Below are 55,889 nucleotides of genomic sequence, written 5' to 3' on the forward strand. Positions count from 1 at the left end.
TACCGGGCACACTCACCGGCAGCCCCGCCAGCAGCGCCGACATCCGCGCCACGTTGCGGTTGTCTTCACCGGCCTGGTTGCCACAGCCCATGATGACTTCGTCAATGGCGGCCGGATCCAGATCCGGCGCCTGGGCCAATACCGCCTTGAATACCTGGGCGGCCAAATCATCGGGACGAACCGTCGCCAGAGCGCCGCCAAAGCGACCGATGGCCGAACGCCTGGGATGACAAAGATAAACGGGCTTCATAACACGCTCTCCGATGAGATGGGTTTGGCATGGTGGGCGGCGGTTCTGGCCTTGAGTGCCCGTAGTATGTCCAGCTCGTCGGCGTTGGGCTCGGGAGTCTGAGCCAGCGGCTCGGCAAAACGTACCGGCCAGCCGGTGGCCTCGGCTACCTGCTCACGGCTCACACCGGAATGCAACGAGGTCACGACCAGCTCTTTGGTGTCCGCATCGGGCTGCAGCACACAGAGATCGGTAATCACCTTGGTCGGGCCGCGGCCGATATTGGGGACGTCATCACGACCCTTGCCATCGCGACCGAAGCCCAGGGTGGTAATAAAGTCCACCGCCTCGACAAAGGCCCGCGACGAATGCTTGAGGGTAATGAACACCTCTTTGGCATTGGTGGCAATTTCCGGCGCACCGCCGCCACCGGGCAGCCGTACCTTAGGTGCCTGGTAATCACCAATCAGGGTGGTGTTGAGGTTGGCGAACCTGTCTATTTGCGCGGTGCCGAGGAAACCCACATCGATATGGCCGCCCTGCAGCCAGTAGCGAAACATCTCGGGCACCGCCACCGTAGTCAGGGCCGACTCGCACAGCTCGCCGTCACCGATGGACAACGGCAGTATCTCGGGCCTGGTCTGCAGGGTGCCGGATTCATAGATCAGGGTCACCTCGGGCGCGTGGGTCAGCCGGGCCAGGTTGGCTGCCTCGCTGGGCAGGCCAATACCCACAAAACAGGTCATGCCGTTCTTCAGCGCGCGGGCGGCGGTCACCGTCATCATTTCGGAAGCATTGTATGCGAGTGTCATTGGGCTTGCCCTCCCTGGTTATAGACATTTTCTTGCAGCCAGTTCTTGAAGCCGTCGCGATCCCGTGCGATCGCATCCCATTCTTTATAAAAACTGTTGTCGCGCGGGTAGTAACCGTGTGCGTAGGAAGGCGCGGCGCCCCGTTTCACCTCGGCAATGGCGTCGATGGCCCAGCCCGGGATCACACAGGCATTGGACTCGGCCTGCAGATCGTCGACGATCTCCTCGACAGTGACGATGCTGTGTCTGGCTGCCAGCACCGCCTCTTTCTGCACCCCGACGATGCCGGACACCAGCACATTGCCCTGCCTGTCGGCACGCTGGGCATGAATGATGCTGACATCGGGTCGCACTGCCGGTACCGCCGCCAGCCGTTCGCCGGTGAAGGGGCATTCGATAAAGCGGATCTGCGGATTGACCTTGGGCAGATCACTGCCGATGTAGCCGCGCAGTACCGCCAGCGGCAGACCGGCGGCGCCCGCTTCATAGGCACAAGCCATGGCCGCGTGACTGTGTTCGAAAATATCGAGCGGCTGGGGATAGCCTTTCTCCACCGCGTCTCGCAAGCGGTGCAGGGAGCCGACACCGGGGTTACCACCCCAGGAAAAGATCAGCTGCTCGGCACAACCGGCACCGATCAGCTGGTCGTAGAGAATATCGGGCGTCATGCGGATCAGCGTCAACTTGCGCTTTTCCTGCCGGATGATTTCATGACCCGCCGCAAAGGGGATCAGATGGGTAAAGCCTTCCATGGCGACGGTAGCGCCATCCTGAACATAGCGAGCAACTGCGTCGTGCAAGCTCATGAATTGGGCCATGACTGTTTGCCTCCCTGAGTGAACCAAAAAGTTCGCATCACGAACAATATGTTTGCAATACGAACATACTTGCACTCTTTTACCGGTCTCGCAAACCAAAAATCTCGACCTCTGCAGGACTCTCAACCTAACTACATGTAAAATAACTGATTATTTTTTACCTGGAGGTGGCACTTCAAAGCCGGGGGAAAATAACTCATCAAGCATGTTCGCAATACGAACTTTTGCTACCATGTATGGCATCTTTATCCGGCGAGACCGCGACAGGAAACACGGCATGAACCAGGACGACAAACTCAACCCGGACGATCGCGACTTCGTCACCGCGCTGGCCAGCGGACTGGAGGTGTTACAGGCGTTCGATCAGAACACCCCGCGTATGACCTTGAGCGAGGTGGCGGCCAAAACCGGCATGAACCGGGCCAAGGCCAGACGATTTCTGCTGACCCTACATGCGCTGGATTATCTGAAGAAACAGCATCGTCATTTCGATCTAACCCCCAAGGTGCTGCAACTGGGCCATGCTTTTCTGTCGGTCAATCGCTACGGCACCATGATCCAGCCTTATCTGGAAGACATCACCCGGCAAATCAACGAGTCCACTTCTCTCGGTATTCTCGATGGCGACGAGGTGGTCTATATCGCCCGCTCCGCCGCCGAGCACCGGCTGATGGCAATACAGCTATCGGTAGGCACCCGGCTGCCCGCCGCCTACACCTCGATGGGACGAGTACTGCTGGCCCAGCTTTCGACCACTGAACTGAACGCCCGTCTGGCCCAGATCCGGCTGCAGGCCCACACCGAACACAGCCTTGTCACCCAGGACCAATTGCATCGGGCCATAGAAGAAGTGCGTATGCAGGGATTCGCCATCGTCGATCAGGAGCTGGACTCGGGTCTGCGCTCGGTGGCGGTGCCGGTGTTCGATCAGCAGGGGTTTCTGCTGGGCGCCATCAACATCAGCACCAATGCGGCCCGGGTTGATATGAAGACGCTGCGGGAGCGCTTTCTGCCACTGCTGCAGGAAAAGGCCGACCTGATACGAATGGCAGTCAGTTGAAACAAAACGGAGGCCGGGCGTCTGCTAAGCAATATTTCATCGCCGATGTGGATTTTGCGGCTGGTTTGCCTTTATCGTCACCCTCGCGAAGGCGGGGAGCCGGTTCCTTTACCGACGACTCGCAGGCTGACCATTCTGCGTTACCAGCTCTTTCCCGCCTTCGCGAGAATGACAAGAGCGCGCGGGAATGACGACTGAGCCACACCTGTTATACGGCATTACTTATGCCGTATAACAGGTCGGCAAGATCAGGGGTAGCGGCCGCTCAGCCGGTTGGCTACCAGCTCGGTCAATATGGTATTGACCAGGCGCATCACCGCATTGGGGTTCTCACCGCGGCGGCGCGATGCAATCACCGGCGTGGTGATCTGCTCATCGGCCACCGGCATGAAGTCCACCCCCTCCCGCCGCAGTTTCTTCACCTGTTCGGGCACCAGCGCAAAGCCCATGTCCGACGCCACCAGTGACAGGGCCGTCTGCAAATCGTTGACCTGCTGAATCACCTGCACCTTGAGACCCCGACGATGAAACAGCCCCAGTGCCACATCGGAAAAATTGGGGCCGGCTCCCGCCGGAAAGGTCACCATGGGCACCTCGGCCAGTTGCTGCATGCTCGGTTGCTGCCGGGTCAGGGGATGATCCGCAGGCAGGGCCGCAATAAGGGGTTCATTGAACAGCACTTCCTGCTCCACGTCCGGATCATCGATGCTGATGCGGCCAAACCCGATATCAATCTTGCCACTCTTGAGTGCGTCAATCTGCTCCTGGCTCTTCAACTCATGCAATACGATTTCCAGGTTCTTGTTGCGGCGCAGACGACGCACCATCAGGGGTAACTGGCCGTAGAACACCGACGGCACAAAGCCGATGGAAAAGACCGTCTTGCGATGCTGGGCCACCTGACGCGTCCCTTCGATGCTGGCGTCGAGCTTATCCATGATCGAATGTACCTGCTGCAGAAAATACTGGCCGCCCTGGGTCAGCTCCAGCCCCCGGGCTTTGCGAATGAACAACTGAACGTCCAGCTCCTCTTCAAGCTGCTTGATCTGCCGGGTCAGCGGCGGCTGCGCAATAAACAACTTCTCGGCAGCCCGGGTCAGGTTCAATTCTTCCGCAACGACCACGAAATACCGCAAGTGCCTCAACTCCATCCATACCTCCAGGGTATTACTAGCAACTTAATCAATATTGGTTCACATCAACACAAAATCGTAACCTTTCGGCAACAAAGGGGCATCCGGTCACATCAGGAGATTACATGTCAGCACCTATCCAGTCCATCGAAGCCATGCTGGTCGATATTCCGACCATACGTCCGCACCAGCTATCCATGACCACCATGGCCGTTCAGACCATGGTTATCGTGCGCATGAAAGACGCCGATGGTCTGGAGGGTCTCGGCGAAGCCACCACCATCGGCGGCCTGGCCTACGGCCCGGAAAGCCCCGAAAGCGTCAAGCTGACCATAGACACCTACTTCGCCCCCCTACTAATTGGCCAGGACGCAGACAACATCAATACCCTGAGGGTAAGGCTGAACAATACAACCCGGGGCAACAACCTGGCCAAGTCCGCCATCGAGACCGCCCTGCTGGACCTGCTGGGAAAGCGCCTGAACCGCTCGGTGTCGGACCTGCTGGGCGGCGCCGTGCAGCGGCACCTTCCCGTGCTCTGGACCCTGGCCAGCGGCGATACCGCGAAAGACATTGATGAAGCGAAAAGCCTGATCGCCGCCAGACGCCACTGCGATTTCAAACTGAAAATCGGCTCTCGTGCGCTGATGAATGACGTTCGTCATGTAGCAGCTATCAAGGCCGCCGTGGGCGACGGCGCCAGCGTGCGGGTCGATGTCAATCAGGCCTGGGATGAAGCCACCGCCGCCAGGGGCATGGCCGAACTGCAGGCCGCCGGCATCGATCTGGTCGAGCAACCGACCCCGATGAAGGATATGGCGGCGCTGGTGCGCCTGTCCGAAAAATTCCATCTGCCCATTCTGGCCGACGAAACCGTGGCCGATGCCAAAGACATGTTTAGCCTGGCCGCCGCCGGTTTCGCCGGTGCCGTGGCCCTGAAGATTGCCAAGGCGGGCGGCCCGCTCCAGGCATTAAAGGTGGCCACCGTGGCCAGCGCCGCCGGGGTCGGTCTCTATGGCGGTACCCTGCTGGAAGGCACCATCGGCTCCGCCGCCGCCCTGCACGCCTGGTCCACCCTCGACAGGATTCACTGGGGCACAGAGATGTTCGGCCCGTTGCTGATGAAGGACGACATAGTGGTCAAGCGATTGAACTTTCATGACAACGGCGTCGAGCTGCCCACCGGTCCGGGCCTCGGCATCGAGATAGATGAAGACAAGCTGGCCTACTATCGCCGTGAATAGCAGCGCCGTGAATAGCAGCGCCGTGAATAACAGCGCCGCAAGTGAATTGCCGCAGGCAAAGACAGTCGCACCCCTTACCAAACGGAGAAAGACATGCTGTTCAAAGTCGAGATGAAGGTCAATTTACCCCACGGCATGCCGGCCGAGGTGGCCGCCGAGATCAAGGCGCGGGAGAAAGCCTACGCTCAGGAGCTGCAAAACCAGGGCAAGTGGCGCCACCTGTGGCGGGTCGCCGGCAGCTACGCCAACGTCAGCATCTTCGATGTGGCCGACAACACCGAACTGCAGGAGCTGATAAGCGCCCTGCCGCTGTTCCCCTACATGGACATCAGCGTCGCGCCCCTGTGCCGACATCCGTCCTCCATTCACGAGGATGACAGCTAGTTCTCTGTCATGCCCCTCGACCAAATACATAACAAGACACGCAAGGAGTGAGAGCTATGTCAGTAAAAACCATGGAAACTCAACACGTTATCGAGCTACTGGGGAAGGTGGCCGGTTTGAACCAGAGCGGTGGTAATGATCGCGTTAAAACCATTATCCATCGCCTGATGCACGACATTTTCCAGATCGTTGAAGATCTGGATGTCACGCCGGAAGAGTTCTGGAGCGCCGTCTATTACATCAACGATCTGGGCAAGAACGGTGAAGCCGCCCTGCTGGCTCCGGGCCTGGGCATGGACAAGTATCTGGATATCCGCATGGATGCCGCAGACGAACTGGCCGGCCTGGCCGGTGGCACGCCGCGCACCATCGAAGGTCCGCTGTACGTGGCCGGTGCTCCGGTTTCCGACGGCTTCGCCCGCATGGACGACGGCACCCAGGACGGTGAAACCATGATCCTCACCGGCGTGGTTACCGACCGGCACGGTCAGCCACTGGCCGACACCCTGGTCGAAATCTGGCACGCCGATCTGAAAGGTGGCTACTCCTACTTCGACCCGTCCCAGAGCGAATACAACCTGCGTCGCGGCATCAAGACCAACGCCGACGGTCGCTACACCGCCCGGAGCATCATTCCGTCCGGTTACGGCTGCCCGCCCGACGGTGCCACCCAGGCACTGCTCAACCAGCTGGGTCGCCACGGCCGGCGTCCCGCGCATATTCACTACTTCGTCTCCAATCCGGGCTACAAGCACCTGACCACCCAGATCAACCTGGCCGGTGACGAATATACCTATGACGACTTCGCCTTCGCCACCCGCGAAGAGTTGGTAGTGGACGCCGTCCGTGTCGAGGATGCCGCCGCCGCCGAGCAGTACGGCCTGAACAAACCGTTCACCCGGGTGGAATTCAACATCCAGCTGGTGTCAACCGACAAGGCCGAGCTGCAGAGCCGCCACGAGCGCCTTCGCGCCCTGGAACGCTGAGCTACCTGATACAGACCCTTTAATCCCACGCTGTTTGTGAGCCAATCGTCTGCCATTGGCAGGCGGTCCGGGGGCCACTGATGCCAGAACAGGCCGGCAGCGCCAGATGGAGTAACGAAACATGACTCGCCAACTCGACCGACTCGAAAGGAAGATCCGCGGTGCGGTAGAAGCCGACCCGACCACCGGCCACTACCGCTGTGACCGTGGCGTCTTCACCGATCAGGAACTGTTCGACCTGGAAATGAAACACATCTTCGAAGGTAACTGGGTATACCTGGCCCACGAAAGCCAGCTGGAAAATCCCGGTGATTATTACACCACCACAGTGGGCCGACAGCCGGTGGTGCTCACCCGCACCAAGGAAGGCGAACTGCAGGCGCTGCTGAACACCTGTTCTCACCGGGGCGCGACACTATGCCGCAAGAAGCGCGGCAACAAGGCCTCCTTCACCTGCCCCTTCCACGGCTGGACCTTCAAGAACGATGGCAAACTGCTGAAAGCCCGCGATCAGAAGAAAGGCGGCTACCCGGAAAACTTCGACACCGACGGCTCTCACGATCTGAAGCGCCTGCCGAAATTCGAGTCTTACCGCGGCTTCCTGTTCGGCAGCCTGAATGCCGATGTGCTGCCGCTGACCGAATACCTGGGTGAAACCACCAAGATCATCGACAACATGGTGGATCAGGCCGAGGATGGTCTCGAAGTGCTGCGCGGTACCTCTACTTATACCTATGAAGGCAACTGGAAGCTGACCGCCGAGAACGGTGCCGATGGCTACCACGTGGGTACAGTGCACTGGAACTACCTGTCCACCATGGGTCAGCGCAACTACGACAAGGGCGGCACCGAGGCGGTCGACGCCAAGAGCTGGTCCAACGAAGGTGGCTGCTATGGCTTCGAGCATGGCCACATGATGCTGTGGACTCGCCTGACCAACCCCCAGGTGCGTCCGGTTTACAGCCAGCTGGAACGTCTGCAGGAAAAAGTGGGCGAGGCCCGGACCGATGCCATCGTCAACACCACCAAGAACCTGTGCCTGTACCCCAACGTCTACCTGATGGATCAATTCTCCACCCAGATCCGGGTGCTGCGCCCCATTTCCGTCAACAAGACCGAGATCACCATCTACTGCTGGGCACCGAAGAACGAACCGGCCGCCGATCGCGCCAGGCGTCTGCGCCAGTACGAAGACTTCTTCAACGTCAGCGGCATGGGTACCCCGGACGATCTGGAAGAGTTCCGCGCCTGCCAGCAGGGCTACGAGGCCAGCGGTCTGAAGTGGAACGACATGAGCCGGGGCGCCGCCCATTGGCTTGAAGGCCCGGATGCCGGTGCCGAGGCCATCGATCTCAAACCGATTCTCAGCGGCGTCAAGCCGGAAGACGAAGGTCTGTACGTGACCCATCACCAGCACTGGGTAAAAGAGATGCTGCAGGCGGTTGAAACCGAACGCGCCCAGCTTATTTCCATCACTTCCATGGAGGACTCCGAATGAACTTCGAACAGATTCAGGCGTTTATCTACCGTGAAGCCCGTCTGCTGGACGACCGCCAGTGGGATGAATGGCTCGAGTGCTACAGCGAGAACGTCGTGTACTGGATGCCGGCCTGGGATGACGAAGACCAGTTGACCGAAAACCCGCAGACCGAAATTTCGCTGATCTATTACCCGAACCGTGAGGGCCTGGAAGACAGGGTATACCGGATCAAGACCGAACGCTCCGGTGCCAGCTCCATGCCGGAGCCGCGCACCACCCACCAGACCTGCAACCTGGAGATACTGTCCCGGGAAGGCAAGGAGGTGAAATTGCGCTTCAACTGGCAGACCAGCAGCCATCGCTACCACAAGACCGAACGCTTTTTCGGTACCTCCTTCTACACCCTGGATATCGGCGGCGAACAGCCCCTGATCACCGAGAAGAAGGTAGTTCTGAACAACGATTACATCAATCAGGTGATTGATATCTATCACCTGTAACGGGTGGGGAGAGGATTATGACTTACAACATCGCGCTCAACTTTGAAGACGGCGTTACCCGTTTCATCAGCTGTAACGAAGGTGAAACCGTACTGGATGCGGCGTACCGTTCGAAAATCAACCTGCCCATGGATTGCTCCGACGGCGTGTGCGGCACCTGCAAGGGCAGCTGCCATCAGGGCAAGTTCGATCTGGGTGACGAGTACATCGACGAGGCACTGACCGACGACGAAGCAGCCGAAGGCAAAGTCCTCACCTGTCAGATGGTACCCAGCAGCGACTGCGTGGTAGAGATTCCCGTCGCGTCCAGCATGTGCAAGACCGGCATTGCCAGGGTTCAGGGTACCGTGCTCGAGGTGAACCTGATTTCTCCCACCGCCATCGAACTGAAAGTGACTGCAGAGGAAGATATCGCCTTCCTGCCGGGCCAGTATGTGAATATACAGGTACCGGGCACCGACGAGACTCGCGCCTATTCCTTCAGCTCCAGACCCGGCAGCCGGGAACTGAGCTTCCTGATCCGCAACGTGCCAGGCGGCCTGATGAGCAGTTATCTGATCGGCCAGTGCAAGGCCGGCGACCCGCTGACACTCACGGGTCCCATGGGCAGCTTCTACCTGCGTCCGGTGGAACGTCCGGTATTAATGCTGGCCGGCGGCACCGGTCTGGCGCCCTTTCTGGCCAAGCTGGAATATCTTAAAGCCAACGGCAGCAAGCAGCCGGCTCATCTGATCTACGGGGTCACCAACGATGACGATCTGGTGTGTGTCAAAGAGCTGGAGCAGTTTGCCGGGGAAATAGATAACTTCAGCTTCAAAACCGTAGTGGCCAGCGCCGACAGTACTCACCCGCTTAAAGGTTACGTGACTAACCATATGGAAGACGCACCCGTCCATCACGGCGAGGTGGATGTCTACCTGTGTGGCCCCCCACCCATGGTGGACGCCGTACTGGGCTACTTCCGAGACCAGGGCATCAAGCCGAACTCCTTCCATTACGAGAAATTCACCCCCAGCGTCGCTGCCGTTGCCGAGGCGGTAGCATGAAGCCGCGCTTCACCGACAGGGTGATGGTGATCACCGGTGCCGCCCAGGGTATCGGCCGGCGCGTGGCCGAACGGGCGGCGGAAGAAGGTGCTCGGCTGGTGCTGGTCGACCTGGCCGATCATGTGTTCGAGCTGGTGGCCGAGCTTAACCAACAGGGTGTAGAGGCCATTGCCGTACAGGCCAACCTGGAGACCTGGAACGGCGCAGACCATGTGATGACCCGGGCCGCCGAGCGGTTTGGTGGTATCGACATACTGGTGAACAACGTCGGTGGCACCATCTGGGCACAACCCTACGAGCATTACAGCCCGGAACAAGTCGAGAAAGAGGTGCAGCGGTCGCTGTTTCCCACCCTGTGGTGCTGCCGGGCCGTGTTGCCCCATCTGCTGAAACGCGAGGGTGGCGTGATCGTCAATGTCTCTTCCGTGGCGACCCGTGGCCTGATGCGGGTGCCCTATGCCGCGGCCAAGGGCGGAGTCAACGCCCTGACCGTGGCGCTGGCGTTCGAGTATGCCGAGCATGGCATTCGGGTCAACGCCACCGCTCCCGGCGGCACCGAAGCGCCGCCCCGGCTGACCCCACGCAACACCGAAGTCCAGGGCGAGCGCGAACGACAGTGGTACCAGACGCTGGTTGACCAGACCAGGGCCACCAGCTTGATGCATCGCTACGGCACCCTGGATGAGCAGGCAGGTGCCATCCTGTTCCTCGCCTCTGACGATGCCAGCTATATCACCGGCACCATACTCCCCGTCGCCGGCGGGGATCTGGGCTGATGTAGAGAAGACTGCCCAACGGAAAGGACAGCTTTTTTATATGAACGGGAGGGACAATTCCCCCTCACTCCAGGCTTTAAGGACAATCTCGGAGTAATACCCAATGAGAAATATCGATGTCAACGCAACCATAGACAACGCCACCTTTACCCCTTTCCACTGGCGGGTATTGTTCTGGTGTTCCCTCATTATTATTTTCGACGGTTACGATCTGGTGATCTACGGCGTGGTGCTGCCGCTACTGATGGATCAATGGGGCCTCAACCCCTATGTGGCTGGTCTGCTGGGCAGCAGTGCCTTGTTCGGCATGATGTTCGGCGCCATGGGCTTCGGCATGCTGTCGGACCGGCTCGGACGCAAGAAAACCATACTGATGTGCGTGGTGCTGTTCAGCGGCACCACCGTGCTCAACGGCCTGGTCAGCAACCCCTGGCAATTCGGCATACTCCGCTTTATCGCCGGCCTGGGGATCGGTGGCGTCATGCCCAACGTGGTCTCGCTGATGAGCGAATATTCGCCCAAAAGGAGTCGCAGTACCCTGGTGGCGCTGATGTTCAGCGGCTACGCCGTGGGCGGCATGATGTCTGCAGGTCTGGGGATCTGGATAGTGCCCAACTACGGTTGGGAAATCATGTTCTATCTGGCGGTCGTGCCCATGCTGCTGTTGCCGCTGATGATCAGGTACCTTCCTGAATCCGTCGCCTTTCTCATGGCCCAGAATCGTCAGGAAGAAGCCCGCACTCTGCTGCAGAAGGTGGATCCCGCTCGGCAGATCACTCGTCAGGACAAGCTGGTCGTCCCCCCAGCCAACGTGCAGAAGGCACCGGTACTGGAGCTGTTCCGCGGTGGTCGCAAGCTGAGCACCCTGATGTTCTGGACGGCCTTCTTCTGTTGCCTGCTGATGGTGTATGCCCTGGGCTCCTGGCTGCCGAAACTGATGTCCGCCGCCGGTTACCCCCTGGGCTCCAGCCTGATGTTTCTGATGGTACTGAACATAGGTGCCATCGTGGGTGCCGTGGGCGGTGGCTGGCTCGCCGACCGTTTCTCGCTGCGCTCCGTGCTGGTCAGCTTCTTCCTGCTGGCTTCCGCCTCGCTGGTGCTGCTCGGCTACCCGCACCCCATGTGGCAGTTGTACAGCCTGATGGCCGTGGCCGGTGCCACCACCATCGGCTCGCAGATACTGCTGTACGCCTATGTTGCCCAGTATTATCCGGCCAACATCCGCTCCACCGCACTGGGTTGGGCCTCGGGCATCGGCCGTAACGGCGCCATAGTGGGCCCCATGCTCGGCGGTACCCTGCTCGCGCTGGCCTTGCCACACCAGATGAACTTTCTGGCACTGGCCGTGCCCGGCGCCATCGCCACCCTGGCCATTGCCCTGGTTGGCCGGCGCAGCGCTCGTCCGGAGGTCAGCCAGGCTGACAATAAACCCAGCATGGCGGCGAACAGTTAATCACCGGCGGCTTCACCCCGGCCTAGTGCCGGGGCTCTTTATATGCATTTCTCGATACAGGAGCAGAGCCATGAATACTGTTCTGCGTGACTTGTCATTGCCTGCCGTTGCGGCCGGTTTTCTGGCCGTGCTGATGTCCTGCGCCGGATCCCTTGCCATCTTCTTTCAGGCCGGCGTCAGTGCCGATGTCTCGAAGCAGATGATGACCTCCTGGGTATGGGCCATCTCCATGAGCGCGGCCCTCTCCGGCATGTTGCTGTCGCTCTGGCTGAAGGTGCCGGCAGGATGCCCATCAGGATCCCGACCGTGGCTATGTGGCCAGGGTATTCAACGGCGTCTTTTATCTGATGGGCGGTCTGTTCGTCGGCACCATCGGCGGCCTGCTGACCTCATAGCCCTCGGCCTTTTCGCCGTGCTGGCGGGCCTCACACTACCGGCGATACTACCGGCAACTTGTTGACTACCCTGGAAAATGACCGCGGGCGCGAAACTTCATTGATCACCTTTATCGTGACCGCCTCGGGACTGTCGCTGTACGGGCTGTCGTCGGCCCTGTGGAGCGTACTGAACGACTATGGGGTGCACCTGATACTCACAAACGGCGTCGATGTTGAGTCTCGTAACAGCGGTTATCTAGCTGGGATAATTGAGAATGCACCCTGGCTGCTCGTCCCGCAACTGCCTGTCGGCCGACCTGAATGCAGTTATTCACGCACTGTATGCCTGGACAGCCGTACCGCCCGACGCCGGAGCAATAATGGTCTACCCGTCTGCAACACCATAGAGACGAGAATCAGCACCATACCCAGCCAGCCCAGAGCCAAGAACCGTTCCCCCAATACTGCCACCGCAAGCAGCACGGCCACCACCGGCTCCAGAAGAGTCAGCAGAGTAGCACGGCTGACGTCCACATACCTGAGGCCGTAACTGAAACAGAGATAGCCGAGAAACATCGGCACCACCGCCATATAGAGCGCCACGCCGGCATGGGTGGCGGTCGCAAACAGATTGCTGCCGGTAAAGGTCAGCGACGGCAGCAACACCAGCGCGGCCACCCCGAACATGCCCGCCATCGCCGAGCTGGAATGCACTCCCCTGGAGATCATGCGCTTGGCTCCCCAGGCATAGGTGGCGTAGGCAAGCCCGGCCAGCAAGCCCAGCACCATACCCGCATAGCGCTCAGGGACGCTGCCGGCCAGCGACGCCTCCTGGTGCTGGCCCAGAGTTAGCAGCAACACGCCCGCCACGCCGACGGCAAAGCTCAGGCACCACTGGAAAGTTGGCATTTTTCTGCCGATAAGGCACTCCATTATCACCGCAAACAGTGGGGCACTGGCAATGGACACCACGGTGCCGATGGCCACCCCGGCCAGCTGCATGGCGCTGTAAAACGCCAGAGGATATATCGCCACCGACAGGCCTCCAACACACAGCCAACCCGGGCTGGCCCACAGTTTTTTTTTGTCTAGTAACAGCACCCTGCCAGCAGTTAGCGCCAGCAATACTCCCCCCATCCCCATGGCAAAAGCGCCGGTAGCCAGCGCGCTGACATCATCGGCAAAACGGGCCACGGTTCCCGTTGTGCCCCACAGCACACTGGCAACGACTATGGCCAGTATGCCTGACATAACCTCTCGTGATTGCGCCATAAAAATCCCGCTTTTGTGACTGAACAATGACCATGATGTTACGCCACAAAGCACAATTTTTTTGTGCTGAAAAGACTCTTTGGTCTGCCGCAAAGACGGAACTCTACTCCGTAAAACGGGTAGGAGTCATGCCAAAATACCGGGAAAACCGCCGACTGAATGCCGAAAGATCCGTGTACCCCACCAGCTCGGCAATCAGCTGCATGGAATAATCGGTGTGCTGTATCAGCGCCCTGGCCTTGTCCATGCGCTTTTGCGTTACATACTGCATCACGGTGAGGCCCAACTGCTGGCGGAACAGCTTTTTAAGCTGGGTTTCACTCAGGCAGGCCACGCCAGCCAGCTGCTGCAGGGTGATTTTTTCAGTCAGGTGGCGCTCAACATGCAGCAGCACCTGCTGAATACGGTGATCCAGACGCGGATTCAGACGCTGCTCGGCCACCAGCACCATAAAAGTGGCCACCATGGCCTCTTCAATGCCGGCGTTGACCTGATGCTCCAGCTGCGCCTCGATAAAGTCCAGATAACGGCTCAGAGGCGGACTGACCGCAAATACCAGCCGGTCACCGCCAGCCAGGTTTGCCGGTAGCCCATCCAGATCGGCCACCACAAAACGGGCCTGGGTGTCGGCGGTAAAATGATGCGGTTCACCCCGTCTTATCATCACGCACTCCCCCGGTGCCACCTTGCCGTAAAACCCCTCTATTTCAAGCTGAATCACCCCGCGCAGGGGCAGCACCAACTGATGAAAGTCATGAGCATGGCCGTGACGCTGACGGGTGTAGGAGCGCAGGTACAAGTGATTTGGCATGAGTGCTCCTTACAGCAAGCCGCGCTCGCTGAGTCTGCTCAACAGGGCGCCGCATTTTTCCTGCATAAAATCTCGCAACAGCCGCATGGCAGGAGTAATGGAATGGCGGCTGGGGCAGACCAGCCACAGCTCAGACACTCGTGCCTGGTAGTCCGGCATCACCGGCACCACGCGTCCAGCCAGCAGATCCTCGGCCATGTCGAGACTGGATTTTACCGCCATGCCACTGCCCGCCACACACCAACGCCGCACCAGATCACCGTCGTTGGAGGCCCGGTTGCCAGTCATTTTGACCCGGTGGCTTTGACCATCTTGGGTAAAGCTCCAGACATCATGCAAAATGTCGTGTAGCTGGTAAAACAGGCCGTTATGAGTAGTCAGCTCCTGAGGATGAGCCGGCGTGCCGTACTGCTGTAAATACGTCTTGGCAGCGCACAAAATGCCCTGCACCTCACAGATTTTAAAACCGTACAGGTTGGACTCTTTGGGCGAGCCGTAACGCAGCGCCATATCGGCTTCGTCCCGGTAGAAGTCAATATTGCTGTCACTGATATTGAGTCGCAGCCGAATACCGGGGTGAGCCTCCATAAATTCATCCAGCCAGGGCAGTATCAGATTACGGCCCAGATCCGATGACACAGCCAGGCGTAGTTCTCCCGCCAGCTGTTCGCTGTCGTGGCGAATATTGGTGCGGGCCTGATCCAGCAGCTGCAGTGCCTGCTCGCATTGGGGCAGATAGCGCTCTCCGGCGCTCGACAACCGCAACTGGCGCGTAGTGCGCACAAACAGTTCGGTCCCCAGGGCGCTTTCCACCCGTTTTACCGCCGCGCTGGCGGTGGCGGTTCGCATATCCAGGCTGGCCGCCGCCGCCGTGATGTTGCGGAACTGGGCTACTTTGATAATCAACTGCAAGTCTTCGATCTGCATATTTTCAAATAATTTTTGAATATGTTTATCTGATTATGCTGTTTTTACTTAGGTTTGCAATGTGCACAATGGTGTCCACCCTGATACCGAGCCACGCTTTGCCAATCAAAGGAGCCTTCCATGAAAGCCATTGGATACCAACAGCCCTCTCCCATCAGCGACCCCAACGCCCTGATGGATATTGAACTACCCCAACCAGTCGCCACCGGCCGTAACCTGCTGGTGAAGGTGTACGCCATTGCCGTTAACCCCGTGGACTTCAAGGTGCGCCAGAGTGCGGCGGCCGAGCCGGGCCAGCACAAGGTGCTGGGCTGGGACGCAGTGGGGGAAGTGGTGGCCATGGGCGATGGGGTTACCCTGTTCCAGCCGGGAGACCGGGTGTATTATGCCGGCGATCTGACCCGCCCGGGCAGCAATGCCGAATATCAGCTGGTGGACGAACGTCTTGTGGGCCACAAGCCCAGCAGCCTGTCCGATGCCGAGGCCGCCGCCCTGCCGCTGACCAGCATTACCGCCTGGGAGCTACTGTTTGAGCACCTGCAGCTGGCGCGCACCGAGCCCAACAGCGGCCAGAACTCGGATGAGGTGCTACTGGTGGTTGGCGCCGCCGGCGGCGTGGGCTCCATTCTGCTGCAGCTGGCAAAGGTGCTGACCGGCGCCACCATTATCGCCACCGCCTCCCGCGAAGCGTCCCGCCACTGGGTAAACCAGCTGGGTGCGGATTATGTGGTGGATCACAAGCAGCCGCTTAAGCCCCAAATTGATGCCCTGATCGACCAGCACGGCCTGGGCCCGGTCACCCATGTGGCCAGCCTGAACGCCACCGAAGATTATTTCGACGCATATATCGACCTACTGGCCCCCTTTGGCCGTATTGGCATCATTGACGATCCCGAGGCCCTGGATGTCATGAAGCTCAAGTCCAAGAGCCTGTCGCTACACACTGAGTTCATGTTTGCCCGTTCCATGCACCAGGCCCGGGATATGGACGCCCAGCATCGGCTGTTGGATCGCGTGGCGCAGTTGATCGATCAAGGACATATTCGCACCACTCTGGGCAAACAACTGGGCAAGATCACCGCCGCCAACCTCAGGGCCGCCCATGCCGAGCTGGAGTCCGGCCGCGCCGTCGGCAAGCTGGTACTCGAAGGTTTTCAGCCCTAAACCCATTACCAGCCCCTCTTTTTACCGGAGCTAATCCCATGAACAACCTGAACGCCGTTCAGCAACAGATTATCGATGCCTTCAGCCTGCGCCATGCCTGAAAGATATTTGTTCCGACGAAAAAATACCCGAGGGCGAGTTCCACACTATTCTGGAAGCCGCCCGGCTATCGCCTAGCTCTTTTGGCTTTGAGCCCTGGCGGCTGGATGTGGGCATACGGGAAAACGAGTGCCCTTCTCTTAGGAGTAAGTGGCGCGGAGAAGCCGGTGAAAACATGGCTGCTATTCGACAGATGGTGGTGAATACACTTAACGGCGAAACCAGCTTCAAAGCCGGCATTAAACGGAAACAGAAACGGACGATCCGCAACAACACCCATCTGTCCCAAGTCTTGGCTGGGCTGGGGGGCGTAATCTTGCCCTGCGCAGAATGCCTTCAACAGTTTCATACTGGCTGTCGCACCACTCCACCCGCTTTTCTTTAAACCAATGGCTGGCAAGACGGACAAAGTCCATCTAGCCTCCAACCGCCCGCTGGCGGATCAGCACCTCCAGTTGTCGAAACTGCTCCACTCCGGGGCTGTTGGGAAAATGGTGACCACAGTCAAAGATACCAGCACGGAGCTGTTGCTCAATCAGCGCCAGCACCTTGCCGAGCTTTTTGCGATTGGCTCGCGTATCCGCCAGCTTGGTTTGCTCCCAAGAGCGCTTGCCCCGCAAACGAAAGTCGAGATAAAGGCGGCCATCACGGCCTCCTTACTGAATGCTCTGGACCAGATCCTGGGCCAATGTCCCCTGCAACATGGACTCTTCAACCCGTTCCCAGATGTAAGGATCTTGCAGTCACCAAAGGTGACACATGTAGTGCTTCCCTCGAACAGCACCGAATCCTTGAGGCACTGACGAATGGTTCGAGCGTCGTACTTGATACGGGCAGACAGCTCTTCAGCTGTGAGATAGGTATGTGCCATAATCAACCCCCCGCATTTTCTCTACACCGAACAAAAATGACCAGAAGAAGAGAGATGAGCACACAAAAACGCCATTACAAGTCATTTTTCACTGCTATAGATATTTTCTCTCTTTGGGGGAAATGATTCCGTGCTGCCTGTCTCGCATACAGGACGAGCGCAATCAGAAGATTGCCGAAGTCTCCCGCGAGCCCGGCATCAACAGGAGCACCCGTCATCGCCTCAACAACGAGACCGCCACCAGGGTAGAACTGGATATGGTTGAACTGTTATGCAGGTATCTGAAGATAGAAGTGGGGAGCTGTTTGAGTTGGAGGACATTAGCTCAGCAAAGCAAGCACGCTGAAGGAAAGCCGCCATTAAAATCGGAAGTATTCATATGTTATTAACCATCAATGACATCATCAACACCGCCGAGCTGCGCACTCGCCTGCTATCCGGCGGTGGGCTGGAGCGGCCGGTGCGCTGGGCCCATGTTTGCGAACTGGATGATCCGACCGAGTGGCTGGGAGAAGGCGATCTGCTGATGACCACAGGGCTGGCAATTCCGGCTTCTCCCGCAGCACAACGGTGTTACCTTGAGCGTCTGGCCTCGGCGGATCTGGCCGGCCTGATGATTGGTGAACACATGCAAGCTCCGGAAGATCTGCAGGCACTGTGTGAAACGGCCGACGCCCTTAACTTTCCGGTACTGCTGACCCACTATGGGGTCCCCTTCGCCGCCGTAACCCATACCATTGTTGAGGCCAGCCGCCAGCAGGACTTCGAGCGGCGCAACCTGATTGCCCGAATATACGAGAACGCCCGGCTGGGTTTGCAGGGAGTCGGTCTGGACCACCTGCTATCGCGACTTGAAAAAGACACCCGCTCCACCTTGAACCTGCTGGAAGGCAGCACGCTGATGCCCTGGCTACCCGAGCTGAAAGAGCTGGAAAGCGAGCAACTCGCACTGTTACAGCACAAGCGCAGCAAAGCAACTCCTCAACAGTGGATCATTCAGCGTTACCGGCTGGAAGAAAACCGTCAATTGATGCTGATGGAGATCCCGTCGCAACGCAACTGCCTGCTGGTTGCAAACAGCGACGGCCTGCTCGACTATAGCTTGTTGCACCATGTGGTCGCCGTATTGGGCATTGAACTGGAACGTCTGCAGGTCGAACATGAGCGCCAGCTGCGACAGGGATCCGAGTTGCTGGACGATTTATTACAACACCGCCTGTCACCACGGCAGCTCGAGCAAAGACTGCTCCAGTTTGACACCTCACCGGAGCTGGCGCAGCTGGCCGTCACCCCTCTGGCCAGCGAACTTGACTTCTCCGGTATACTGCTGCGCTGCGGGATCAGACCGCTGTGTCGTGCCCAGGGAGATGAATTAATCTTTCTGCTCCCCCAGGACAAGGCCGGTGAGCTTCAGCATCAGCTGGGCTGCACCATGGGATTGAGCCATTTTCTGGAACATCCCGAGCGCGCCACGGAAGCACTGCGGGAGGCGCGCCTGGCTCACTCCTGCGCCACCCGCGAGGCTCCGCTTCAGCATTATGCTCAGGTCAGTGATCCCACCCCCTGGCAGCCCAGAAACCTGGAGGAGGCCCGGCAGGTTTTCCAGCAGGTGCTTGGCCGGCTGGCGGAACACGATCTGCAGCAGGGTTCACAACTGCTGATCACCCTGAACACTTTTCTCGACCATAATCGCTCCTGGCTGGGGGCCGCCCAACAATTGCATATTCACAAACAGACACTGGTTTACCGCATTCGGCGCATTGAAGCGATCACGGCCCGCTCACTCAGCAACACGGAAGATGTGGCCATACTCTGGTTTGCGCTTCGCGCCGCCAGCCTGGCCAGTATCAACCTGAACACACCCCGCCTGTGATCCTGTCCACATAATCAATAATACCTTCCCTGTCACGCTTCCCGACGCAATGTCCAGCCAGCACCGGGCCAGACTGTCTTCCCGGCTGAGGCTTCATACGATAGAACAAATCAATCCGCCCATTCTTTACCTTTGAAACATTGTTGCAACCTTTGGGTAACGCAAAAATGCGCCGGGTAATGTCTGAACAGGATCGATACCGTATGAAACTTGCACTCACCCCTCCTCTCAAACGCAGCTATTGGCTGGAGCAGGCGGAGCCCTCGCTGCCGGCGCCGACTTCGTTACAGGGGCATCATCAGGTAGATGTTGCCATTATCGGAGGCGGCTTCGTCGGACTGTGGACGGCTCTGACCCTGAAACAGCATGAGCCGGATATCAGGGTCATGATTCTGGAGCAGGACATTTGTGGCGGTGGCGCGTCCGGTCGCAATGGCGGCATGGCCATGTCCTGGTGGCCCAAGATCGGTACCCTGTCCTCTTTTTGCAGCCGGGAACAGACGCTGTTTCTGGGGCACAGCGCCGAGCAGGCCATCGGCGAACTGGGTGAATTCTGCCGCCAACATAATATCGACGCCCATTTCCAGCAACATGGCTGGTTATGGACCGCCACCACCCCGGCTCATATCGATAGCTGGAATGCCACCCTGCAGGCCTGTGAACGCCTGGGCGTCACCCCCTTTGAGCGCCTGTCAAAAGCGGAGGTCGCCCGTCTTACCGGATCCGATATTCACCTTGCCGGCGTACTGGAGCGCAGCAACGCCACCATTCAGCCCGCCGCCCTGGCCCGCGGGCTGCGGCGGGTTGCGGAGCAGGCCGGGGTCGAGATCATGGAACACAGCGGTGTCACCGAACTGCTTCCGGGCAAACCGGTTACCCTCAAAACCGAGCGGGGACAGGTGCAGGCAAACAGCGTGGTTCTGGCTACCAATGCCTGGTCTGCCTGCCTGCCCGAGCTGGCCAGAATGATGGTGCCGGTCAACAGCTCCATCGTGGTGACCGAGCCGATCCCGGAGCGCTTGCAGCAACTCGGCTGGACCGGCAACGAAGCCATCACCGACTCCCAGTTGATGGTCGACTATTACCGGACAACCACCGATGGCCGTATTGTCTTTGGCAAGGGTACCGGGGCACTCGCCTACGGGTCCCGAATCGGCCCTCTGTTCAGCGAAGACGACAAGGGGGTTGCCATGACCGAAGCCGACTTCCGTCGCACTTACTCCAGCCTGAAGGACGTGGGTTTCAGCCACCGCTGGTCGGGCCCCATCGATCGTACCTATGACAGCCTGCCGGTTTTCGGGCAACTGCAGAACCAGCCCAACATTCATTACGGCATCGGCTGGAGTGGCAATGGTGTCAGTCCCAGCCGCATTGGCGGGCGGATCCTGGCCAGCCTGGCACTGGAGCGGAAAGACCAGTGGAGCCAGTGCGCCCTGGTGAACCGAACCTGCAAGCCGTTTCCTCCCGAGCCGTTGCGATATCTGGGAGGCACCCTGGTTCGCAATGCCGTGATTCGCAAGGAACGTGAAGAGCTCGCCGGCCGCCCGGGCAAGGCACTGGACCGTATGCTGGCTAGCCTGGCGCCGTCCGGGCTGGAAGACAAATCCTGAAACGACAGAGGAAACATAATAATGACCGAGATTATCCGCTTGACCAACGATACTCCTTTTACCGCATCCACGCCGGTGGCCGAGCCCATCGGCCTGCCAGTGGCACAAACCCGCACCGCCCTGCACCGGGAACTGCCGGACACACAAGCCGCCACGGGAGTCTGGGAATGCACCCCTGGCAGCTGGCGTCGTCAGGTTTTAGTGGCTGAATACAGTTACATCATCAGCGGTAATGGCCGGTTCACTCCCGACGAGGGCGAGCCCATCGACTTTCAGGCCGGTGATGCCATTTACTTTCCGGCCAACACGCCGGGCACCTGGGAGATCCGTGAAACCGTTCGCAAAACCTATCTGCTGCTGGGATAAGACGGTACCGGAAGCAATGATGTATATAAGGAGAACAGAACAATGAGTATGATGGAAAAGGATTTGGCGACGCTCAGCAAGGCCGGTGTAGTGGAAGGCGGTGATTTAAAAAGTCATCGTCTGAGCTCAATGGAAACCATCGGCATCATTGTCGGCACCAATATCGGTGCCGGCATCATGGGCATGGCCTATGCCGCCCGCAATGCCGGCTTTTTGCCGCTACTGGTGTGCCTGGCCATCGCCTGCGTATTCTGCATCATTACCATGCTGTATGTAGCGGAAGCCAGCCTGCGCACCCAGGGTAACAAGCAGCTCAGCGGTTTGTCGAAGCGCTACCTGGGCCCCGTTGGCGGCTGGTTAATCTTCATGGCGGTGGCCGCCAACAGCTATGGTGCCCTGGTGGCCTACATGACCGGCAGCGGCAACATCATGACCGAGTTTTTTGGCAGCTACGGCATGACCCGAGAACTGGGCAGTCTGCTGTTTTTTATTCCTTCGGTGCTGGTGCTGTACCTGGGACTGAAGGCCTTGGGAGTTGGCGAGCGGTTGATCAGTAGTGGCATGGTCGTGCTGGTATTAGTGCTGATTGGTGCCACCCTCGTTCACCGAAACACCGAGCTGAATCACCTGTGGCAAACCCAGTGGCAATATATGGTGCCCGTGTTCAACCTGGCGGTGTTTGTGTTTGGCGCCCAGTTTCTGGTTCCCGAACTGGTTCGGGGCAACCGTACCACAGCACACAAGCTGCCCCGGCTGATCATCATTGGTATGGTGATTACCTTCGCACTGGTGGCGGCGGTACCGGCCTCGGTCATTGCCCTGGTCGGCCAGGAAAACCTGACTGAAGTTGCCACCCTGAGCTGGGGCAGCTCTCTGGGCAGCTGGGCCTACTATGTAGCCAATACCTTTGCCCTGATGGCCATGCTGACCTCCTACTGGGGGCTTGGCGGCTGTCTGTTTACCAATATGTTCGATCACTTCCGGCTGGGCAACGGCACCAACAAAGCCAGACGAGTCATGGTATTGGCGGCGGTTTCCATTCCCCCCTTTATTCTGGCTTACTCGGGCATCGGCAGCTTTGTGAACGCCCTGTATTTTGCCGGCACCTTTGGCGGTGTACTGATGGGAATTATCCCTATTCTGTTACTGCGTGCCTCCCGCCGCCACGGGGAGAAACAGCCCGAATTCGTCTGCGGCTGGTACGCTCACCCACTCATTCAGGCCGTCATCATCTTTATTTTTGCCTCCAGTGGCGTTTACGCCATTGCCTCCGCATTGGGCTTGCTCCCCAGCAGCTGGTAACCCGCTGTTCCCCTGAACCATACACGGTACCGGTGTTGACTCACCGGTACCAAGGAGACTTGCATGAAACTCAATGATCTTTCCCTGTTTCGTCAACAAGCCTATATTAACGGCCAGTGGTGTGATGCCGACGATGGCGAGCACACTCTTATTTACGACCCGGCCAGCGGTGAATGCCTCGGCTCGGTTCCCAATACCGGAAAGCGGGAAACACGACGTGCCATTGAAGCTGCCCAGGCCGCCCAGCCCGCCTGGCGCGCCCTGACTGCCAAGGAACGAGCTGCCCGGCTGGCCGACTGGGCCCGGTTGATGATGAGCCATCAGGACGATTTGGCCATGATCATGACCCGCGAACAGGGCAAGCCGCTGGCCGAGGCCAGGGGAGAAATCGCCTATGCCGCTTCCTACCTGGAGTGGTTTGCCGAGGAAGGCAAACGGGTTTACGGGGACATTATTCCAGCCCACGCCCCCGATAAACGCCTGCTGGTCCAAAAGGAGCCGATCGGCGTGGCTGCTGCCATTACCCCCTGGAATTTTCCTTCGGCCATGATCACCCGCAAGGCCGGACCGGCACTGGCTGCCGGGTGCGCCATGGTGCTCAAGCCGGCGCCCCAGACCCCCTTCTCTGCGCTGGCGCTGGCCCATTTGGCGGAGCTGGCCGGGATCCCTGCCGGCCTGTTCAGCGTGTTGCCTTCCGACGCGGCACGCAGCCTGGAAGTGGGCAAGGAGTTATGTGAAAACCCCGTCGTACGTAAGCTCAGCTTCACCGGCTCTACCGGCGTCGGCATCAAGCTGATGCAACAATGTGCGGCCGGGGTAAAAAAACTGTCGCTGGAGCTGGGTGGTAATGCCCCCTTTATCGTATTTGATGATGCCGATCTGGATGCCGCTGTCGAAGGCGCACTGATTGCGAAATATCGCAATGCCGGCCAGACTTGTGTCTGTGTAAACCGTTTTTATGTGCAGGACAGTGTTTACGATGCCTTTATCAACAAGTTGGCGGCGGCCGTCGGCCAACTGCAGGTTGGCAGCGGCCTGACCGAGAATGTCAGCATAGGGCCACTGATCAATGCCGAAGCTGTCAAAAAGGTAGCGCTTCATCAAAGCGATGCGTTGAGCAAGGGAGCCCGGTTGCTCACCGGCGGCAAGTCACTGGGTGGAAACTTCTACTCACCAACCCTGCTGGCAGATGTGACTCCGGATATGGTGGTGGCGCGCGAAGAAACCTTTGGCCCTCTGGCTCCGGTATTTCGCTTCAGAGACGAAGCCGATGTCATTCAGCAGGCCAATGACACCGAATATGGTCTGGCCTCCTACTTTTATGCACGGGATCTTGGCCGCGTGTTTCGCGTCGCCGAGGCGCTGGAATATGGCATGGTTGGAGTGAACACCGGGCTGATTTCAACCGAGCTGGCCCCCTTTGGCGGAGTCAAGGCATCAGGGCTCGGCAGGGAAGGGTCAAAATACGGTATTGATGAGTATCTGGAAATCAAATACGTCTGTCTGGGAGGGCTCTGAAACTGTATTAGTCCTGACTTGCTCGGAAACTCACCTTGAATAAGTGAGGATTACCGACTCTGATGAAAGTAACCAAACCGACATCAAAGACACAAGAGGCAATCCTCATTATCAATGAGTAACGAACTCATCACCAAACGCGAGCTTGGATTTCTCAACCTAGCCGAAGAGCTTGGCAATATATCTCGTGCCAGCAAGTCAATGAGACTGTCACGCGGGGGCGACCCGATATCATCGCCATGACTCAATGGCAGGACTACTTGGGTGGCTTACTCATAACTCCAAAAAGACAGTGAATCGCGGCTTGTAAAGCTCGTCTGTACTACCGCAGGCTACTGATATTGTATCGTGCCTTGCCCATGCTTTTGCTGCTGAGTCCGATTGTTGACAGAACAATGGACTCAGCAGATAGTTTTCTGAACTAGGAAGCTACATTGTTATAACATCGTCAAGCAGTGCCAGAATCTATTTTACGCACCGGCTCCCTGCTGCGCTGGGCTTTTTCCCAGTTGGCGGCCAAACCGATGTCCACCTCCGGTGCGGGTAACAGTTCGCGACCGCGTACCAGATCGGCAGCCCGCTCGGCCAGCATGATGGTCGGCGCATTGAGGTTACCGTTCGGCTCGGTAGGGAACACCGACGAATCGATGACCCGCAGTCCCTGCAGGCCGCGCACCCGCAGCTCTGAGTCGACTACCGCCATCTCGTCTTCCCCCATGCGACAGGTGCCGCAGGGATGATAGGTGCTCTCCAGATTGTCGCGCACGAAAGCATCGATCTCCGCATCGCTCTGTACCTCGAGGCCCGGGGCTATCTCCCCGTCCCGGAAGGGATCCATCGCCGGCTGGCCGATGATCTCCCGGGTCAGGCGCACACAACGACGAAAGCCTTCCCTGTCTTCTTCCCGTTGCAGGTAATTGAAGAGGATCTGCGGATGTTCGTAGGGATCGGCCGAGCGGGCCCGCACATGACCCCGGCTCTTCGGCTTGTTCGGCCCGGTCAAGACCATGAAGCCATGGCCCTTGATCGGCTTGTTGCCATCGTAACGCATGGCTGCGGGCAGGAAATGGAACTGGATGTCGGGCCAGCGCAGTCCCTGTTCGGAGCGGATAAAGCCCCCGGCTTCGAAGTGATTGGTCGCTCCCAGGCCATCCTTGAACAGCAGCCAGCGCAGGCCGATCATCAGCTTGCTCAGCGGGTCCATCTTGCCGTTCAGGGTCAGCGGTTGCTTGCAGCCAAACTGGATGTAAACCTCCGCATGATCCTGCAGGTTTTCACCGACACCGGGCAGCTCATGATGCTGTTCGATACCGGCCTGACGCAGCACCTCGGCCGGACCTATGCCGGAGCGCTGCAGCAGATGCGGTGAGCCGATAGGCCCGGACGCCACCAGCACTTCGCGATGGCAATAGGCACGATGCGTCTTGCCACCGCAGTCGTACTCAACCCCCACAGCACGCTTGCCGTCGAATAGGATCCGCCGCGTCATGGCCTGGGTCACCACGGTCAGGTTCGGCCGCCCCATCGCCGGTCGCAGGTAGGCGTTGGCGGTGGAGCAGCGCACGCCGTTTTTAACCGTCATGTGCATGGCGCCGAAGCCTTCCTGCATGAAACCGTTGGTATCCTCGGTCTTGATATAGCCGGCCTCGGCGCCGGCCTCGACCCAGGCGCGATACAGCGGGTTCTGCATCTGATTGCCATTGTTGGTGCTGAGCGGCCCGGTATCTCCCCGGTAGTCGTCGCCCCCCTGTTCGTAGCTCTCGGCTCGCTTGAAGTAGGGCAGGCAATGGCGGTAGCCCCAGTCGCGGGCGCCGAGTTGCTCCCATTCATCAAAGTCATAGGCATGGCCGCGGATGTAGACCAGACCATTGATCGACGAGGAGCCGCCGAGCACCTTGCCTCGCGGGCAGTGTACCCGCCGTCCGTTGAGGTAGGGCTCGGGCTCGGTCTGATAGCGCCAGTTGAACTTCTTGGTGTTCATCGGAATCGAGAAGGCGCTGGGCATCTGGATCAATACACTGCGATCGCTGCCGCCGAACTCCAGCACCAGCACCGAGGTGCCGGGGTCTTCGCTCAGGCGGTTAGCCAGCACGCAGCCGGCAGAGCCCGCACCCACTATGATGTAGTCGTAATGCTTAGTCATTGCTGAAACCTCGTACATTGGAATCGAGAACCTCGGCCCGGCCCTCATCACCCTTGGGGTAGGCCCCCCAGCCCAACCGTGCAGCCAGGGTTCGGGTCAGGCCGTAGTGCAGTAGCCCGGCGAGCGCACAGGACGGAATGGAAGCCGAAATAAAGGTGAACAGCTCGGTGTTGGCCAGGGTCTGTGGATTGAACAGCACCACGTAGATGGCGAAACCGGCCACCAGCGCCACCAGCGCGATCGGATTGAAGCCTTTCCAGTAGTGGTAGGGCAATTGCCCATCGGTTGCATAGAGATAGCGCAGGTTCAGACGTTGGCGGCGCAGGAAGAAATAATCGGCAATGCCAATCCCCGCCAGCGCGCTGTTCAGCGCCGAAGTCCATACCAGGAATATGAAGAAGCCATCGTAGATGCCCGGGCCAAGGAGCACGATCAGCACGGGCACTATGCAGAATGCCGCCACCAACAGCTCCCACTTCAATGCCCTGAGCCCGGCACCGGCAAGCTGACGCAGGCCGACAATGGCGGTATAGAGGATGTTGATCATGCTGGTCACATTGGCGAAGGCGACGAAGCCCAGGGCGACCACCCCGAACACCAGGCCGCCGATATGGGTCATCCATACGGTCGGATCGCTGTTGCCGAGTGCCGCCGATGCCAGCAGGCCCACCACCTCGCCCAGCGCAGCCGCACCGAAGATGCCGATGACGTTCGGCCAGAACGCCGTTCTCTGGTTCTTGCTCAGACGGGCCAGGTTGCCGATGTAGGGCCACCAGGAAAAGCCGGCCGCCATATTCACTTCCACCGCGATCATGAAGTTGACGCGCTTGCTGTCAAAGGGGGCATCCAGGGCCGGCAGCGCCATCAACTCGGCAAACGAGTGCTGGCCGAGGATCAAATAGAGCATTATCCCCATGATCACCACCAGCGCCGGGGCGACTATGGTGTTGAACACCTTGATCGAAGTCGGCCCCTTGGCCACCACGAAGGCGGTAAGCAGGATGGCGAAGGTGCCGGCAGCCAGCACCAGCATGCCGTTGGGATCCGTCTGGTGATCGCTGACCAGCGCGCCCAGGCCATCGATGGAGCGACCGAACATCAACCCCAGCACCGCCAGCCAGCCCATGGTCAGCAGCACCACCGCCAGCATATAGACCAGGCGGCTGCCGTTGGCGCCGAACATGCTGCGCAAAAAGGTGAACTGCTCGGTGCCGTACTTGCCGCAGGGCACACAGGTCGAGAAGGTCGCCAGCAGCACCCCTAGGATGTTACCGATGATGATGGCGGCAATACCTTCCCGAGGGCCGACGAACAACGCCGTCGCACCGCCGATCAGGAAGGCCCAGGTGGCGATGGCCAGGGCGGAGTTGGCATAGCTGAACTCCCAAAATCCCCATACCCGTTCGGAGGGCAGCAGCGGCGTATCACCGCGCTCCGCCTCCAGGCTGTGATTGATTTGCTCATGCTTGCTCATGACTCAGTACCCCCACAGGTAACAGCCGATAACCAGTGTCAGCGTCATCAGTATGATGACGATGTAGTCGGTCACACGCAGTGCGCCCGGCCATTCATCATCTCGTTCCATCTCTTCGTAGACACGTATGCGCCGTTCCAGCTCCTGTGCTCTTGCGATGTCTGCTTCGCTGTTCATCCGGGTATAACCTCCAGGTTGTTTTTAGGTGGTGCCCTTGCGGGCACCGCGATGCATCCGGCATCTGACGTCCGTGGTTGCTTGATGGTCGTTGGTCTATCCTGCCGCTCAGGGCAGCGTTATCCAGACCGCCTTGGTCTCCAGCAGGTAGTCGAGCTGTTCAGCTCCCAGGTCCTTGCCATAGCCGGACTGCTTGTAACCGCCGAACGGCATGGATGGATCTATGGTGCTGTGCGCGTTGACGTATACAGAGCCCGCCTGCAACCGCGGGATCAGGCAGTGCACCCGCCCGAGGTCGTTGGAGTAGATGGCAGCGGCCAACCCAAAGGGCGAGTCGTTGGCCAATGCCACTGCTTCCTCTTCATCGTCGAAGGGGGCGGTGACCAGCACGGGGCCGAAGATTTCTTCCTGCACAATGCACATGTCGTTTCGACAGTTTGCAAAGATGGTCGGCTCGACGAAATAGCCGGGCCCTTCGACCGGCTGGCCGCCGTAGTAGAGCTCGGCACCTTCGCGCCGGCCGGTTTCGATGTAGGACAATACCCGCTCCTGCTGCTGCTTCGAGACCAGCGGGCTGATAAAACACTCGGGATCCAGTCCCGGCGCTAGTTTCAGGGTGCTGGTATAGGTAACCAGCTCACGCAGGAATTGGTCATAGATACTGCGATGGATATAGGCCCGGGTGCCGGCATCACAGACCTGGCCGGAGTTGAAAAATACCCCGTCGGCCACGGCACGGGCGGCGGCCGGTATATCGGCGTCAGCCAGCACCAACACCGGCGACTTGCCGCCCAGCTCAAGGGTCAGCCGCTTCATCTGATCCATGGCCGCCTTGCCCACGGTGCCCCCCACCGGGGTCGAGCCGGTGAAGCTCAGCTTGTCGATGCCCGGATGGGTCGACATGGCCTCGCCCACCACGCTGCCGCGACCGGTGACAATGTTGACCACCCCATCGGGAATGCCGGCTTCCTGTACCAGTTCGGCGAAGCGCAGCGCCGACAGCGAGGTCAGTTCGGCCGGCTTGACCACCACGGTACAGCCGCATGCCAGTGCCGCACCCAGCTTCCAGGCCATGGTCTGCAGCGGAAAGTTCCAGGGCACTATGACACCAACCACGCCCACCGGCTCCTTACGCGTGTAAGCCAGGTAGTTGCCCGGCAGCGAAGGCTCGGCAGTGCGGCCGTGGATCTTGCTGGCCCAGCCTGCAAAATAACGGAAGGTGTCAATGGTGCCCTGAATATCCACCTCGCGCGCCTGGACAACGGATTTTCCCATGTCGATAGATTCGATCTCGGCCAGCTCTGCGGCATTCAGCTCGATCAGCTCGGCCAGCCGGTGCAGCAGCCGTTCCCGTTCGAGCGGCTTGAGTCGACGCCAGGCGCCGCCATCGAACTGGGCCCGGGCGGCTCGTACGGCGCGATCCAGATCGGCCCTGGTAGCCATGGGAATGTATGTCAGCACTCCTTCGGTACAAGGCTCGACGACCTCGGCACGATTGCCGTCGCTGGCCTCCAGCCAGGCGCCGCCGATAAACATCCGCTGGGGCTTGGTGAGGAATCGCTGCGTCGATTCGCTGATCCCGAATTGTTGTAGGTAGTGCTTTACCTTGCTGTCCATGTCGTGTCCTCCGCTCTGCGTGCTTCAACGCAGCGTTATTGTGGTTTCCTGAAAGTCCTGGGATATATCCCGTTATTGCTTACTCATGACTTCGATTAACATCGGTATAAACGATGTCGGGATCTCTCCCTCGTCCAAGCGAGCGTCCCCTGCAGCCAGATAGAACACATCGTTTTCGTGGTCATAGGCTCCCGCATGTTCGAACGGACGCAGGGCAGATACCTCGCTACACTGGCACGCTTCATCGACATCGCGAGTCATCTCCTGTGGTGGACGGCGATAAGCCGCGTCGCTGTTGAAGTGACTATATGTGTGGTTTTTTGTAAAAAAAATGATAAATTTCAGATATTCACATCGTTATTAGCGATGTAATTCATAAGGAGACGGGAGTGATACAGCTGCATGATGTTGATCTGAAACTGCTCAGGGTATTCGCTACCATCGTCAAGAGCGGAGGCTTTTCCGCCGCCCAGGCGGCGCTCAATTCCGGCCAGTCGACCATCAGCGAGCAGATGGCCCAGCTGGAGGCCAGGCTCGGTGTCAAGCTCTGCCAACGCGGACGCAGCGGCTTTCGATTGACCGAGCAGGGAGTGGCGGTCCACGAAGCCACCCTGCGGCTGCTCTCGGCGGTCGAAAGTTTCTGTCTGGATACCGACGTGCTCAAGCAGCAGATCAGCGGCAGGCTCAACCTGGGGATTATCGACAGCACCATCACCGACCCCGGTTCACCCATACCACAGACTGCCCAGCGCTTCGTCTCCAGGGGACACGACGTCCATCTCAATGTGTACATCGGCTCTCCGGCAGAGCTGGAGGAACGCGTGCTCGACGGCCGGCTGCATCTGGCGGTGGGGCACTTCCCCATCCATGTATCCGGGTTGTGCTATTCGCTGCTCTACCGGGAAGCATCGGGACTATTTTGCGGGCGTCGTCACCCTCTCCATGGCAGCCGGGCCAAGGGCGATGAGCTACTCAGGCAAATTGGCTCCAGCCGCATCGCCGTCAGGGGATATATGCAAAACGACGAGCTGGATCTGCTGAAAGTAGAAAAGGCGGCCGCGACAGTGGACAACATAGAGGCACTGGCCATCCTGATTATCTCAGGAGCCTATCTTGGCTTCCTGCCCATGCACTTTGCAGAGCAATGGGTAAAAACAGGTAACATGCGGCAACTGGCAGAAACTCAGATCCGGTTAATGGCGCCTTTCGACGTCATCACTCGCCGTGGTGTCACCCCACCACCAATTCTGAGTGCATTCATTGAAGATCTTTCCGCCTGCTCCCTAGGATGACCGGAAAGAAAACACAACCAGTGTTTTATAAGGATAGAGCTCTAGTGGTCATATTGGTATGACCTCCGGTCAAAACTAGGTTTGGGTCGAAAAATGGTCACGGCTTGGTCACGAAAGAGTACTTAACAAATTAGAGAGGATAAAAAGAAAGAAGCCCTTAGCTATCAACTAGCTAAGGGCTTCTTTAAAGTGGCGGAGTGGCAAACACACCGCGTTTGAGGGCTGAGGTGCGCAGCACCGACTTCATTCAGAAAGTCCGGCGCGGCCAAAATGAAAAAACCTCAGCATTTCTGCTGAGGTTTTGGAATGTGGCGGAGCGGACGGGACTCGAACCCGCGACCCCCGGCGTGACAGGCCGGTATTCTAACCAACTGAACTACCGCTCCGAAGCCTGATGCTATCGCTTCAGACAGGGAGATAGTAGAGTCGTCCGGGGCGATGGTCAAGGCCGAAAAAGCCCATTTTTTACCGTTCGAGCATTTATTACCCACAACCGCCGATAATACGGAGTTAACTTTCCTGTTCCGGGTCACTGTTCCGCCTGCCGATTATTTTTTTGCGCAAAAACCAACCGGCAGCCAGCAACACCGTTAACAACGTCATCCCTGCCAGCAGGTAGATCATCGAGACGCCGCTCTTTACCGTCGGGATCTCGACGGCGGACACGCTTATCGGAGGGCTGACCCTGACCACCTGCTCCATCAGGTTCAGCTGAACTTCTCGCCCTTCCCGAGTGGTGGCAAAAGCCCGCCCCTGCCAGTAGTAATTACCGGGGGCGGTGGCATCCGGTAAACGAATATGTTTTCCGGTACCCGATACGGCAATGGTCTGTTGGGCCGGTGTCGTCAGCTCTCCCGTCACCACCAGCGAATCCGGTACCAGATCACCCTCGGCAGTCAGCTCCAGCTGCCACTTGCCGTCTGCATCCGGCGTGGAGAACAGCAGCTTGAGCGGCATGGGGTAAACCAGCACCTTTTGCTCATGAGTACGCGCCAGTACCCGGTTACTGACTTGAGCCTGAAACAGATACTCGCCCGGCAAGGTGTCTATAATCACTTCCGCCGTCATGCTGCCGTCTGCGGGATAGGCATCCAGACCGATACCGTCATCGGCAAAGTCGCCGATAATCAGCGGTGCCGGGGCAAAAAACGAGGTGTCATCGCCGTCAGGCTCTACCAGCTGCGCCCGCAGAGACAAACCTTTCAGATAATAATTGGCGTCCAGCCGGGTAGCCTTGTGCCGCAACTCGGCGTCGAGCTTGAGCACCTCCTGCTGAAAGATCCGTTCCGGCAAGGGCGCCATATGCAAATCGAACACGCTGATCAGTGAAATGCCTCTGTGCTGGTTGATTTTTCCGGTCGCCTGCCAGGGGCCAGGCTCAGGTTGCCACAGGGTGATCACATCCCGACTGTCGGTTGATGCCCAGCTGATCTCATCCGGATGCTGCTGGTAGTAATATTTGCTGCCATCGGGCCGGATCAGTACCACAGGAGTGCTTGCCGCTTCTCGCTCTATGACCAGGGTGACGGTGGATATAGACGGGTCGATGCGAAAGGTGTTACTCAGCCAACGGGCACTCTGTTCGCTGGCCTGGCTCGTCGTCATCGCAAACAGAAACGGCAGTGCGAGCAAGAATGCACCTATTCTTCGCGCCACAGGCAGCTTCCCCCTTTTTTCATTACCAGATCCAGCCTGGCCTCGTGGGCCTGCAGCTCCTGCTCGCCGGCCCGGATCACCTTCAACGGCGCCCGGTTGTCACTCAGGCGGCGAATGCCGCTGGCATCCCCCTGCTGGCCGTTATCGCTCTGCAGATTGAGTTTGGTCTGGCCGCCGGTCATCAGCAGGTAAACATCGGCCAGGATCTCTGCATCAAGTAAGGCGCCGTGCAGGGTTCGATGGCCGTTGTCTATGCCGTAGCGGTCACACAATATATCCAGGTTGTTACGCTTGCCGGGGAATATCTTGCGTGCCAGCGCCAGGGTATCGGTTACCTTGCACAGGGCCGCCATACGCTCGGGCCGCCCCAACAGCTGCAGCTCATAATCGAGAAAGCCGACATCGAAGGGCGCGTTGTGCGCCACCAGCTCGGCGCCGTCGATAAACTGCAGAAATTCGTCGACCCGGGCGGAAAAAGGCGGCTTGTCGGCGAGGTAGTCATCGGTAATGCCGTGCACCCGAATCGCTTCTTCGTCCACCTTTCTGTCCGGCTTGAGATAAACATGAAAGTGCCGGCCGGTCAGGCGACGGTTGACGACTTCCACACAGCCGATTTCAATCACCCTGTGTCCAAGATAGTGAGGGCCGGTATCCATATTCATACCGGTGGTTTCTGTATCCAGGACTATTTGCCGCTGGTGACTTTGCTGGCTCATCGATGCTTTCTCCACTCAATTCGGTGGTCAGTATAAATAACTGCCACTGCCAACGCCACCGGGCTCAATGTGGTGTCGCCCTTGTTGCCGGAATCACGCGGGTGGCTGGTGAGCGCCGCCGCGCTGTGGCAGACTTCCGGTTTGCTTGTTCCAACACGGATAACGATGAAACAGATTCAAATGTACACCGATGGTTCCTGTCTGGGAAATCCGGGCCCGGGCGGCTATGGCGCCGTGCTTGTCTACAAACAGCACCGCAAGGAGCTGAGCGGTGGCTATCGCCTCACCACCAACAACCGCATGGAGCTAATGGCCGCCATTGCCGGACTGGAGACACTCAGCAACCCTTGCACCGTGGATTTGACCACCGACAGCCAATATGTGCGCCAGGGCATAACCCAATGGATCACCGGATGGAAGCGCAATAACTGGAAAACCGCCGCCAAAGCGCCGGTGAAAAATGTCGACCTGTGGAAACGGCTCGATGAACTCTGTCAGCGCCACCAGGTGTCATGGCACTGGGTAAAGGGACATTCGGGCCATCCGGAAAACGAACGCTGTGACGATCTCGCCCGAGAGGCAGCCTTGAACGACGCCAACCACGACGATATCGGCTATTCCCGCTGACAGGCCATGCCCGGCTGCAATGCCCTGGGCGCCGGCGAGAGCTTACGGATGGGCGTGAGTGGATAGCGCCGTTTGCGCGCCAGTATGATGTAAACCGCCGCCAGCGAAGGGCAAAAACGGGGACAGTACCGGCGTCGCCACTGACCAAGCAAAGGAAATTCGAACAGACCGGTCAGGCTCAGATCGTCACGCTCTATCACCTCAAACCCCAGTAATTTTAACCAGTCTTCGAGCCGTCCCGGCGCCAGCATGCTCTGCCAGGGCGGCAGCCGATGGCGCAACGCCGGAAACAGGCAGGCCAGCCCGGCGCTGCTGTAGGGGTTGAAACCGGCAATGATCAGCCAGCCATCGTCACGCAGCACCACTTCGGTTTCGCGCAGGATGGCATGAGGATGTTTGCTGTAATCCAGCACATGAGCCAGCAGGCAGGCATCCAGGCTGCCCGGAGCAAAGGGCATGGCGGTGGCGTCGCCCAGCAGTTCCATCCCTTCAAAGCCGGACTGCCCCATCAGCACCGAATGCAGCAGCCGGCTGCGCTCCAGCGACAGGGCCGCACTCAGGGCGTCGACTTTGAGCAGGGTAAACCCGAACAGCGATGGCGCCCACTCGTCCAGACGCAGTTGTAACTGTTCGGCAAGATGACGGCCTCGCAACAGCCGTTGCCACGAGGCCGGAGCGGCAACCGTACTGGCTGATTTCATGGCGCCTCTGATAAGCTATTGCAGAATATGATCATAAGGACAGTACCATGCTTAACGTTAGTCCCATCCCTGCGTTTCAGGATAACTATATCTGGCTGATAACGAATAACAACCATGCGGTCGTGGTCGACCCCGGTACTGCGGCACCGGTCGAGCGGGTACTGGCCGAACGCGGGCTGACGCTGGAGGCCATTCTGATTACTCATCACCATCATGATCATACCGGTGGGGTCCAGGCGCTGCTGACCAGCCGGCCCAATGCCCGGGTATATGCCCCGGCCGCCGAGCGACTACCTGCCCCCGGCAGCATTGCCCTGAACGACGGCGACGGTGTTTTCCTCCCCGAGCTGGGGCTGGAGCTCGAGGTGATGTCGGTGCCCGGCCATACCCTGGGTCATATCGCCTACTATGCCGCCCCTCAGAAACAGACGCCTCAGGGCCAACCTCTGCTGTTTTGCGGTGACACCCTGTTTTCGGGTGGTTGTGGCCGGCTGTTTGAAGGCACTCCCGGGCAGATGTACGACTCCCTCAGTCGCCTCGCCGCCCTGGCGGATAACACCCGGGTGTATTGCACCCACGAATACACTCAGGCAAACCTGGCCTTTTGCCATGCTGTAGAGCCAAATAACCCCGAATTGAAGAAATACCTGCAAAATGTGGCCAAATTACGCCAGCAGGGTGTGCCCACTTTGCCCAGTTCCATCGGCCTGGAAAAAGCGGTCAATGTCTTCCTGCGCGCCCATCTGGCGGGGGTCAGAGCCGCCGCTCAGGCCCATGAAGGAGCGGAGTTGATCGAGAACATCGAGGTGTTCGCTGCACTTCGCCGCTGGAAGGACGATTTTTAACGAACTTGATTAAGCTGCTCACAAAGCATACACTGGCCGCCATTTTTGTGAGACGCAGACACCATGAGAAGACTCTGTTTATTATCCAGTGCCTTGCTCCTGGCGGGCTGCCAGGCGATGTCGGCCGATTCGGCTCGACATCCCTATGGCCATCAGGAAACAGCTGGAGAGCAGGCGAACAGCCAGCTCTACCCCAAATCAGCGACCTATTCGTCGCTGCGGATACAAAGTAAAACCACCACCGACAGTGGCCGGACTTACAGCACCGTATCCCATTCATCAACCCATCGGCAGCAGCGCCAGCAAGCCCAGGTGCAGCAACCCGATCTGTGGCTCGATCTGGCCGCCAACATGCAACTTGATATGCCCCTGGATCATCCCAGGGTAGTGGCCCAACGGAACTGGTACCTCAAACATCCGGCTTATATGCGTTCCGTATCCGAACGCGCCAGACCGTTTCTCTATCTCATCAAGGAAGAGATAGAGAAACGGAACATGCCCATGGAGCTGGTCTTGCTGCCGGTGGTAGAAAGTACCTTCGATCCGCGTGCCTATTCCCATGGCCACGCCGCGGGTCTGTGGCAGATGCTGCAGGGCACCGGAAAACAGTTTGGTCTGCATTACGACAGCTGGTATGACGGCCGTTACGATGTAATGGCCTCGACCCGGGCCGCGCTCGACTATCTGGAATACCTGAACGGTTTCTTCGATGGCGACTGGGTACTGGCGCTGGCTGCCTACAATTCCGGCGAAGGCCGGGTGCAGCGGGCAATGAAAGCCAATCGTCGCCAGGGCAAGCCCACCGATTACTGGTCGCTGTCGCTGCCGAAGGAAACGCAGAATTATGTGCCCAAGCTGCTGGCCCTGGCCGATATTCTGAAGCAACCAGGCCACTATGGTATGGAAGTACCGGCGGTGCCCAATCGGCCGCAGTTGGCGGTGGTGGAGGTGGAAGGCCAGGTTGACTTGAACATGGCCGCCGATCTGGCCGGTATGAACCGGGGACAGCTCAAGCAGCTCAACCCGGCATTCAAGCGTGCCGCTACCTCGCCGGTGCGTAATGCCGAAATTCTGGTACCGGTGGCACATGCCCAGGGCTTCGAAATTGCCATGGCCGATCTGCCCGAGCAGGAACGCAAGTCCTATCAGCGCTATCAGGTCAAAGGCGGTGACAGCCTCGGCAGAATCGCCAGACGCAACGGCACCAGTATCGAAGCTATCCGACAGGCGAACAACCTGCGCGGCAGCACGATTCGGGTAGGCCAGACGCTGATGCTGCCCAGGGCATACGGGGCCGTGGCTCCCTCGCCCAATGAGGGTGTTTATCGGGTACAGTCCGGGGATTCCCTGTCGGCCATCGCCAGCCGTTTCAGTGTCAGCATTACCGACTTGCTGCGCTGGAACCAGCTGACCGACAAGCACAGCCTGCGCGCCGGACAGAGCCTGATCGTGGCGGCCAACGCCGGGTAACAAACCAAGCTTTCAGCCATGAATGACCCCAAGAGCCGCAATGCCAATCATTGCGGCTCTTTTATTCCACAGCCACGACGCCGCCGGTTTACGGCTTATCGCTGCCTTTCGCCCTGAAACTGACTTTAAGCGGCCCGTGATCCGAAGCATGAGAGCGCATGCTCTGCACCTGTACCAGTTCCAGCCCCCGATAAAACACCGCATCCAGCGGGTAACCGATGAAACGGGTGCGGTGATCCGGCGTGGGTACCGCCTCGATCAATTGCTCTCGCTCGGCCCAGCGTTGCAGCAAACGCGCTCGACGAGAGTTCCACCGATTGAAATCGCCGGCCACGATCACGGGGCCACCATAGTTTTCGACAAAGCCGCTGATCCTGTTCAGCTGTTCCTGATAGGTCCGGCCCCGCAGCGAAAAATTCACCGCATGCAGATTCACCACCAGCAGTTGCTGATCCGAGCCCTCGAGATGGTAATAGCCGAACAGCAGCGACTTGGGGATCCGGGTCGCCGGCTCCCGTATTCGTTGCCCGCACACCCGGGATGCCTGCCCTGCCGCGGCAGTCAAGACACCGTTGGCGGCCTGCTCCCAGTTGAATGCGGCCACCTGAAACCAGTGATAATCCCGGGCCTGCAGCCATTGGTGCAGCTCATCGCTGGCCCGAGCCTCCTGCAGCAACAAAAGATTATTGTCATCGACCCAGCGATTCAGTTCCACCTGCCAGTCACCCTGCTGCTTGTAGATATTCCAGCTCAGCAGCGAAAACGACGACGGCAACGACTGAATGGTATTCGCCGATGGATACAGACACTCGGCGGACACCGGCTCGACCCCATCGCTCAGGAGTATCGCTTTCGGCACCTCGATACAGCCACTCAGCAACAACGCCGAGGCCAGCAATCCGCCTTTAAGCACCGGGCTGGGCGGCACGGGGGCGTCCGTTCTCGTCAATGGCCACGTACACAAATTGCGCGCCGGCAACCCGATAACGGGGGCCGGCTTCCGGCACCAGTACCGGCTTGACCCAGACATCGACCCTGACGGTAATAGAAGAGCGGCCCACCTTGACCACGTCGCCATAGCAGCACACCACGTCGCCCACCTGCACCGGGCGCAGAAAGGTCATGTCGCCCACGGCCACAGTGCACACCCGCCCCAGGGCTATTTCGTTGGCCAGCAAGCTGCCACCCAGATCCATCTGCGACATGATCCAGCCACCGAAGATATCGCCATTGGCATTGGTGTCGGCCGGCATGGCCATGGTGCGCAACAGCAGCTCTCCCCTCGGGGTTTGTTGATCGGTCATCGCGTTCACGTCTCCTATCGGACAATTAAAGTGGGCATAATAATCAGCCGGCTCGCCGGCCGCAATTTTCAACATACAAAGGGGTTTCATGAAAGTCATTGTCGCATCACTCAACTCGGCCAAAATCGAGGCCGCCCGTCTGGCTCTGGAGCTGATATTTCCGGATAATCGCTGTCAGGTAAGCGGCCTGGCCGTGCCTTCCGGCGTGGCCGAGCAGCCGATGAGTGATATGGAAACCCTGACCGGCGCCCGCAACCGGGCATTGGCCGCCCGAGTGGCCCGGCCCGAAGCCAGTCTGTGGATTGGCATGGAAGGCGGTATCGACCGGTTACAACAGCAAAGCATCACCTTCGCCTGGCTGCAGGTGCTGGGCCCGGGACTGGACAACGCCGCCCGCAGCACCAGCCTGACGCTACCGCCATTCGTCGCCCGGGCGGTGGCCGAAGGTGAAGAGTTGGGTCACGCCATGGACAGGTTGTTCAACCTGAGCAACTGCAAGCAACAGGGCGGAGCCATAGGGGTACTAACTCAACACCTGCTGGACCGACGCCGGGTGTACCGGGACACGCTGATCATGGCGCTGGCGCCCTTGCTCAGTCCCGAGCCTTACGCGCGGCCAGCCACGCAAACCAGTCCGTTACCCGATAGTCGAGACCCAGCCAGCGACTGAGGGCACTGCCGTCGATACTCTTGCCCTCGCCACCGCCGTCGAATTGCGGCGGTGGCAAGTCGCGAAGTAGCGCCGCACGGGTATAAAACTCATGCCGACTCGGATGATGCGGCGCGCTGACATTAAGCACTTCCGGCCAGTCGTGACGGGCCAGAATGGCGGGAATAAAACACAGCAGGTCTTCCTGCGCCACCAGGTTCACCGGCTCGCCCCCCCCCGCGAAACGTCGTCCGGCCAGAAAACGCCCCGGTTCCCGGTTGCCGCCGACCAGACCGGACAGCCGCAAACACAGCACCTGCGGTATACCGCTGTGGTGTACCGCCTGCTCTGCCGCCAGCATGCGCTCCCCCCGGGTCGAGTCCGGCGCGGCATCCGCCTCGGTTTTGCTACCGAGTCCGCCATAGACAGAGGTGGCGCTGGTAAACAGCAGCCGCTGTACGCCCGCGTTGGCGGCAAGCATCGCCACTCTTCCCAGAGTCACCGCATAATCATCTACCTTGCCCGGTGGCACGCACAGCACCAGGGTCTGCGCTACCAGTGTGGCCGGCCAGGCCTGCGGCAGGGGCTCGTTGATGTCCCACATCAGAGCGTCTATGCCCTCTCGGCGCAGGCGCCCGGCCTTGGCCTCTGAGGTGGTAGTACCGACCACCCGATAGCCCCGGGCTTGCAGTGTCTTCGCCAGCGGCTCACCCAGCCAGCCCAGCCCCATGATGGCAACGCTTGGCTCAACATGCGGCTCAGTAGACATCATTCAGCTCCGCCGGTTTGATAAAGGTTTTTTTCTGCCCCAGCATGTCCTGATAAATCACCGAAAATGCCAACACGTTCTGCACATAGCCCCGGGTTTCCCGATAGGGAATATTTTCTACCCACACATCCATGGGTCGGCTGCCACTGCCCTTCAGCCAGCGATTGATTCGGGAGGGGCCCGCATTATAGGCGGCAATGGCCGGGATCCGATTGTTGTCATAGCGCTCCAGCAGTTCCTTGAAGTAACTGGAGCCCAGTTGCACATTCACCTCGGGACGGTAGACATCGGACGGATGCTGGTAGTCGCCGATACCGTGCTTGCGTGCGGTTTCCCTGGCGGTAGCCGGCATCAGCTGCATCAGACCACCGGCACCGACCGGCGAGCGCGCCTGTTCATAGAAGGCGCTTTCCTGACGGGCGATGGCAAACAGCGTGGCTTCATCCACCCCCAGGCGGCGGGCCTGCCGTTGGAACAGTTCCCGATAGACCACCGGAAAACGCAAGTCCAGATGATCCCAGGCGCGCACCTGAATACTCGCCACTATGGATTTATCGTACCAGCCCCGGCTCAGGGCCAGGCTGCCCAGCGCCAGCCCATCGGCTTCATTGACCCGGCCCAGCAGGTGATACCACTCGACGCGTGCCGCGGTTTTATCGCCCAGCGCCAGCCACTCTTCTACCCGCAGCAGCGCCGGCCATTGCCGACGGGCCTGACTCAACGACGGTGCCGGCACCAGGGGTTTCTTTTGCAGTGAAAAGTCGTGTCGGCCCTGCTGCGCCGACAAAAAGCCGTAGTAGTCCCGGTTCTGCGCCGCCTGCTGCCAGGCCTTGTCGCCCTCCGCATGACGATTCTGGGCCTTCAGCGCCCTGCCCCGCCAGTATTGCCAGCGGCTGTCCTGTTGCTCTGTCGCCGGCAGCCGGTCAATCCAGCCGGGCAGATGTCGCCAGTCCTGCTCCCAGATGGCCAGCCGGGCCCGCAGCTCGAACAGATCCGAATCACCCACCACCGGCAGGCGGCTGTCGAGCCAGCTGCGATAATCCCGGGTACGGTTGAACATCAGGCGCCGGGCCAGTTGCCGCTCTATGTCCGCCACCTGCTCCGGATTCAGGCTGGATTGGCGCCGATATTTGGGATAAAGGCTCATCACCAGCTCGGGTTTGGTGTCCGCCAGCCGCGACAGCGCCTGGGCCAGCGCCGCCTTATGGCGAGCCGAAGCGGTAGCCAGCAGGCTGGAGCCGGCCAGCAAGTCAGGGTCCTTGTCGAGAGACAGCAAGAAATCTCCTGCCGGTCGAGCTGCAGCACTCAACTGACGGCCAAGGTAGCCGAGCAACCCATCCTGACGATGCTGGTATGCCAGCAGCATCCGCTGCCAGATCTGTTCATCGCCACGCCCGCCGACGCTGTTCCATGCGTCAAACAGGGGGTTACAGATATCGGGCCGGGAATAGCCATGCCGCCACAGTCGCTCGGCACCGGCGATGGCCGTGGCCCTGTCTCCCGTTGCCCATTTGGCCCTGTAGTGCGCGCACTGCAGTTCAACGCTGTTGGGCAAGGCCGGATAGAATGCGAGGAACTCCTGCCAGCGCTGCTCCCGCGCCAGCCGGAACAGATAGCGGCGCTCGAGCCGGTCTGCCAGATGGGAGTCGGGATAGCGGGTCATGAACCGGGTGAGCTGAGCCCTGGTTAGCTGCGGCAGTTTGTCGGCAAGGATCTGATAATCCAGGTACACAGTGAGCGGATAGTCGTCCAACCCTTTACGCAGCCGCTCATAGGCGGGCAGATCGTCTTTTTTCAGCGCCTGCTCGGCCTGTCGATACTGATCACGCAATGGCGAGGCCTGAACGCTCCCCCCCAGGCTCAACAGCAGCAGTCCCACTCCAAACCAGCCTCTCACGGCGCACTCCCTCAGATGACGATATAGAACGCTATCCTAAGGAATAGTGACAACACTGCCAATGGGGGGCGATAAATTCTCTTTTTGCATCGGCCAGGCCCTGTCTGGACAAGACAATACAGGTCGTAGCGGTACTGGCACCAACCAGCATAGAAGGAGTGAAGGGAACAACTTATCCGATCGAGTCTGGCCCGTTTCACTCTCCCCTGACAAGGTTTTTTTGGTGGTAGCGGCGACCCGATCACAGATTTTGGCCACGGCGAAAGATGGGCCTGGGAAAGTTGATCTACGTCACGAAATTAAACTACTGTCAGGGTAGTCTGAAGTTGTACACAAACAAAGAAACACCTCAGGGGGTCCATATGTCCATTACCATTACCAGCAACGTTATCGACATCTCTCCCGCTATTCGTGAACGGATTGAAAGTCGCTTCGAAAAGCTGAGCCGGCGCCAGGTTGCGCTGATCAGCCCCCATGTCATCATTCAGAAAGAAGGACAAAACTATCTGGTAGAAGCGACCGCAGGCGTTCCCAACGATACCCTTTTCGCTCAGGCTGAAGATGAAAACCTGTACGCCGCCATCAAGGAACTGGGGCAGAGACTGGAGCGCCAGCTGAACCGTTATGCCGACAAGCCGCTGGCCCAGCGCACCCAGGCCGCTCAGCCGGTGGCCGTGGACGAAGAAGAGTAATCACGCCGGCTCAGGAGCTGCCCGTCCCTCCTGAGCCGTCGACACCGACAGCAAACACCTTGCAGGCGGTAAATAGCAAAAACGACCATTTACCGCCTTTTATCGGCCAATCTTCCCTCTTTGCCAAAAATTCCCGGAAAAGACTTGCCCTCGCCACCGCTTTTCAGTATTTCTATCAGGGTATTTACCAACATTGAGAACCGCCGTGTCCGTTTCCCTGTTTTTCTTTCGCTTCTTTTTTGCACCCTGCTTGTTTACATCATAAACGAGGCGACATCTGGTCTGGCAAGAAATAAACGAAAGACGAACAGACAAGCCTCCCACCGGGAGGCTTTTTTATTAGCCGATACTTCTTTAGGTACAAGGGAAGCCAAATTCATGAATCTGGATGAGATCAGAAGCCACATCAGCCTCCTCGACAAGGAGCTGCTGACCCTGCTGGCCAAACGCAAAGGCCTGAGTCTGGAAGTGGCCCGTAGCAAGCTGGAAAACCCGAGACCGATCCGGGATCAGGTACGGGAGCAGACGCTGCTGGTGGAGCTGATCAACCAGGGCCGTCAGCTTGGGCTGGACGCCCATTACGTCACCCAGATCTATCACACCATCATCGAAGACTCGGTGCTGTCGCAGCAGGCGCTGCTGCAGGACCTGCTCAACCCCCAGGATGAAGTACCGGCCATCAGCGTGGCCTTTCTCGGCCTGCGGGGCTCCTACTCCAACATGGCTGCCCGCAAGTATCTGTCCCGCTTTCAGGCCTCCATGGTCGAGCATAACTGCGAAACCTTTCAGCAAATCTTCGATACCGTCGAATCCGGTCAGGCCCAGTACGGCATTCTGCCCATCGAAAACACCAGCTCGGGCGCCATCAACGACGTGTTCGATCTGATGCAGCACACCAGCCTGTCCATCGTCGGTGAGCTGACCCAGCCGATAGAGCACTGCCTGCTGGTGGCGGTGGACACCGACGTCAACAAGCTGAAAACCCTGTACACCCATCCCCAGGTGTATCAACAATGCTCCCAGTATCTGAAGACACTGCCGGGCGTCAAAGTCGAATTCTGTGCCGCCTCCTCCAACGCCATGGAACTGGTCGCCAACCTCAAGAGAACCGACATTGGTGCCATGGGCAGTGCAGACGGCGGTGAACTGCACGGCCTCAAGCCGCTGGTACGCGGCCTAGCCAACCAGAAGCAGAACATGACCCGTTTTATCGTGGTGGCGCGCAAGCCGGTGGAAGTGGCGGCACAAATTCCTGCCAAAACCAGCTTCATCATGTCGACCGGCCAGCAGAGCGGGGCCCTGGTAGAAACCCTGCTGGTACTGCGCAGCCATCACATCACCATGACCAAGCTCGAATCCCGCCCCATAATCGGCAACCCCTGGGAAGAAATGTTCTATGTGGATGTCGCGGCCAACGTCAACAGTGACGAGATGCAGGCGGCGCTGAAAGAGCTGAAGGACATAGTCCGCTTCATCAAGATACTGGGCTGTTATCCCAGTGCCGAGGTGGCACCGACCCGCATTCCCTCCCGGGCGCTGAGCCAGGGTAACGGCGGTGCCTTGACGCCGCCGACCCACGAGCCGGCCGACACAAACGCGGGCATGCCACTGCAGATCGGCCGTTTTTACATGAGTCGTCAGGAGCCGTTGCTGGCCGCCATGCTGGCGACCTGGCCCGAGCGATCCGCCTTGCAGGAAGCCGCCCGTCGTCTGAAAGAGCGCGGCGGCCAGGTGCTCGCGGTCCCCTGTTTCGGAGAGGGCGACAGTAGTCAGCAACAACAGCGCCTGCAGCAGCTGCGTGACATTGCCGCCCAGTTTGATCTGGCCGCCATGACCCTGGTCCACACCCCGGAACAACTAAGCCGGGCGGCGGAATCCCTCGACTTGCTGTTGCTGCAGCCCATCGAAGGCCGACGCGACGAATTGCTGACCGCCGCCGGTCGCAGCACCCGTCCGGTATTGCTGCCGCTGGGAGACAAGCTGGAGCAGACCCTGACCGAGGCCGAGCAGATCTTGACCGAGGGTAACCAGCAGTTGGGGCTGCTCGACACTCGGAGCCGCTCCCTGCCCGAATTGCTGCGTCTGCAGCAGCAGAGTCGCCTGCCCCTGCTCAGCCAGTTGCCGGGCCAGGACGGCCTGTTGCCCGAACTGGGTCAGGCCCTGAAAGGCGCCGGCATTCAGGGATTCTGTATCACCCTGAACGAAGAGGACGACATGGCACCGTTGCAGCAACTGGCCCAACGGCTGTATCAGGATTAAAGATCAAAAACGGCGCCGAATGTTCGGCGCCGTTTTTCATTTCAGGCTTCGGCGCTTTCTCTCACGCCCTACACCTCACGTTTGTTTCACACCTGCACCATCAATCCGCATGATGGCGGCTGTCGTTGGCCTGGGCCAGCAAAATGCGGCTTTCCTTGAGGAAGGTGTCGGCATAGTCGCCGAAAAACTCGCTGACGGTGGAGAACTGCTGTACGAAGGCATCGCGCTTACCCTGCTCCAGTTGCTCCAGCAGCTCGCCGAAGCGGCTGTGGTAGCGACGGATCATCTCCAGGTTACCGGGCGACGACAATATGATATCGGCATACAGCACCGGATCCTGAGCGAACAAACGGCCCACCATGGCCAGCTCCAGCCGGTAGATGGGCGAGCTCAGCCGTAACAGTTGCGCCAGATCCGCCTGTTCGGCACAGAGGTGAGCGCCATAGGCGAAGCTGGTAAAGTGACGCAGGGCCTGCACCAGGCTCATGGCCTTGTCGTGCTCTTCGGCACTCACCGCCTGCAGGCGTGCGCCCCAGATACGCATCTGGGCCAACAGCCATTCATACTGCTCGCCGCCACGGCCTTCGCTGTAGATGATCACCTGCTTGGCCAGGCTGGACACATCGGGCCCGAACATGGGGTGTAGCCCCAGCACAGGACCGGCGTGCGCCTGCAACATCGCCGCCAGCGGCTCGGTCTTGATGCTGGTCAGATCGACCAGCAGACAGTCGTCGGCCAGACCGGGCAGTTGCTCGATCACCGCCACCGTCTGATCGATGGGCACCGCCACCACCACCAGGCCTGCGCCGGCCAATAGCTGGTCGGCCCTGCTCCAGTCGTCCTTTTCCAGGATCTCGACCGGGTAACCGGACAGGGTCAGCAAATGCGCAAACAGGCCACCCAGCTGACCGGCACCGCCGATCACCACCGCTTTGCCCAGTTGCGGGTTCATGCACTTGAAGCCGGTATCTTTTTCGCTGGCATAAGACTCGCGCATCGCCCGGCGCAACACATCTTCAATCAAGTCTGGCGGCACGCCTCGCGCCTCGGCTTCGGCCCGGCGCCGGGCCAGCATGGCCGCTTCACGGTCCGGGGCATAAATCGGCACCCCCTGGCGGCTCTTGACTTCACCTACTCCCGCCACCAGTTTCAGGCGGCGGGCAAACAGCTCAACCAGCTGCTGGTCAACTTCGTCTATCTGATCCCGCAGGACAGCTAATTCATCTACCATTGGTCCCATCCCAATTACAAAAGCACCGGCCCTTCCCGGACGCGGTGCTCTATTATGCCTGTGAACCGCCGGCAGGGACAGTCGCCCCGCAGCGGCAGGCGGCTCTATTCAATCACTCAGGTAATAACAAAGGCGCGGCACTCAGCCGAGTCGGGCTTTCAAGGGCGCGGCCAGCTGCTGATGACAACGTTCCAGCAGCTCGGCGGTGGTGTCCCAGTCAATACAGGCATCGGTTATCGACACCCCGTAACGCATCTCGCTGCGCGGTTGCTCACTGGACTGGTTACCCTCATGCAGGTGTGACTCCAGCATGATGCCAAGAATGGACTTGTTGCCTTCCTGAATTTGATGCACCACGTTCTCGGTGACCAGCGGTTGCAGGCTGTAATCCTTGTTGGAGTTGCCATGGCTGCAGTCTACCACCAGACTGGGAGACAGGCCGGCCGTCACCATCGCCTTTTCGGCCAGAGAAACATTGACCGAGTCGTAGTTGGGGTGCTTGCCGCCGCGCAATATCACATGACCGTCCGGATTGCCTTGGGTCACCAGCAAGGCCACCTGCCCTTCCTGATTGATACCCATGAAGGCATGAGACTCCGCCGCCGCCTTCAATGCATTGATGGCAGTGCCCAGGTTGCCGTCGGTACCGTTCTTGAAGCCTACCGGCATCGACAGGCCCGAGGCCATCTCCCTGTGGGTCTGGGACTCGGTGGTGCGGGCACCGATGGCCGACCAGGAGAACAGCTCGGCCAGATACTGGGGGCTGATGGGATCCAGCGCTTCGGTGGCCAGCGGCAGTTCCAGCTCGGCCAGCCAGCACAGCAGCTCGCGCGCCTTGTGCAGGCCCTGTTCGATGTCGAAGCTGCCATCCAGGTGAGGATCGTTGATAAAGCCTTTCCAACCGACGGTGGTGCGCGGCTTCTCGAAATAGACGCGCATCACGATATAAAGGCTGTCACTGTAGTCATCATGCAGTTTTTTGAGGCGGGTTGCGTACTCTTTGGCTGCGTCGATATCGTGAATGGAGCAGGGACCACAGATCACCAGCAGACGGTGATCCTTGCGCTGAATAATATCGGACATAGTCTGACGGGCCTGACCGACGAAAGACAGTGCCTGGCTGGAAATCGGCAACTTGGCCTTCAGCTCCGCCGGGGTGATCATCACCTTTTCGGATCGGATATGGATATTATTCAGTGTGTCTTTCTGCATGATGACATCCTCACTTGTAAACAAAACATTACAACCAAATAAAAAGAAATAAGATATCTGATTTGACATACTGTTATTTCTTTCTTACGCAACCGCTTTCACCATATCAAGGCCGGGCCGCCTTGCAAAGCCTGATAGCGCGCAAAAAACGGTTATTTTGTGCTATAGGGGTCAAGTGCGTATAAAAGAGCCAGAAAGCCCCCTGCCGCAAAGAAAGCATATACTCCGGAAGACGAGGAGACGTCATGGTTCAGCATCAATATCAGCAACTGGTAGTCGGCTTTCGCCGGGTCAACGCCAGCCGCACCGCACGACTTCGCCTGACACAGCGCCGTTGATTTCAGCTGTTATTCCTCTTCGGATCTGCCATGATGCCGCCCCTTTTACTGGAGCCTGATGATGCAACGACTTCTCCGTTTTTTCTTTCAGGGCCTGTTGATCCTGCTGCCCTTTGTACTGACGGTCTATCTGGTCTATCTGATCTTCAATGTACTTAACGAAACCCTGTTTTCGGCGCTGGGCTCGTTGCTGCAATTGGTGGTACCGGCACTGGAAGCAGGCTGGATTGCCGATTTGGCCGGTGGATTACTGACGCTGGTGCTGATCATCCTGACCGGCATGTTCGCCTCTTTCTATCTCGGCCGTTTTTTCCTGTCGCTGTTCGACAGTGTGCTGACCCGGATCCCCCTGGTCAAGCTGCTCTATAACTCGCTGCGGGACTTATTCAATGCGCTGATTGGGGATAATAAAAGGTTCAACAAACCGGTGGCGGTCAGCCTGATGGGTGGAGAACTGCAACTGCTGGGTTTTATCACCCGGGAAGATATGGAAGAGTTCGGCCTGCCGGGCAAGGTCGCCGTCTACCTGCCCCAGTCCTATAATTTTGCCGGCAATCTCATCGTCGTGGACAAGGACAAGATCCAGATCCTGGATGTGGCAGCCAGCAAGATGACCACCTTCATCGTCAGCGGCGGCATTACCGGAAAACCCTGAAAACACAGCTGTAACTGTCTTTTAGCCACAAGTCTTTGAGAATGGCCGCCATGCGAAGCAGCAGTGCGCTTTGGCCGACGAAAGTGCACGATACGGCAAGCGACAAGAACTTGTGACCAAAAGACAGGCTTAACGCTTTTCTTTATCCGTCTATCTCGTCCATGAAGGCTTCCAGCTCTTCATCCGAGGCGGGCTCGAATTCCTTGCCTATCTTGGCATCCTGATATTGCAGATAGAGATCCTTGGTCAGAGCATAAGGATCGAGCGCGTTGTCGATAATGGGCTCACGCTCTATCAGCTCGCTGCGCTGGTAGAGGCCGTCGAGTGCCCACTTGCCGGTGCGCAGGGCGAAACTCATCACGTCGTAGGGGAAATAGAGGCTGTCGACCATGTCGCCGGAAAGCTGCCGCAGCGTGGTTGGTCCCAGCACAGGGAGCATCAGAAAGGGTCCATCACCAATACCCATCTGCCCCATCACCTGGCTGAAATCCTTGGATCGACGCGACAGGGTCATTTTTTCCGCCACGTCGAAGTAACCCAGCACGCCGACGGTGCTGTTCACCCCGAAACGGACCAGGTTGGTACCGGCGCCGGGAAAATCGCCGGTCACCAGATGGTTGACGAAGCTGGCCGGCTCTTCCAGGTTGAGCACCACATTCTGTAGCCCGTCTCTGACCGGCTTGGCCACATAATCCGCATAGGCATGGGCCGCAGGACGCACCACATAGGGATCCAGCACATCGTAGTTGATGACCCAGGAGGCACGGTTGACCGGCTCGAAGGGATCTCGGGCATCATTGGCCGTCGCCCGGCCATAATCGGCCGGTATCGCCGGAGAAAAAGGATCATTGGTGCGTGGTACCTCCACGCCCTCATGGGCGGCACAACCCGTCAGGGTCATTCCCGCCGCAATAGTCAACATTCGCCACATAATCTAAGCCTTATCGCTTTTGTTATTATTTATTATTGCTCATGACGGCAGACCGGTCGGTCTTATCGCCTTACAAGGGCGTATCGATGAAGATGGACAGCTGACTGTCTTCACCGGTACTCAAGACGCCGCTGCGACCTTCCCAGGCATCGGTAGCGTCGGCCACGTTGCCGCTGGGCGCTATCCGCGCCTTGATCACCACCGTATCCCGCCCGCTCAGGTTGTTGCTGGCCACCATGGCGTCCGCATTGGACAGGGTTATGGTCAGCGGAAACGAGGGCCGCTCTATACGCCGGGCCACCAGCGGCATTTCGCCGCCATTGGCGTCGACCGCATAAACAAAGAGCACGGCACCCGGATGATAAGGCACTGCGCTTGCGGCATTCACCTCTACCTCGAAGCGCGGGCCGGTCACGGGGGCCTTGTCGCTTTCTGCCAGCCGTTGCTCGGCAAAGGCCACCGAACGTTCGATCATGGCATAACGAGGGCTGTCCGGCGACATACGCTGCAGAATCTGCTGCCAGCGGGCGATGGCCGCGGTCAGGTTGTCCTGCTGCAGCGCCATGAAGGCAAACACCGACCAGGCTTCCAGGTTGTCCGGATCCTTTGTCAGCACCTGCTGGATCATGCTTTCGGCGCGCAGCGCCTCGCCGGTCATGGCCAAGGCCTCGGCGTAAGGCACTATCACCATATCAGGGTTATCGGTCAGCTTGAGCGCCTTTTCCAGCGCATCACGGGCGGTTTCACCATCGCCCATTTCCAGCGTCAGGCGGCCCAGCAGCAACCAGCCACGAAAATCGTCACCGTCCTGATGCAACTTGGTACGCAACGACTGGATCAGATCCATCATGTCCTGCTCGGTCACTTCGCCACCGGGTTCAATCAGTACCTTGCGCGACAACTCACTCAGCCGGGCGGCATTATCCTGCCATTGTACAACCTTGGGATAGGCGCCCAACTGCCAGTAGCCCGCATAGGCCACGGCCGCGACGATCAATACCGCCGGCAGCCATAACCAGATACCGCGGCGATACTGCTGCGGCGTTTCGGTGACCACGTCGTCCAGCAGGCTTTTCTGCAGCTCCTGAGCCGCCGACTCACCCTCCTCCAGCAGGCCCTGCTCCCGGTCCAGCTCCAGCTCCTGCAATCGTTGCCGATACAACTGGGTGTTGAGTTGGTTACGGCTATGGCTGGACTCGGCCCGGCCTCGGGTCAGGGGCAGTATTATCACCAATGCCAGCAGCAGCGTCAGCAGGCCACTGAGGATCCAGAATAAGGTCATATCAGCTCTCTTTGTCTTTGTTCAGCAGTTCGGCCAGACGCCGTTGTTCTTGCTCGCTCAAGGCGCTGTCTGCGCTGTTTCGCGGTTTTTTTCGGGTTCTGACCAGCACTATGACCACTCCCAGCAGCATCACCAGCACGGGGCCGAGCCACAGGATCAGGGTAGAGGCCATCACCGGCGGCTTGTAGAGAATAAAATTGCCGTAGCGGGCCACCATGTAATCGATGATTTCTTTCTTGCTGCTGCCCTCGCGCAACATGGTGTAGGTTTTTTCGCGCAGATCCTTGGCCAGCTCGGCGTTGGAATCGGCAATGTCCTGGTTCTGACATTTAGGGCAACGCAACTCCCGGGTCAGCTCGCGGAAGGTCTCTTCCTGACTGGGAGAGTCGAATTCATAGACATCGATGGCAGCCAGGGCCGGCGGCAGCCAAAGCCCCGTCAGCAGTATCAGCACAGTGCATAAACGCATCGCTTTACTCCATCCGTTCAAAAATCGGTTTCAAGGTCTGCTGCCACACCTGTTCGTTCACATCGCCCACATGGCGGTAACGGATCACCCCCTGACTGTCGATGAGAAAGGTCTCGGGGGCGCCGTACACGCCCAGATCCAGCCCCAGCATGCCGCGTGGATCATACAAGTCGATGGCATAGGGGTTGCCCAGGTTCTTCAACCAGCGCAGGGCCTTTTCCCGCTCGTCCTTGTAGTTCATGCCCACGATGTAAATGCCCTCTTTCGCCTTCAGCTCGTTGAGGTATTCATGTTCGGCATAACAGGTCGGACACCAGGTGGCCCAGACGTTGAGCAGCATGGGTCGGCCGGTAAAGATGTCGCGGGTGAACTGCTGCTCCGGGTTCTGTAACGACGTCAGGCTGAATTCCGGCACCGGCTGGTCCAGCAGCGCCGACTCCAGCTTGCGTGGGTCGGAAAACAGCCCCTTGTACAGGAAGGCACAGGCTCCCAGAAAAATCAGCAGCGGGATGGACAGGATCAGGACTCGACGATTCATGCGGCCTCCAGCGTCTTTTTGCTACCGAAGCGATAGCGTTTGTCGACCATGGAAATGACACCGGCGATGGCCATCAGCACGGCGCCGAACCAGACCCAGCGAATAAAGGGTTTGTAATAGAGTCGTACCGCCCAGGCGCCGTCATCCAGCTCTTCGCCCAGTGCCGCATACAGATCGCGGGTAAAACCGGCGTCGATGGCCGCTTCGGTCATCGGCATACGCTGCACCAGATAAAGCCGTTTTTCCGCCTTGAGCTTGGTCAGCTCCCGGCCGTTCTTGCTGACGCCAATCACGCCCTTGAAGCCTTCGTAGTTGGCACCATCGGCCTGACGGGTTCCTTCGAAGGTAAAGGTATAACCGGAGAAGGTCACGCTGTCGCCGGCAGACATCCGCACATCCCGCTCTATGCTGTAGAGCTGGGTGCAGCTGATGCCGATGATGGTCACCGCCAGGCCGATGTGGCCGAGGAACATGGCCCAGTGACTGTTACCCAACTTGCGTACACCGGTTGCGAATGCATGACGATGGGTGGCTCGCACCCAGGTTTCCTGCAGGCTGGTGATCACGATAAAAGCCCCCAGGCCCAGACCCACAGCGGCCCAGACTTCGAACGTCTCGGCAAAATACCAGGGCAGGAAGGCCCCGATAGCCACGCTGGCCACCGCCGCAAACAGCAGCTTGCCATTGATCTCCTTCATGCTCTGGCGACGCCAGCGGAACAGGGGGCCGGCGCCCAATAACAACGCAAAGGGGATGATCAGCCAGGCATAGAGGCTGTTGAAGAAGGGCGCGCCAATAGAAATACTGCCCAGACCCAGCTCCTTGTGCACCAGCGGCAGCAAGGTACCAATCAGCACCACCACCAGCCCGGCCATCAGCACTATGTTGTTACCGAGCAGCATGCTCTCGCGGCTGGCCAGCTCATGCTTGCCATGGCTTTTGACCTCGGCACCCTTGATGGCGTAAAGCAGCAGCGAGCAGCCGATGACCAGCATCAGGAATACCAGAATAAAGAGGCCTCGGGTCGGATCCGAGGCGAAGGCATGCACCGAGACCAGCACCCCGGAACGTACCAGGAAGGTACCGAGCAGGCTCAACGAGAAGGCCATGATCGCCAGCAACACAGTCCAGGCCTTGAAGGTGGCCCGCTTTTCGGTCACCGCCAGCGAGTGGATCAGCGCCGTACCGGCCAGCCAGGGCATGAAAGAGGCATTTTCCACCGGATCCCAGAACCACCAGCCGCCCCAACCCAGCTCGTAATAGGCCCACCAGGAGCCCAGTGCTATGCCCAGCGTCAGAAAAATCCAGGCAGCCATGGTCCAGGGACGGGACCAGCGGGCCCAGGCCGCATCCAGCTTGCCGGTCATCAGGGAGGCGATAGCGAAGGCAAAGGCGACCGAGAACCCCACATAGCCCATATAGAGCATGGGTGGGTGGAATATCAACCCCGGATCCTGCAGCAGCGGGTTCAGATCCCGGCCATCGACCGGAAAGAACGGCAGGGTGCGCTCGAAGGGATTGGAAGTCACGATAACGAACAGCAAAAAGCCGACGCTAATCATGCCCATCACGCTCAGCACCCGGGCCACCGCATCCAGCGGCAGCGCCCGGCTGAAGCGTGCCACGGCGGCAGTCCAGCCGGCCAGTGTCAGTACCCACAGCAACAAAGAACCTTCGTGGGCGCCCCACACCGCCGAAATACGGTATTCCAGTGGCAACAGGCTGTTGGAGTTGGAGGCCACATAGAGCACGGTAAAGTCGTGATCGATAAAGGCCCAGGTCAGGCAGCCGAACGACAGCAACAGGAAGCCAAACATGGCGTAAGCCAGCGGGCGAGCCAGCAGCATCATGCCGACGTTGCCGCGAGTGGCCCCGAGCAGCGGATAAATACTCAGTATCAGACTCGCCGCCAGGGCGAGGATCAGGCTGAACTGACCTATTTCAGGGATCATGACCGGCTTCCTTTCAACTGCTCTTGAGAATATTCGGGTTTGACGTGCTCTATTCCCTTGAGCGCTTCGGCCACTTCCGGCGGCATGTATTCTTCATCGTGTTTGGCCAATACTTCGAATGCGGTAATGGTACGGGCATCATCAAGGTGACCCTGGGCCACTATACCCTGCCCTTCCCGGAACAGATCCGGCAGTATGCCATCGAAAATGACGGTAATGACTTCACCGCCCGCATCCACCAGATCGAAGCTGACCTTGAGGCTTTGTTGGTCACGGCTGACCGAGCCCGGCACCACCATGCCACCGATGCGCAGGCGCTGGCCCACTTCCGGCTTGATGTGATCCTCACCCTTGCCCTGCACCAGTTCGGTGGGGGTGTAAAACAAGTCGATATTCTGCTGCAGAGCATAAAGCACCAACCCGGTCATGACCGATAATCCGATCACCACCGCCAGCAACAGAGTCATGCGCTTTTTACGTCTGGGGTTCATAAGGTATTCTCCAACTTCTGGGCGGCTTTACGACGAGCCGCCCGGGCCTGTTTCTGTTTCACTGCACGCAGCAGGCTTTTTCTGGTGTTCAGGGTCGATATCACCAGCGCCAGCAGCGCAAAAATGGTCAGACCAAAAGACAGCCAGACATAAAAGCCGTAGCCACCCATGGCCCAGAATGCGGACCAGCTATCAAATTTCATCCTGTTCCTCCGCCAGCTTCATCACCCAGGGGCGATGGGATTCACGCCGGATCAATTCATTGCGCAACCGCATCAGGGTCAGCGCCCCCAGAAAACAAGTGAAAGCCAGTATCATGATCAACAGCGGCCAGAGCATGTCGTTGGAGATGGAAGGCCGGTCAAACTTGGTGATACTGGCCCCCTGATGCAGGGTGTTCCACCATTCCACCGAGTAGTGGATGATGGGCAGATTGATCACTCCCACCAACGCCAGAATACCGGCGGCCCGGCCGGCCAGTACCTTGTCGGAAATGGCGTTATAGAGCGCGATGACGCCAAGATAAAGGAACAGCAGTATCAGCTCCGAGGTCAGGCGGGCATCCCATACCCACCAGGCACCCCACATGGGTTTGCCCCAGGCGGCGCCGGTAAGGAGCGCGATGGCGGTAAAGACGGCACCCACAGGGGCGATGGCCGCTACCGCCATGTCGGCAGTCTTGATCTGCCACACCAGGCCGATGAAGGCGGCCACCGCCATCGAGGAATAGGCGCCCATGGAGAGAATGGCGGCGGGCACATGAATGTAGATGATGCGAAAGGCATCACCCTGCTGATAATCCGCCGGCGCAAAGGCCAGTCCCCAGGCCAGGCCTATGATAAAGGACACCATACTGAACACGGCAAACCAGGGTAACCAGAGGCCGGCCAGCCGATAGGCTTGCTCTGACTTGGCGTAGGGATGTAACCATTTCCACATGTTGCTCACAGACCTTTTTTGTATTGAATATTGTTTACAGAGACTTGGTTAACTGGAGTCTAAGATATCCCAAATCTGTCGTTCAAAACACCTTGACCCTGGTTAGTTGACACTCACTCGCAGCGCCGAGGCGATGGCAAAAGGTGCCAGGGTAGTACTGCCCACCAACATGGCCGCCAGAATTGCCAGCTGACCATCGTAGGGGGCGCCAAAAGCTGCGGCCTCGATGGCCGAAGTAGCAAAAATCAGTACCGGAATATACAGCGGCAGCGTCAGCAGACTCAACAGCACACCCCCCTTGCCGATACCGACGGTAAGCGCCACCCCGATGGCGCCAAGCAGACTCAAAATCGGCGTGCCCAGCAACAGGGTCCAGAACACGGCCTGAAAACCCACCATGTCCAGACTCAGCAGCACCGCCACCAGGGGGGACAGCAGCAGCAGCGGCAAACCGGTCAGCAACCAGTGCGCCAGCACCTTGGCCAGCACCAGTACCCCCAAAGGACAGGGCATCAGCATTAATTGTTCCAGGGTACCGTCAATAAAATCGTCTCTGAACAATCGCTCCAGCGCCAGCAACGACGACAACAACGCCGCCACCCAGACGATGCCGGGGGCGATACGCGCCAGCAGCGTCGGCTCGGGACCTATGCCTAACGGAAACAGGGTGATGACAATAACGAAAAACCATAGAGGGTTGAGGATGTCGGCTCGCCGACGCAGGGCCGACACCAGCTCGCGACGCAGCACTCCGGTAAACATGGTTCTCATGCCGGCTCCTCGTGATAAGGGGTCAGCTGCAGGGAACGAGCCCGGCTGGCACTGAGGGACAAGTCCTGATGGGTGGTGATCAGCACCATGCCGCCGGCGTCGGTATGATCCAGCAGCAGCCGTTCCAGCACCCTGACACCGTGCTTGTCGATGGCGGTGAAGGGTTCGTCGAGAATCCATAACCGGGGCCCGCCCAACCACAGCCGGGCCAGCGCCACCCGCCGTTTCTGGCCGGCAGACAGCTGACCGGCTGGCTGATCCTCGAGTCCCGCCAGGCCCACCATGGCCAGCACTTCCCACAGATTGGCGGTACTGTCGGCATGGTGCATGCGGCGGAAGAAGGCCAGGTTCTCGAAAGCGGTCAGCTCGTGCTTGATACCGGCCTGATGGCCGAGATAGAGCAGGTCCCGATGATAGTCGTCCCTGTGCCCTTCTATGTTCTCGCCCTGCCAGCGCACCTCGCCACCGTAGGGACGAGACAGGCCTGCCAGCAAGCGCAACAGACTGGTTTTACCGACGCCGTTGGGGCCGGCCACCTGCACCAGTTCACCGGGCGCCACCGTCAGAGACAAGTCACCGAATAAGGTGCGCTCTTCACGGACACAGGTCAGGGCTCTGGCTTCAAGCATAATCGTTGATAATTCAGACCATTAAAATGGGCGCCAGTCTAGCACATGGCAC

At 58.9% G+C, this 55,889-nt stretch carries 55 protein-coding genes, 1 tRNA gene, 2 pseudogenes and 1 other annotated feature; of the genes and pseudogenes, 26 read left to right on the top strand and 32 right to left on the bottom strand.

Annotation, left to right across the window (positions count from 1 at the left end; translation table 11 throughout):
- From ACLEIV_RS13990 to ACLEIV_RS14000, 3 genes are all read right to left on the bottom strand, one after another.
- Positions 1-250: thiolase family protein (locus ACLEIV_RS13990; RefSeq protein WP_477529392.1), on the bottom strand; the 250-nt coding region annotated here is incomplete at its 3' end.
- Positions 247-1,041, bottom strand: a complete 795-nt coding sequence (locus ACLEIV_RS13995) for a CoA-transferase subunit beta (protein WP_410457254.1) — start codon at positions 1,039-1,041, stop codon at positions 247-249. The genes ACLEIV_RS13995 and ACLEIV_RS13990, both read right to left, overlap by 4 nt.
- Complete coding sequence (locus ACLEIV_RS14000; RefSeq protein ID WP_410457255.1) at positions 1,038-1,859, bottom strand: CoA transferase subunit A; 822 nt, start codon at positions 1,857-1,859, stop codon at positions 1,038-1,040. The genes ACLEIV_RS13995 and ACLEIV_RS14000 overlap by 4 nt, the downstream gene beginning before the upstream one ends.
- Positions 1,860-2,136: 277 nt before the next feature.
- Between ACLEIV_RS14000 and ACLEIV_RS14005 the strand changes: the two genes are divergently transcribed.
- Complete coding sequence (locus tag ACLEIV_RS14005; RefSeq protein WP_410457256.1) at positions 2,137-2,919, top strand: IclR family transcriptional regulator domain-containing protein; 783 nt, start codon at positions 2,137-2,139, stop codon at positions 2,917-2,919.
- Positions 2,920-3,167: 248 nt separating this feature from the next.
- Here the strand turns inward: ACLEIV_RS14005 and ACLEIV_RS14010 are convergent, their stop codons facing one another.
- Positions 3,168-4,070 carry a LysR family transcriptional regulator gene (locus ACLEIV_RS14010; RefSeq protein WP_410457257.1) on the bottom strand — a complete coding sequence of 301 codons (903 nt, stop codon included), beginning with the start codon at positions 4,068-4,070 and terminating at the stop codon, positions 3,168-3,170.
- A gap of 107 nt (positions 4,071-4,177) precedes the next feature.
- On the opposite strand from ACLEIV_RS14010, the gene ACLEIV_RS14015 reads away from it, so the two are divergent.
- The 9 genes from ACLEIV_RS14015 to ACLEIV_RS16885 all read left to right on the top strand — a co-directional run bounded on the left by ACLEIV_RS14015 (position 4,178) and on the right by ACLEIV_RS16885 (position 12,381).
- A complete protein-coding gene (locus ACLEIV_RS14015) occupies positions 4,178-5,296 on the top strand; it encodes a muconate/chloromuconate family cycloisomerase (protein WP_410457258.1) in 1,119 nt (372 codons plus the stop codon).
- Between the two features lie 93 nt (positions 5,297-5,389).
- A complete protein-coding gene (gene catC / locus ACLEIV_RS14020; protein ID WP_410457259.1) occupies positions 5,390-5,680 on the top strand; it encodes a muconolactone Delta-isomerase in 291 nt (96 codons plus the stop codon).
- Positions 5,681-5,736: 56 nt separating this feature from the next.
- Positions 5,737-6,666: a catechol 1,2-dioxygenase gene (gene catA, locus ACLEIV_RS14025; protein WP_410457260.1), complete on the top strand. Its 930-nt coding sequence runs from the start codon at positions 5,737-5,739 to the stop codon at positions 6,664-6,666.
- A 121-nt stretch (positions 6,667-6,787) separates the two neighbouring features.
- Positions 6,788-8,164 (top strand): Rieske 2Fe-2S domain-containing protein, encoded by a 1,377-nt coding sequence (locus ACLEIV_RS14030; RefSeq protein WP_410457261.1) that lies wholly within the window; start codon positions 6,788-6,790, stop codon positions 8,162-8,164.
- Complete coding sequence (gene benB / locus ACLEIV_RS14035; RefSeq protein ID WP_410457262.1) at positions 8,161-8,646, top strand: benzoate 1,2-dioxygenase small subunit; 486 nt, start codon at positions 8,161-8,163, stop codon at positions 8,644-8,646. Before ACLEIV_RS14030 ends, benB begins: the two co-directional genes overlap by 4 nt.
- A gap of 17 nt (positions 8,647-8,663) precedes the next feature.
- Positions 8,664-9,692: a benzoate 1,2-dioxygenase electron transfer component BenC gene (gene benC, locus ACLEIV_RS14040; protein WP_410457263.1), complete on the top strand. Its 1,029-nt coding sequence runs from the start codon at positions 8,664-8,666 to the stop codon at positions 9,690-9,692.
- Positions 9,689-10,468: a benzoate diol dehydrogenase BenD gene (gene benD, locus ACLEIV_RS14045; RefSeq protein ID WP_410457264.1), complete on the top strand. Its 780-nt coding sequence runs from the start codon at positions 9,689-9,691 to the stop codon at positions 10,466-10,468. Before benC ends, benD begins: the two co-directional genes overlap by 4 nt.
- 103 nt (positions 10,469-10,571) lie before the next feature.
- A complete protein-coding gene (locus ACLEIV_RS14050) occupies positions 10,572-11,921 on the top strand; it encodes an MFS transporter (RefSeq protein WP_410457265.1) in 1,350 nt (449 codons plus the stop codon).
- 70 nt (positions 11,922-11,991) lie between these two features.
- The gene (locus tag ACLEIV_RS16885; protein WP_477529393.1) at positions 11,992-12,381 is read left to right on the top strand and encodes a benzoate/H(+) symporter BenE family transporter; all 390 of its coding nucleotides are present in this window, start codon (positions 11,992-11,994) and stop codon (positions 12,379-12,381) included.
- Positions 12,382-12,625: 244 nt separating this feature from the next.
- Here the strand turns inward: ACLEIV_RS16885 and ACLEIV_RS14065 are convergent, their stop codons facing one another.
- The 3 genes from ACLEIV_RS14065 to ACLEIV_RS14075 all read right to left on the bottom strand — a co-directional run bounded on the left by ACLEIV_RS14065 (position 12,626) and on the right by ACLEIV_RS14075 (position 15,308).
- The gene (locus ACLEIV_RS14065; RefSeq protein WP_410457266.1) at positions 12,626-13,549 is read right to left on the bottom strand and encodes a DMT family transporter; all 924 of its coding nucleotides are present in this window, start codon (positions 13,547-13,549) and stop codon (positions 12,626-12,628) included.
- A 124-nt stretch (positions 13,550-13,673) separates the two neighbouring features.
- On the bottom strand, positions 13,674-14,381 hold the full coding sequence (locus ACLEIV_RS14070) for a helix-turn-helix transcriptional regulator (RefSeq protein WP_410457267.1): 708 nt from the start codon (positions 14,379-14,381) through the stop codon (positions 13,674-13,676).
- A 9-nt stretch (positions 14,382-14,390) separates the two neighbouring features.
- Positions 14,391-15,308, bottom strand: a complete 918-nt coding sequence (locus ACLEIV_RS14075) for a LysR family transcriptional regulator (RefSeq protein ID WP_410457268.1) — start codon at positions 15,306-15,308, stop codon at positions 14,391-14,393.
- A 120-nt stretch (positions 15,309-15,428) separates the two neighbouring features.
- On the opposite strand from ACLEIV_RS14075, the gene ACLEIV_RS14080 reads away from it, so the two are divergent.
- Complete coding sequence (locus ACLEIV_RS14080) at positions 15,429-16,472, top strand: zinc-binding alcohol dehydrogenase family protein (RefSeq protein ID WP_410457269.1); 1,044 nt, start codon at positions 15,429-15,431, stop codon at positions 16,470-16,472.
- A gap of 124 nt (positions 16,473-16,596) precedes the next feature.
- Positions 16,597-16,956 carry a hypothetical protein gene (locus ACLEIV_RS14085; RefSeq protein WP_410457359.1) on the top strand — a complete coding sequence of 120 codons (360 nt, stop codon included), beginning with the start codon at positions 16,597-16,599 and terminating at the stop codon, positions 16,954-16,956.
- Between the two features lie 31 nt (positions 16,957-16,987).
- Here the strand turns inward: ACLEIV_RS14085 and ACLEIV_RS14090 are convergent.
- A pseudogene (locus tag ACLEIV_RS14090) lies at positions 16,988-17,209 on the bottom strand (Arm DNA-binding domain-containing protein); the annotation flags it as partial.
- 355 nt (positions 17,210-17,564) lie between these two features.
- On the opposite strand from ACLEIV_RS14090, the gene ACLEIV_RS14095 reads away from it, so the two are divergent.
- The 6 genes from ACLEIV_RS14095 to gabD all read left to right on the top strand — a co-directional run bounded on the left by ACLEIV_RS14095 (position 17,565) and on the right by gabD (position 24,111).
- Positions 17,565-17,831 carry a helix-turn-helix domain-containing protein gene (locus tag ACLEIV_RS14095; RefSeq protein ID WP_410457360.1) on the top strand — a complete coding sequence of 89 codons (267 nt, stop codon included), beginning with the start codon at positions 17,565-17,567 and terminating at the stop codon, positions 17,829-17,831.
- Positions 17,822-19,315 carry a PucR family transcriptional regulator gene (locus ACLEIV_RS14100; RefSeq protein WP_410457270.1) on the top strand — a complete coding sequence of 498 codons (1,494 nt, stop codon included), beginning with the start codon at positions 17,822-17,824 and terminating at the stop codon, positions 19,313-19,315. Before ACLEIV_RS14095 ends, ACLEIV_RS14100 begins: the two co-directional genes overlap by 10 nt.
- 203 nt (positions 19,316-19,518) lie before the next feature.
- A complete protein-coding gene (locus ACLEIV_RS14105) occupies positions 19,519-20,925 on the top strand; it encodes an NAD(P)/FAD-dependent oxidoreductase (protein WP_410457271.1) in 1,407 nt (468 codons plus the stop codon).
- Between the two features lie 21 nt (positions 20,926-20,946).
- Positions 20,947-21,291 carry a cupin domain-containing protein gene (locus tag ACLEIV_RS14110; RefSeq protein WP_410457272.1) on the top strand — a complete coding sequence of 115 codons (345 nt, stop codon included), beginning with the start codon at positions 20,947-20,949 and terminating at the stop codon, positions 21,289-21,291.
- A 42-nt stretch (positions 21,292-21,333) separates the two neighbouring features.
- On the top strand, positions 21,334-22,593 hold the full coding sequence (locus tag ACLEIV_RS14115; protein ID WP_410457273.1) for an aromatic amino acid transport family protein: 1,260 nt from the start codon (positions 21,334-21,336) through the stop codon (positions 22,591-22,593).
- Positions 22,594-22,656: 63 nt separating this feature from the next.
- Positions 22,657-24,111, top strand: coding sequence for an NADP-dependent succinate-semialdehyde dehydrogenase (gene gabD / locus ACLEIV_RS14120; protein WP_410457274.1), 1,455 nt, complete (start codon positions 22,657-22,659; stop codon positions 24,109-24,111).
- Positions 24,112-24,559: 448 nt separating this feature from the next.
- On the opposite strand, the gene betA is transcribed toward gabD, so the two are convergent.
- The 4 genes from betA to ACLEIV_RS14140 form a co-directional block, all read right to left on the bottom strand.
- Positions 24,560-26,254, bottom strand: a complete 1,695-nt coding sequence (gene betA, locus ACLEIV_RS14125; RefSeq protein WP_410457275.1) for a choline dehydrogenase — start codon at positions 26,252-26,254, stop codon at positions 24,560-24,562.
- Positions 26,247-27,728, bottom strand: coding sequence for a purine-cytosine permease family protein (locus tag ACLEIV_RS14130; RefSeq protein WP_410457276.1), 1,482 nt, complete (start codon positions 27,726-27,728; stop codon positions 26,247-26,249). Before ACLEIV_RS14130 ends, betA begins: the two co-directional genes overlap by 8 nt.
- Before the next feature lie 3 nt (positions 27,729-27,731).
- Positions 27,732-27,905: a hypothetical protein gene (locus ACLEIV_RS14135; protein ID WP_410457277.1), complete on the bottom strand. Its 174-nt coding sequence runs from the start codon at positions 27,903-27,905 to the stop codon at positions 27,732-27,734.
- Between the two features lie 108 nt (positions 27,906-28,013).
- A complete protein-coding gene (locus ACLEIV_RS14140; protein WP_410457278.1) occupies positions 28,014-29,522 on the bottom strand; it encodes an aldehyde dehydrogenase family protein in 1,509 nt (502 codons plus the stop codon).
- Positions 29,523-29,911: 389 nt separating this feature from the next.
- On the opposite strand from ACLEIV_RS14140, the gene ACLEIV_RS14145 reads away from it, so the two are divergent.
- On the top strand, positions 29,912-30,814 hold the full coding sequence (locus tag ACLEIV_RS14145; protein ID WP_410457279.1) for a LysR family transcriptional regulator: 903 nt from the start codon (positions 29,912-29,914) through the stop codon (positions 30,812-30,814).
- 309 nt (positions 30,815-31,123) lie between these two features.
- On the opposite strand, the gene ACLEIV_RS14150 is transcribed toward ACLEIV_RS14145, so the two are convergent.
- From ACLEIV_RS14150 to dnaQ, 3 genes are all read right to left on the bottom strand, one after another.
- Positions 31,124-31,200: transfer RNA gene (locus ACLEIV_RS14150), tRNA-Asp, on the bottom strand.
- A 124-nt stretch (positions 31,201-31,324) separates the two neighbouring features.
- Entirely contained in the window at positions 31,325-32,470 is a 1,146-nt protein-coding gene (locus tag ACLEIV_RS14155; protein ID WP_410457280.1) for a hypothetical protein, read from the bottom strand.
- A complete protein-coding gene (gene dnaQ, locus ACLEIV_RS14160) occupies positions 32,455-33,186 on the bottom strand; it encodes a DNA polymerase III subunit epsilon (RefSeq protein WP_410457281.1) in 732 nt (243 codons plus the stop codon). The genes ACLEIV_RS14155 and dnaQ overlap by 16 nt, the downstream gene beginning before the upstream one ends.
- 165 nt (positions 33,187-33,351) lie before the next feature.
- Here dnaQ and rnhA point away from each other — a divergent pair, with 165 nt between their 5' ends.
- Positions 33,352-33,813 carry a ribonuclease HI gene (rnhA, locus tag ACLEIV_RS14165; protein ID WP_410457282.1) on the top strand — a complete coding sequence of 154 codons (462 nt, stop codon included), beginning with the start codon at positions 33,352-33,354 and terminating at the stop codon, positions 33,811-33,813.
- Here rnhA and ACLEIV_RS14170 read toward each other — a convergent pair.
- Positions 33,801-34,514 (bottom strand): class I SAM-dependent methyltransferase, encoded by a 714-nt coding sequence (locus ACLEIV_RS14170; protein ID WP_410457283.1) that lies wholly within the window; start codon positions 34,512-34,514, stop codon positions 33,801-33,803. The genes rnhA and ACLEIV_RS14170 overlap by 13 nt on opposite strands.
- Before the next feature lie 47 nt (positions 34,515-34,561).
- Here ACLEIV_RS14170 and gloB point away from each other — a divergent pair, with 47 nt between their 5' ends.
- Together gloB and ACLEIV_RS14180 are read left to right on the top strand one after the other, a co-directional pair.
- Positions 34,562-35,359 carry a hydroxyacylglutathione hydrolase gene (gloB, locus tag ACLEIV_RS14175; RefSeq protein WP_410457284.1) on the top strand — a complete coding sequence of 266 codons (798 nt, stop codon included), beginning with the start codon at positions 34,562-34,564 and terminating at the stop codon, positions 35,357-35,359.
- A gap of 63 nt (positions 35,360-35,422) precedes the next feature.
- Entirely contained in the window at positions 35,423-36,829 is a 1,407-nt protein-coding gene (locus tag ACLEIV_RS14180) for a LysM peptidoglycan-binding domain-containing protein (RefSeq protein ID WP_410457285.1), read from the top strand.
- A gap of 88 nt (positions 36,830-36,917) precedes the next feature.
- On the opposite strand, the gene ACLEIV_RS14185 is transcribed toward ACLEIV_RS14180, so the two are convergent.
- Positions 36,918-37,757 (bottom strand): endonuclease/exonuclease/phosphatase family protein, encoded by an 840-nt coding sequence (locus tag ACLEIV_RS14185; RefSeq protein WP_410457286.1) that lies wholly within the window; start codon positions 37,755-37,757, stop codon positions 36,918-36,920.
- Positions 37,735-38,133 (bottom strand): acyl-CoA thioester hydrolase YciA, encoded by a 399-nt coding sequence (yciA, locus tag ACLEIV_RS14190; protein ID WP_410457287.1) that lies wholly within the window; start codon positions 38,131-38,133, stop codon positions 37,735-37,737. The genes ACLEIV_RS14185 and yciA overlap by 23 nt, the downstream gene beginning before the upstream one ends.
- A gap of 88 nt (positions 38,134-38,221) precedes the next feature.
- Between yciA and yjjX the strand changes: the two genes are divergently transcribed.
- Complete coding sequence (yjjX, locus tag ACLEIV_RS14195; RefSeq protein ID WP_410457288.1) at positions 38,222-38,803, top strand: inosine/xanthosine triphosphatase; 582 nt, start codon at positions 38,222-38,224, stop codon at positions 38,801-38,803.
- Here the strand turns inward: yjjX and ACLEIV_RS14200 are convergent.
- Both ACLEIV_RS14200 and ACLEIV_RS14205 read right to left on the bottom strand, forming a co-directional pair.
- Complete coding sequence (locus ACLEIV_RS14200; protein ID WP_410457289.1) at positions 38,727-39,554, bottom strand: NAD(P)-binding domain-containing protein; 828 nt, start codon at positions 39,552-39,554, stop codon at positions 38,727-38,729. The two genes, yjjX and ACLEIV_RS14200, sit on opposite strands and share 77 nt — an antisense overlap.
- A complete protein-coding gene (locus tag ACLEIV_RS14205; protein ID WP_410457290.1) occupies positions 39,541-41,448 on the bottom strand; it encodes a transglycosylase SLT domain-containing protein in 1,908 nt (635 codons plus the stop codon). The genes ACLEIV_RS14200 and ACLEIV_RS14205 overlap by 14 nt, the downstream gene beginning before the upstream one ends.
- 362 nt (positions 41,449-41,810) lie before the next feature.
- Between ACLEIV_RS14205 and hpf the strand changes: the two genes are divergently transcribed.
- Both hpf and ACLEIV_RS14215 read left to right on the top strand, forming a co-directional pair.
- Positions 41,811-42,140, top strand: coding sequence for a ribosome hibernation-promoting factor, HPF/YfiA family (gene hpf, locus ACLEIV_RS14210; RefSeq protein WP_410457291.1), 330 nt, complete (start codon positions 41,811-41,813; stop codon positions 42,138-42,140).
- Positions 42,141-42,344: 204 nt separating this feature from the next.
- Positions 42,345-42,481: a sequence feature (Phe leader region), on the top strand.
- Between the two features lie 37 nt (positions 42,482-42,518).
- A pseudogene (locus ACLEIV_RS14215) lies at positions 42,519-43,667 on the top strand (chorismate mutase); the annotation flags it as partial.
- 832 nt (positions 43,668-44,499) lie between these two features.
- On the opposite strand, the gene tyrA reads toward ACLEIV_RS14215, so the two are convergent.
- Together tyrA and ACLEIV_RS14225 are read right to left on the bottom strand one after the other, a co-directional pair.
- On the bottom strand, positions 44,500-45,630 hold the full coding sequence (tyrA, locus tag ACLEIV_RS14220; RefSeq protein WP_410457292.1) for a bifunctional chorismate mutase/prephenate dehydrogenase: 1,131 nt from the start codon (positions 45,628-45,630) through the stop codon (positions 44,500-44,502).
- Positions 45,631-45,771: 141 nt separating this feature from the next.
- The gene (locus ACLEIV_RS14225) at positions 45,772-46,842 is read right to left on the bottom strand and encodes a 3-deoxy-7-phosphoheptulonate synthase (RefSeq protein ID WP_410457293.1); all 1,071 of its coding nucleotides are present in this window, start codon (positions 46,840-46,842) and stop codon (positions 45,772-45,774) included.
- A 399-nt stretch (positions 46,843-47,241) separates the two neighbouring features.
- Between ACLEIV_RS14225 and ACLEIV_RS14230 the strand changes: the two genes are divergently transcribed.
- On the top strand, positions 47,242-47,835 hold the full coding sequence (locus tag ACLEIV_RS14230) for a DUF502 domain-containing protein (RefSeq protein ID WP_410457294.1): 594 nt from the start codon (positions 47,242-47,244) through the stop codon (positions 47,833-47,835).
- 142 nt (positions 47,836-47,977) lie between these two features.
- On the opposite strand, the gene ACLEIV_RS14235 is transcribed toward ACLEIV_RS14230, so the two are convergent.
- From ACLEIV_RS14235 to ccmA, 10 genes are all read right to left on the bottom strand, one after another.
- A complete protein-coding gene (locus ACLEIV_RS14235; protein ID WP_410457295.1) occupies positions 47,978-48,766 on the bottom strand; it encodes an MlaA family lipoprotein in 789 nt (262 codons plus the stop codon).
- A 70-nt stretch (positions 48,767-48,836) separates the two neighbouring features.
- Positions 48,837-50,048: a c-type cytochrome biogenesis protein CcmI gene (gene ccmI, locus ACLEIV_RS14240; RefSeq protein WP_410457296.1), complete on the bottom strand. Its 1,212-nt coding sequence runs from the start codon at positions 50,046-50,048 to the stop codon at positions 48,837-48,839.
- Position 50,049: 1 nt separating this feature from the next.
- On the bottom strand, positions 50,050-50,517 hold the full coding sequence (locus ACLEIV_RS14245; protein WP_410457297.1) for a cytochrome c-type biogenesis protein: 468 nt from the start codon (positions 50,515-50,517) through the stop codon (positions 50,050-50,052).
- Between the two features lie 4 nt (positions 50,518-50,521).
- Positions 50,522-51,055: a DsbE family thiol:disulfide interchange protein gene (locus ACLEIV_RS14250; RefSeq protein ID WP_410457298.1), complete on the bottom strand. Its 534-nt coding sequence runs from the start codon at positions 51,053-51,055 to the stop codon at positions 50,522-50,524.
- Entirely contained in the window at positions 51,052-53,007 is a 1,956-nt protein-coding gene (locus ACLEIV_RS14255; RefSeq protein WP_410457299.1) for a heme lyase CcmF/NrfE family subunit, read from the bottom strand. The genes ACLEIV_RS14250 and ACLEIV_RS14255 overlap by 4 nt, the downstream gene beginning before the upstream one ends.
- Positions 53,004-53,498, bottom strand: a complete 495-nt coding sequence (ccmE, locus tag ACLEIV_RS14260; RefSeq protein WP_410457300.1) for a cytochrome c maturation protein CcmE — start codon at positions 53,496-53,498, stop codon at positions 53,004-53,006. The genes ACLEIV_RS14255 and ccmE overlap by 4 nt, the downstream gene beginning before the upstream one ends.
- A complete protein-coding gene (ccmD, locus tag ACLEIV_RS14265; RefSeq protein ID WP_410457301.1) occupies positions 53,495-53,701 on the bottom strand; it encodes a heme exporter protein CcmD in 207 nt (68 codons plus the stop codon). Before ccmD ends, ccmE begins: the two co-directional genes overlap by 4 nt.
- On the bottom strand, positions 53,691-54,437 hold the full coding sequence (locus tag ACLEIV_RS14270) for a heme ABC transporter permease (RefSeq protein ID WP_410457302.1): 747 nt from the start codon (positions 54,435-54,437) through the stop codon (positions 53,691-53,693). Before ACLEIV_RS14270 ends, ccmD begins: the two co-directional genes overlap by 11 nt.
- Positions 54,438-54,539: 102 nt before the next feature.
- On the bottom strand, positions 54,540-55,208 hold the full coding sequence (gene ccmB, locus ACLEIV_RS14275; protein ID WP_410457303.1) for a heme exporter protein CcmB: 669 nt from the start codon (positions 55,206-55,208) through the stop codon (positions 54,540-54,542).
- Positions 55,205-55,840: a cytochrome c biogenesis heme-transporting ATPase CcmA gene (gene ccmA, locus ACLEIV_RS14280; protein WP_410457361.1), complete on the bottom strand. Its 636-nt coding sequence runs from the start codon at positions 55,838-55,840 to the stop codon at positions 55,205-55,207. Before ccmA ends, ccmB begins: the two co-directional genes overlap by 4 nt.
- Positions 55,841-55,889 lie beyond the last annotated feature (49 nt).

Origin of the sequence: Oceanisphaera submarina (genome assembly GCF_046521305.1) — a bacterium.
GTDB classification, from domain to species: domain Bacteria; phylum Pseudomonadota; class Gammaproteobacteria; order Enterobacterales; family Aeromonadaceae; genus Oceanimonas; species Oceanimonas submarina.

Excerpts from the sequence above, each read along its gene's own strand:
- ACLEIV_RS13995 (WP_410457254.1), bottom strand. The coding sequence starts at position 1,041 with ATGACACTCGCATACAATGCTTCCGAAATGATGACGGTGACCGCCGCC.
- ACLEIV_RS14000 (WP_410457255.1), bottom strand. The coding sequence starts at position 1,859 with ATGGCCCAATTCATGAGCTTGCACGACGCAGTTGCTCGCTATGTTCAG.
- ACLEIV_RS14005 (WP_410457256.1), top strand. The coding sequence starts at position 2,137 with ATGAACCAGGACGACAAACTCAACCCGGACGATCGCGACTTCGTCACC.
- ACLEIV_RS14010 (WP_410457257.1), bottom strand. The coding sequence starts at position 4,070 with ATGGAGTTGAGGCACTTGCGGTATTTCGTGGTCGTTGCGGAAGAATTG.
- ACLEIV_RS14015 (WP_410457258.1), top strand. The coding sequence starts at position 4,178 with ATGTCAGCACCTATCCAGTCCATCGAAGCCATGCTGGTCGATATTCCG.
- catC (WP_410457259.1), top strand. The coding sequence starts at position 5,390 with ATGCTGTTCAAAGTCGAGATGAAGGTCAATTTACCCCACGGCATGCCG.
- catA (WP_410457260.1), top strand. The coding sequence starts at position 5,737 with ATGTCAGTAAAAACCATGGAAACTCAACACGTTATCGAGCTACTGGGG.
- ACLEIV_RS14030 (WP_410457261.1), top strand. The coding sequence starts at position 6,788 with ATGACTCGCCAACTCGACCGACTCGAAAGGAAGATCCGCGGTGCGGTA.
- benB (WP_410457262.1), top strand. The coding sequence starts at position 8,161 with ATGAACTTCGAACAGATTCAGGCGTTTATCTACCGTGAAGCCCGTCTG.
- benC (WP_410457263.1), top strand. The coding sequence starts at position 8,664 with ATGACTTACAACATCGCGCTCAACTTTGAAGACGGCGTTACCCGTTTC.
- benD (WP_410457264.1), top strand. The coding sequence starts at position 9,689 with ATGAAGCCGCGCTTCACCGACAGGGTGATGGTGATCACCGGTGCCGCC.
- ACLEIV_RS14050 (WP_410457265.1), top strand. The coding sequence starts at position 10,572 with ATGAGAAATATCGATGTCAACGCAACCATAGACAACGCCACCTTTACC.
- ACLEIV_RS16885 (WP_477529393.1), top strand. The coding sequence starts at position 11,992 with ATGAATACTGTTCTGCGTGACTTGTCATTGCCTGCCGTTGCGGCCGGT.
- ACLEIV_RS14065 (WP_410457266.1), bottom strand. The coding sequence starts at position 13,549 with ATGTCAGGCATACTGGCCATAGTCGTTGCCAGTGTGCTGTGGGGCACA.
- ACLEIV_RS14070 (WP_410457267.1), bottom strand. The coding sequence starts at position 14,381 with ATGCCAAATCACTTGTACCTGCGCTCCTACACCCGTCAGCGTCACGGC.
- ACLEIV_RS14075 (WP_410457268.1), bottom strand. The coding sequence starts at position 15,308 with ATGCAGATCGAAGACTTGCAGTTGATTATCAAAGTAGCCCAGTTCCGC.
- ACLEIV_RS14080 (WP_410457269.1), top strand. The coding sequence starts at position 15,429 with ATGAAAGCCATTGGATACCAACAGCCCTCTCCCATCAGCGACCCCAAC.
- ACLEIV_RS14095 (WP_410457360.1), top strand. The coding sequence starts at position 17,565 with ATGATTCCGTGCTGCCTGTCTCGCATACAGGACGAGCGCAATCAGAAG.
- ACLEIV_RS14100 (WP_410457270.1), top strand. The coding sequence starts at position 17,822 with ATGTTATTAACCATCAATGACATCATCAACACCGCCGAGCTGCGCACT.
- ACLEIV_RS14105 (WP_410457271.1), top strand. The coding sequence starts at position 19,519 with ATGAAACTTGCACTCACCCCTCCTCTCAAACGCAGCTATTGGCTGGAG.
- ACLEIV_RS14110 (WP_410457272.1), top strand. The coding sequence starts at position 20,947 with ATGACCGAGATTATCCGCTTGACCAACGATACTCCTTTTACCGCATCC.
- ACLEIV_RS14115 (WP_410457273.1), top strand. The coding sequence starts at position 21,334 with ATGAGTATGATGGAAAAGGATTTGGCGACGCTCAGCAAGGCCGGTGTA.
- gabD (WP_410457274.1), top strand. The coding sequence starts at position 22,657 with ATGAAACTCAATGATCTTTCCCTGTTTCGTCAACAAGCCTATATTAAC.
- betA (WP_410457275.1), bottom strand. The coding sequence starts at position 26,254 with ATGACTAAGCATTACGACTACATCATAGTGGGTGCGGGCTCTGCCGGC.
- ACLEIV_RS14130 (WP_410457276.1), bottom strand. The coding sequence starts at position 27,728 with ATGAGCAAGCATGAGCAAATCAATCACAGCCTGGAGGCGGAGCGCGGT.
- ACLEIV_RS14135 (WP_410457277.1), bottom strand. The coding sequence starts at position 27,905 with ATGAACAGCGAAGCAGACATCGCAAGAGCACAGGAGCTGGAACGGCGC.
- ACLEIV_RS14140 (WP_410457278.1), bottom strand. The coding sequence starts at position 29,522 with ATGGACAGCAAGGTAAAGCACTACCTACAACAATTCGGGATCAGCGAA.
- dnaQ (WP_410457281.1), bottom strand. The coding sequence starts at position 33,186 with ATGAGCCAGCAAAGTCACCAGCGGCAAATAGTCCTGGATACAGAAACC.
- rnhA (WP_410457282.1), top strand. The coding sequence starts at position 33,352 with ATGAAACAGATTCAAATGTACACCGATGGTTCCTGTCTGGGAAATCCG.
- ACLEIV_RS14170 (WP_410457283.1), bottom strand. The coding sequence starts at position 34,514 with ATGAAATCAGCCAGTACGGTTGCCGCTCCGGCCTCGTGGCAACGGCTG.
- gloB (WP_410457284.1), top strand. The coding sequence starts at position 34,562 with ATGCTTAACGTTAGTCCCATCCCTGCGTTTCAGGATAACTATATCTGG.
- ACLEIV_RS14180 (WP_410457285.1), top strand. The coding sequence starts at position 35,423 with ATGAGAAGACTCTGTTTATTATCCAGTGCCTTGCTCCTGGCGGGCTGC.
- yciA (WP_410457287.1), bottom strand. The coding sequence starts at position 38,133 with ATGACCGATCAACAAACCCCGAGGGGAGAGCTGCTGTTGCGCACCATG.
- yjjX (WP_410457288.1), top strand. The coding sequence starts at position 38,222 with ATGAAAGTCATTGTCGCATCACTCAACTCGGCCAAAATCGAGGCCGCC.
- ACLEIV_RS14200 (WP_410457289.1), bottom strand. The coding sequence starts at position 39,554 with ATGATGTCTACTGAGCCGCATGTTGAGCCAAGCGTTGCCATCATGGGG.
- hpf (WP_410457291.1), top strand. The coding sequence starts at position 41,811 with ATGTCCATTACCATTACCAGCAACGTTATCGACATCTCTCCCGCTATT.
- tyrA (WP_410457292.1), bottom strand. The coding sequence starts at position 45,630 with ATGGTAGATGAATTAGCTGTCCTGCGGGATCAGATAGACGAAGTTGAC.
- ACLEIV_RS14225 (WP_410457293.1), bottom strand. The coding sequence starts at position 46,842 with ATGCAGAAAGACACACTGAATAATATCCATATCCGATCCGAAAAGGTG.
- ACLEIV_RS14230 (WP_410457294.1), top strand. The coding sequence starts at position 47,242 with ATGCAACGACTTCTCCGTTTTTTCTTTCAGGGCCTGTTGATCCTGCTG.
- ACLEIV_RS14235 (WP_410457295.1), bottom strand. The coding sequence starts at position 48,766 with ATGTGGCGAATGTTGACTATTGCGGCGGGAATGACCCTGACGGGTTGT.
- ccmI (WP_410457296.1), bottom strand. The coding sequence starts at position 50,048 with ATGACCTTATTCTGGATCCTCAGTGGCCTGCTGACGCTGCTGCTGGCA.
- ACLEIV_RS14245 (WP_410457297.1), bottom strand. The coding sequence starts at position 50,517 with ATGCGTTTATGCACTGTGCTGATACTGCTGACGGGGCTTTGGCTGCCG.
- ACLEIV_RS14250 (WP_410457298.1), bottom strand. The coding sequence starts at position 51,055 with ATGAATCGTCGAGTCCTGATCCTGTCCATCCCGCTGCTGATTTTTCTG.
- ACLEIV_RS14255 (WP_410457299.1), bottom strand. The coding sequence starts at position 53,007 with ATGATCCCTGAAATAGGTCAGTTCAGCCTGATCCTCGCCCTGGCGGCG.
- ccmE (WP_410457300.1), bottom strand. The coding sequence starts at position 53,498 with ATGAACCCCAGACGTAAAAAGCGCATGACTCTGTTGCTGGCGGTGGTG.
- ccmD (WP_410457301.1), bottom strand. The coding sequence starts at position 53,701 with ATGAAATTTGATAGCTGGTCCGCATTCTGGGCCATGGGTGGCTACGGC.
- ACLEIV_RS14270 (WP_410457302.1), bottom strand. The coding sequence starts at position 54,437 with ATGTGGAAATGGTTACATCCCTACGCCAAGTCAGAGCAAGCCTATCGG.
- ccmB (WP_410457303.1), bottom strand. The coding sequence starts at position 55,208 with ATGAGAACCATGTTTACCGGAGTGCTGCGTCGCGAGCTGGTGTCGGCC.